This window comes from Rurimicrobium arvi (genome assembly GCF_039540495.1).
Lineage (GTDB): Bacteria > Bacteroidota > Bacteroidia > Chitinophagales > Chitinophagaceae > Rurimicrobium > Rurimicrobium arvi.
The window spans coordinates 346,030-403,700 of sequence record NZ_BAABEZ010000004.1 but is presented as its reverse complement, the minus strand read 5'-3'; the positions used below and the strand labels follow the sequence as shown (position 1 = coordinate 403,700).

Below are 57,671 nucleotides of genomic sequence, written 5' to 3'. Positions count from 1 at the left end.
CCTTATTGGTTGACTTAAATTTTTACTTCCTTAGAAGCGTGAACATGGATAAACCAGATTGCGGGCCGCATTGATCGGGTTTAAGCCAATAAAGCGCAGGCAGATTTCAAAGCCGCCTTTGCCGTTAGTTGCAGTGTTGTACTTGGAGGTGTTATAGTCGTAAGCAACCCCTACGCGTAAACCACGATGCTCGATACCGGCAGAAACCATTGCGGCATCATTGTTGCGGTACCAGCCACCGAGGAACAATCCGGTAGCCAATGCTTTGATTTCAGGATCACCGGCCACGATGTAATGGAATTCACTACCTGCGATAATTTCGGTAGTGCTTGACTGTGCCTGGTACAGTACTGCAGGACGAACGCTGAAACGCTCTCCGGTGTACCAGATTGCCCCGATTTGTCCGGACAGGCGGCGACCGAGACCCACATCACTGTTTTTCTCTTTCGAGAGCGACTCTTTAGGCTGGTTCAGGTTATTTCCCGCAACGCCCAGAGACAATCCGAAACGATCACTGAAACGGTGTGAGTAACCGATACCGGCATTCACGGTGAAATAGCGAACAGGAGATCCGTCGAATGAAGAACTTATAGGCCCGGTAAACGTTCCTGACTGGAACTGGCTACCAAAATATAATTTACTCAGATCGATCGTTTTAGAAGTATATCCGCCCTGCAAGCCGACAGAGAGATCTTTATTTCCGTCTAAACCGAGGAATTTATGGTATGCAACAGAAAGCAATCCGGAAAAGTTGCTCAGATTACCGTCTCCTGCCACATCGTTATACAATTGTACGCCTCCCGCCAGATAATCGTCACCGGTAAGGTCACGAACTATCGGAGCATCCACAGAAACAGCAAAGGTGCGGTAAGAGGCACTACCCAATGCAGAACGCCATTGATCACGATAGATGGCAGATGCGCGGATCGGCCCGTCGAAACCTCCGGTAAATGCAGGGTTAAGGATCAAAGGAGTTGCATTGAACTGCGTAAAGTGTATATCCTGCGCAAATGCACAGGAAGCACTGATAGCAATCGCTGCAGTAAGGCTTACCCTTTGAATGATGTTTTTCTTTGTCATGGTTTCTTCCTTAAAAATATTACTACAAAAGTGTTTTCGATTTAATTTCTGTTAACAGCAACTTTAAGCTGAATCACAATAGAATCAATACTTACAGCCCGGTTAATTTAACGTTTGATTGTACAAATCCCGTTAAATTTTCCACATAACTGCGGTTCAAAATACGGCTTTTTTTGAAAGTTGCAAATGAAATGCCGAATATTTTTTCTTTCAGGGTGAATTGGATGAAGACATACAAAATAATTTTAATGGCCCGACCGACCTTGTGAACAAAGCAAATTTTACAAATTCTGACTTCTTTTATCAAGACTGTTTCCGGTCAAAAAATGGTTGGGTTTATCGCTAAATTTTCCTGTTCCGGACGTTTCGCAGGTCAGCATCGGGAATCTGCGTTCTTATCTCGGAGCGCAAAGCATTATTTTTTACTTTTGCCGCATTCCATCGTACACTTATGGCTCCGCGTTCAAAAAAACAGAAAAAAAATCCCCCCATTGTCCCCAGTTCCGAAAAACCGGATAGCAAAAGGCAGGTCCGGCTGATTCTCGGAACGCTTTTGCTGCTGGTGGGCGCTTTCGTATCTTTTTCGATTATCAGCTACTTATTTACCTGGCAATCGGATCAGGATCAGCTCCTTAGCGCAAAAAGCAACTGGGATTTCCTCGGAGATAAAGAAAGCCTGATCACCAACTGGGGCGGAAGGCTCGGCGCGCTGACAGCGCATATACTCGTCTACCGTTATGTGGGAATTATGGCCCTTGCGATAAGTTTATGGGTGAGCATGTTAGGTATTTACCTGGTTTACGATAAGAAGGTCTTCCGTCTTGCGCGTTACCTGCGTTGGGTATGCCTTTTATTATTGATTGCCGCACCGCTGCTCACATTTCTGCTTCCCGGTTCAGCTTTCTCCTGGGGTGGAGCATGGGGAAATGAGTCTGTTAACTTCATGAACGGCCTGATCGGCAAAATGGGAACCGGCCTGATCCTGTTCTCCATTCTCGCGCTCACCGTATTTATCGTATTTTCCCTGGATATCAGACCTGCATTACGAAAAGCCCGCAGTAAGGCCGCTGAAATGCGCGGCAATCTTACCGAAGCACTTGTGAACAATGCAGCGGCAAAATCCGACACCTCCGGAGAAAGTCATCCTGTTATCGTACCCGAACCGGAACCGATGCCTGCAGCACCGGAGAACGCTGTGCATTTCAACGGTTCTGTAAACGACCGGTTTGCACATGCAGGAAAAGAACAGGCCTTTGCATTTTCACTGAGTGAAAAGGAGCCGGAAGCAACGATACCGCATGAAATGCAATCTCCGGAAAATGCTGCGCAGTACCTTACTGAAGAGCCGGAAGCAGACCCGTTCGAAAGTGAACCGGAAACAGAAGAGCCGGAAACAGCAGAGGAAGAGTTGCCAAGCGAAGAACCAGAATCAGCAGAGCTTCCCGAAATTATTTCGGAAGAGCCCGTTCAGGAATTTTCGTTTGAGGTAAAGCAGGCAGAACCGGAAAAAGTCAAAGAAGTACCCGCAAGCGGCCATATAAGCATTCAAAGCAACGAACCTTATGCGCCTGAACTGGACCTGCCCAATTACAAATTCCCAACACTGGACCTGCTTGAGGACCGGGCTCAGGAAGTGATCTCCCTCGATAAGGACGAACTCGAAAAAAATAAGACGCAGATCATCAGCACGCTGCGCAGTTTCGGGATAGAAATCCAGCGGATAAGTGCTACGGTAGGGCCGACAGTTACGCTATACGAAATTGTGCCGGCAGAGGGTGTCCGCATTTCCAAAATACGGAACCTGGAAGATGACATTGCATTGAACCTTGCAGCGCTCGGCATCCGGATCATAGCCCCTATCCCGGGACGCGGCACTATCGGTATTGAGGTACCTAATGCGAATAAGCAAATTGTATCAATGCGTGCTTTGTTAAGCAGCGATAAGTTTGTGAATAACAAAATGAGTCTGCCCATCGCGCTCGGTAAAAAGATCGATAATGAAAACTATATCGTAGACCTTGCAACAATGCCGCATCTGCTGATGGCTGGAGCAACAGGTCAGGGAAAGTCTGTTGGAATTAACGCTGTGCTGGTTTCCCTTCTGTATAAAAAACATCCGTCACAACTCAAGTTTGTAATGGTGGATCCCAAGAAAGTGGAACTGTCTATTTACAAAACAATTGAGAAGCACTTCCTCGCAAAACTACCGAATGAAGAAGATGCGATCATTACGGATACCAAGAAGGTGATTAATACCCTCAACGCGCTTTGTATTGAAATGGACAACCGCTACGAGTTGCTGAAAGAGGCGGGCACGAGGAATATAAAAGAGTACAACGAAAAATTTATCAGCAGAAGACTGAACCCGGAAAAAGGACATAAATATCTTCCGTTCATCGTGCTGGTGGTGGATGAGTTTGCCGACCTGATCATGACCGCGGGTAAAGAAGTGGAGATGCCTATAGCGCGTCTGGCACAACTGGCGCGGGCTGTGGGGATCCATCTTATTGTGGCTACCCAGCGTCCTTCCGTAAATGTTATTACCGGTACGATTAAAGCAAACTTCCCGGCACGTATTGCTTTTAAGGTGTCGGCAAAAGTAGACTCCCGAACCATCCTGGATGCGGGCGGAGCGGAACAGCTGGTAGGACGCGGAGATATGCTGATCAGTCACGGAAGCGAACTGCTGCGCCTGCAGTGTGCATTCGTGGATACTCCTGAGGTTGAAAAAATTGTATCCTTCATAGGCGATCAACGTGGCTATTCATCAGCGTTTGAACTCCCAGAATATATCGGAGACGAAACAGGTTCCTCAACAAAAACACTGGACATCACAAACCGTGACGAACTATTTGAAGAATGTGCTCGTATGATCGTACAGACCCAAAGCGGCTCCACGTCTGCATTACAGCGTAGACTGAATCTCGGGTACAACCGTGCAGGCAGGATCATGGATCAGATAGAAGCAGCAGGAATCGTTGGCCCTGCGGTAGGCAGCAAGCCCCGTGAAGTGTATGTTAAAACAGAAGCAGAGTTGGATGCTTATCTGTAATCTGACGCATCTTTGTAACTCAATACATTAATAACAAAACAGAAATGAAAAAATTACTCGGAATCTTTGCTCTAGGAATGCTTTCTTTAACCTACAATGCTTCTGCGCAAACGGATGCAAAAGCTAAAGCGGTCCTGGACAATGTGACTAAAAAAGTAAATAGTCTGAAAACAATCAAGGCTAACTTTTCACTGAACCTTGCAAGTGCGAACGGCAAAACCAAGCAAAGCAAATCGGGCACTTTTTATATGAAAGGAAGCAAATACCATATCAGTATTCAGGGCCAGGAAATTATCTGTGACAACAAAACTGTGTGGACTTACATCAAAGAATCCAACGAGGTTCAGATCAGCAATTACAATCCGAGTGAGCAGACTATTTCCCCGAATAAGCTCATCACAAATTTTTACGACAAAGAATATAAGTACAAGTACGCAGGTACACGTAAGTCGGGCAATCAGCAATGTGATGTGGTGGAACTGACTCCTGTTGCTGCAGGAAAACAATTCAGCAAAGTTGAAATACTGGTGGATAAAGCTTCCAGCACAATTGCAGGAGGCAGTATCACGGAGAAAAACGGCAATAAGTACAATTATACGATCAGCAATTTCACCGGTAATGCTCCGCTTGAAGACAAATTTTTCACTTTCGATCCTGCTGCCTACAAAGGTGTTGAGGTAGTAGATCTTCGTTGATCTTCCATTTTTAAAAAAATTGAAAAGGCTGCAATTGCAGCCTTTTTTTTATTGTGTTTCGTTTATGTACACCCGTTTGACACGCTGGGAAATTCCTGTCATTATTTCATAAGGAATTGTACCCGCCCAATCTGCCAGCTGCTGTATCGGAAGTGCATCCCCGAAGATGATGACCTCATCTCCCTCCTGCACCTGATCGATATCCGTGATATCCACCATACACATGTCCATTGCGATGATACCGATGAGCGGAGCCGGCTTATTGCTGATCATGACATAAGCATTACCACGACTTAAAGCTCTCGGATAGCCATCAGCATATCCGATACAGATAGTTGCAATCCGCTTATGCCGGTCAACCTTGCCTTTCCGGCTGTATCCGATCGTCTCTCCGGCATCCACTTCTTTGATCTGAGCAATAACAGTCTTCAATGCACTGATCTGCCGGAGCTGATTATTAAGAGAACCGCTGCTGTCAATACCATACAGACCAAGCCCGAGGCGTACCATATCAAAGTGATATTCCGGATACTGTACGATGCCAGCTGTATTGCATAAATGCATCAGCGGCCTATAGCCGAGAGCATCTGACAACTTTCCGCACATACGCTGAAACAACCCGGCCTGCTGTTGTGTAAACGCACGGTGCGCCTGATCATCGGCTGCTGCAAGGTGACTGAAAACACTTGCGATACGCAGACAACTGCACTTATCGAGATAGGCTGTCAGTTCGTCCAGATCAGATTCCATAAAGCCGAGACGATGCATTCCTGTATCAAGCTTGATATGAACAGGATAGTCTTTCACTCCGATATTTTCGGCTACTGCAACAAAGTGTGTAAGCGAACGCATATTAAACAGTTCCGGCTCCAGCCTCCAGAGTATCATACGGTCGAACGCGTCTATGGAAGGACTCATCACCATTATCGGCAATTCAATCCCCGCCTTGCGCAGCGCCACACCTTCATCTGCGTAGGCCACGGTAAGATAGTCAACACCCGACTGCTCCAATACTCTTGCAACCTCATGACCTCCACTGCCATAGGAAGATGCTTTCACCATCACCATTGTTCTGGTTCCGGGCTTTAAACGTCGGCGAAACACCTGCAGGTTCTGAACCATAGCCGAAAGATTTACGGTCATTACTGTCTGGTGGATCCGCTGTTCCAGCAGCAGGCTTATTTTTTCAAATGCAAAACTCCGGGAACCCTTCAGCAACACGGCTTCGTTTTCGAAAACAAAATCCTTGAAGTGCCGCAGGAAATCTGCTGTATCCCGGAAAAAATATTTCTGTAAGTCTTTGTTGGCATCAAATAGATGACTGTAGTGTGTGAGTGCGTTACCGATACCTATGAAGCGTCTGATACCACGCTTCTGAAGGATTTCGGACAATTCACTGTACAAGGCCACCTCTGCCCTGCCGGTCTGCAGCATATCGCTCAGAATGACTGTCTGGGCAGTCATATTCTGTTGTTGCAGCGTATCGAGCGCAATCTGCAGCGAGGTGAGATCCGAATTGTATGCGTCATTGATCACAATCGTATTATTATCTCCCTGGCGGATTTCCAGCCTCATTGCTATAGGCTTCAGAAGTGCCATTCCATCTGCGATCTCTTCGTCGGGAATTGCAGCGTAGAGCATATAACACCAGCAATTGATCGCATTTTCCACAGATGCGGCGTCTACAAAAGGGATTTGAACAGATACCTTTCTGTCCTGGAACAGACCTTCTATCTCCGTACGCCCCTGTTCCTTCCGAATGGAAAGGATCTGCAAAGCGGCTTCTGTCTTTTGTGACCAACTGATGAGCTGTAATGGCTTATCAGAGCTTTTGCGAACGGTCTGGGAAAACAACTGTATTGCTTCGTTGAGCTCGTAATAATCTTTGCAGTAGATCAATACCTCTGCATGCCTGAATAGCTGCAACTTTTCGTTGATCTTCTGCCGGCTGTTCAGAAATCCCTGATTATGGGCTTCGCCGATATTGGTAAATATTCCTACGGTAGGGCGGATAATCCGTTCCAGCGATTCCATCTCACCGGGCTCAGAAATACCTGCTTCAAATATACCCAGTGTATGCTGATCATTCATTTTCCATACGGAAAGCGGCACCCCGATCTGCGAGTTGTAGCTTCCCGGGCTGCGGACAATGCTGAAGCGGTCTTTCAGCAGCTGATACAGCCATTCTTTTACAATTGTCTTCCCGTTGCTGCCGGTGATACCGATAACGGGGATATCGAAACCGGAACGCACGCTGGCGGCAAGCTGCTGCAATGCGGTCACGGTAGCGGTTACCCGCAAAAAAGAAGCTTCCGGGAAACCTGAAATATCCGGATGCTCGGAAACAAGAAAGGCTCGGACTCCCTGCTGATATGCCGCAGCAATATAGTCGTGCCCATTGCTGCGGGCTGTTTTAACTGCAACGAACAAACAATTTTCCGGCTCCCGGACAGCCCTGCTGTCGGTAACAATAACCTGAACTGATATATCGTTTCTGGCGCCGGACCATTCGGCCCTGCAGGCTGAAGCAATCGAAGATAGTAGCATAGTATTTGATCTGCCGGATTCTTGGTTAGCAAATTTGCGGTTTGTTTTCGAGTTTGCATACAGGGAAATCAGGCCGTAGAAAGCATTAAAATCCTTTTAACAAAGATGTAGGATAAATTGGCATCAATCTTGATCGGGTAATGATACAAATACCAATAAGTAAATTATTTTTGTAGCTCAAAATTCTAGTCAATGAAAAAGTACTTCTTACTCTTTGCTGCAGGCAGCGTATTGATGCTTGCTTCTTGCGGTGGCGATTCTGCTCCTAAAGAAACCGTAAATGTAGATTCTATCGCTGCTGTAAAAGCCGATTCTATCGCAGCTGCTGCAAAAGCAGAAAGCGACTCAATTCTGGCCGCTCAGGCTCAGGCCTCTGCAGATTCAATGGCAGAAGTGATGAAAATGGATTCCGTTGCCAAAGCTACTGCTGCAAAAGCCAACGCGGGTAAAAAGTCCACTACCAAAACTACCACAAAAACAAAACCGGGTACAACGGTAGTTTCTCAGCCTGTTCCTGATAAATCCAATACCGGCGGATTAAGCGGTTCTTCAGACCAAAATAAGAAAAGCGGCGGACTGTCCGGCCATTCTGACCAGGCTAAACAAGAGCAACGCAGTGGCGGATTGCGCGGCCATTCTGATCAGGAGCGCAACAAATAGTTGTAAAACTTAAACATAATAATAAAAATAGCCGGCTTGTATTAAGCCGGCTATTTTTTTGTGATCTGTGCAAACAGGCGTAAAAAAAGAGGGAAGCCTGACGACTTCCCTCTTTTCAGTACAACTAGTGCAAATTATTGCTTCACCATATTGTTGAAGGTGATAACTGTAGTAATTGTAATACCGGTAACCACTTCTTTCTGAGTGATAGACAGTGTACAGGTAGATGCGCTGATCGAACCGGTACCACTGTAGGTATATCCGTCAGAAGTAGTTTTAGTATCGATAGTGAAAGCTGTATTGCTGGTCAGCGTTACAGTCAATGCAGCAACAGAAGACAGGTTATCGTCCAGCAGTTGCAGGTTCATTTTAGTAACATCTGTTCCCAGAGCAGAAAACTTAGCAGTCCAGTCTGTGTAAGTGTCTCCGTTGTTGTCTGTTCCGCTTCCTTTGTAAGAATTGTAGTAAGAAGTCCTTACTTCAGTTTTACAATCGCTTCCTGACAGACCGACAGAACAAGTTTTGTCTTCTTTGTTACAGGATGTCATTGTTACTGCGGATACGGTTGTAGCGGCCAACATCGCTCCTAAAGCGATTTTACGTAGTGTGTTAGTCATAGTTTTTGCTTTTAATTTAGTTAAGTGTAGTGACACAAATTATGTGCCAAAGATAGCAACATTTATATCCCGTGTTGTTAATACTAATTTAAACAGTTTTCTGCAATTCTGCCTGTTGTTTACTTTCCCTTTTGATCTCCTGTGCTTCTTTTGCAGCTTTTACGAATGCTACAAATAACGGATGAGGGTTTTCCACGGTGCTTTTATATTCGGGGTGGAATTGTGTTGCAATGTAGAAAGGATGGTCCTTCACTTCCATTATTTCCACCAGACCTGTTTCCGGGTTCTTGCCTACTGCACGCATACCGTTGCTTTCGAAATCGGCGAGGTAAGCATTATTGAATTCGTAGCGATGACGGTGGCGTTCGCTGATATGCGTCATGCCATACGCCGATGCCACGGCACTGTTTTCCGTGAGCGTACAATCGTAAGAGCCCAGGCGCATGGTACCGCCGAGGTTAACCACTTTTTTCTGATCTTCCATCATACAGATAACAGGATCCACTGTTTCCGGATTCATCTCCGTGGAATGCGCCTGCTTGTGTCCCAGCACATTGCGGGCAAATTCCACACAAGCCATCTGCATTCCGAGACAAATGCCGAAGAAAGGTATTTTATTCTCGCGCGCATAACGGATCGCATCAATCTTTCCGTCGATACCGCGGGCTCCGAATCCGGGCGCAACCAGCACCGCGTCAATATTCTGCAATTTTTCAGTTACATTCTCGGGTGTAAGGTATTCGGAATGAATATTACGCACTTCCACTTTGCATTCGTTTACCGCTCCTGCATGAATCAATCCTTCGAGGATAGACTTATAAGCATCCTGCAGCTCTACATACTTTCCGATCAGACCGACGGTAATTTTAGATTTGGGGTAACGCAGCTTATTTAAAAATTCTTTCCAGCGGATCAGTTGCGGTTCCTCGCCAAGCGGCATACCCAGTTTATTCAGGCAGGTAACATCCAGCTTTTCGCGCATCATCTCCAATGGCACGCTATAGATGGTATCCGCATCCATAGCCTCAATAACCGCATCTTCTGTTACGTTACAGAATTGCGCTATTTTTCTCTTCAGGTCTTTGTATAAAGGCTCTTCTGTACGGCAGACAAGTATATCCGGATTGATGCCGTTCTCGCTCATCAGCTTTACAGAGTGCTGCGTTGGCTTCGTTTTAAGCTCTTTGGCTGCTTTCAGGTAAGGGATCAGCGTCAGGTGCACGACAATTGCATTTTTCTCTCCCAGATCCCATTTGAGCTGGCGTACCGCCTCGATATAGGGAAGCGACTCGATATCGCCTACCGTACCGCCCAGTTCGGTAATAATGAAATCATATTTATTTTCTTTTCCCAGCAGCGTCATACGACGCTTGATCTCGTCGGTGATATGCGGTATCACCTGTACTGTCCTTCCGAGATAGGCTCCTTCACGTTCTTTATTGATCACATATTGATAAATACGACCGGTTGTTACGTTATTGGCCTGGGAAGTATGGGTATTCAGAAAGCGCTCGTAATGGCCCAGATCCAGATCTGTTTCCGCCCCGTCTTCCGTGACATAACATTCGCCATGCTCATACGGATTCAGTGTACCGGGATCGACGTTGATATACGGATCAAATTTCTGAATGGTGGTGGTGTAACCTCTGGCCTGCAACAATTTCGCGAGTGATGCAGCAATAATTCCTTTACCCAGCGAGGAAGTAACACCTCCTGTAACAAATATATATTTCGACATAAAACTGACTATTAAAAATTGGGGCGACCTGCGGTCGGATTGGCAGAAGGACTACCAAGCTAGGAAGGTCAGGCAAAGGTACTAAAAGCTTGGTTCGAAGCAAAAAAATGCTCCAAAAAGCAACAGGTGCTTTATAAAAAAGGCCGGAAAATCACTTCCGGCCCTGCTATTGTAAATAATACTGTTTTATCCCTCTATTCCCGGTCATATTCCAGTCGCATTCCATGACTTCCTTCCATCACCTTACCTTTCTCATAAACCACATTTCCGCTTACTATGGTATGGGTGATTTTTGCCGGGAATTCAAAGCCTTCCATCGGACTCCAGCCGCATTTATACAGGATATTTTCTTTCGTTACCGTTTGGGACTGGTTCATGTCTACCAGCACAAGGTCGGCAAAATACCCTTCCCTGATAAAACCGCGCTCACGGACCTGGAAGCAAATGGCTGGTGCATGCGCCATCTTTTCCACCACTTTCTCGATGCTGATCCTGCCTTTTTTCACATAATGCAGCATCATGAGCAATGAGTGTTGCACAAGCGGCAAACCTGCAGGTGCCTGTGCATAGGGTTGCTGCTTTTCCTCCCATGTATGAGGGGCATGATCCGTAGCGATGATATCCAGCCTGTCGTCCAGCAATGCTTCCCAGAGTGCAGCTTTGTTATCCGGTGCTTTGATGGCAGGGTTACATTTGATCAGATTACCGAGTCTCGCATAGTCATCGGCCGTAAAATGCAGATGATGCACGCAAACTTCGCTGGTAATACGCTTCTTGTCCAGCGGCAACATATTGCTGAACAATTGCAGTTCGCGTGCGGTGCTGATGTGCAGGATATGCAGGCGGGTGTCATTTTGCTTTGCAAGTTGTATGGCCGAAAAAGAGCTCTCGAAACAAGCTTCTGCGTCGCGGATCAGCGGATGGAAAGACGCATTGTCCGCATCGGGATATCTGGCCTTATTCGCAGCAATCACCCGCTCATCCTCGCAATGGGTGGCGATCAGCATTTCCGATTCTCCGAATATTTTGTTCAGCACAACATAATTATCCACCAGCATGCTGCCTGTGCTGGATCCCATAAATATTTTGATACCCGCCACCTTATCCTTTTTCTTATTCGTCTTCAGAACTTCTTCTACATTATCGTTGCTTACGCCCATGAAGAACGAATAGTTGGCAAGTGAGCTGCGCTGGCCGATCGCATATTTCTCTTCGAGCAGTTCCTGCGTAAGCGTGGGAGGATTGGTATTGGGCATTTCCATAAAGGAGGTCGTTCCGCCCGCAACCGCCGCACGGGATTCCGTTGCGATCGACGCTTTATGGGTGAGCCCGGGCTCCCGGAAATGCACCTGATCGTCTATGACGCCTGGCAGCAGGAACAAACCATCGGCATGAATTTCTCTTACGGAGAAGGGAGTATCTATGTGACTGGCTATCTTTTCAATACGATTGCCTTTCACGAGGACGTCGGCCTGTATCTGCTTCCCCTCGTTGACGAGAGTTGCATTTTTTATCAGAATTGGTATCATTTTTGCTAAGGAGTAATGGATAAATTAACTGTACTTTTGGCAAATTAGTGCAAGTAAGTAAAAGATAGTACCTATGATCAAAAAATTACTTTCTGGCCTCTGCGTCTTCGGCTCTTGCCTGGGAGCAGCCCGGGCGCAGAACACCTACCTGCAACTCGGAGAAGACGAATACCATTTACTGGACCGGCTGGAGACAAAATCCGGGAAACTATCCGGAAAATTGTTCCTCAGTACAAAACCTGTAACAAGGGCTGCCACTGTCTCGTTTCTTGAAGACCGCCTTGATGAAGCCAATAATGAACTTTCGGGCATTTCTTTAAACAAAGTGGACCGCTATAATATGTACCACGCCATCGCGATCAGCAGTGAATGGCGCAAGGTACAATCCGGGGAAAACGAAATCACTGTATTACGGGCCAAACCCTGGTTCGGCACTTTTTACAAGACCGGCGCAGACTTTGTATATGTCAATACAAAGGATTTTTTCCTTTCTGTGAATCCGGTTATCAGCGCCCAGTACATGAGCGAACAATCCAAATCCGGAGGGGTTAGCACTACTCAGGGGCTTTTCGCCAGCAGCCGCGGTGCCGAGATCCGCGCACGTATTGCCAACAAAATAGGCTTATACACTTATTTCGCCGATAACCAGGAGCAGCCCCCCACTTATGTTACGCAGTGGATCACACGCCATTCTGCCGTACCTGGTGCCGACTATTATCAGAACAGCCCCGGTTCCAAAACCTATGATTACATTCAGGCTCGCGGCTACATCGATTTTGCGGCCATTAAGAATTATGTAAACGTAACTTTCGGATATGATAAGCAATTCCTCGGAGACGGTATCAGGAGTCTGTTCCTGAGCGATTTTGCAGCCAGCAGTACTTTTCTGAAACTCAACACTAAAATCTGGAAGCTGAATTACCAGAATATTTATGCGGAGATCATTCCTCCTTATGTGCGCGGTGCCGACAGGAATCTTCCGTTGAAATACACCACTACGCATTACCTTACGGTAAATGCAACCAAATGGCTGAATGTAGGTTTGTTCGAGAGCATCGTATTCAGTAAAAACAGCTATTCGTTCGGCTACCTCAATCCTATTATCTTTTATCGTGCGATTGAGCGTTTCTACGGGAGCCCGGACAACGTGAACCTGGGATTCAGCCTGAAAGTCATTCCGCTGAAAGGTGTGCAGTTGTATAGCCAGCTGTTCCTGGATGAATTTAAATCCAAGGAGCTGTTTGGCAGCAATAAATGGTGGGGTAATAAATACGGTGTTCAATTGGGCGCGAAATATTTTGACGCATTTACCGTCCGCAACCTGGATCTGCAGGCGGAGTTCAACCTGGTGCGCCCTTATACTTACTCTCACTCAGACAGTGTTACCAATTACAGTCATTATAACCAACCCCTGGCCCATCCGCTTGGCTCAGGCTTCCGCGAGATTATTGTTGTTGCTAACTACCGGCCTGTCCAACGCCTGTTGCTTACAGGAAAGCTTATGTATTATAAACAGGGCGTAGACACCGGCGGACTCAACTATGGCAATGACATATTCCGCAGCTATAACAGTGTGGTAAACCAGTACGGGGTAACGGTGATCAACGGATTGGCGGCCACCTGTAAGCTTGCAAGTTTCAATGCGTCTTACAAAATTGCAGAACGTCTTTTCTTCGACCTCGGCTTTATCTATCGCAACTATCAGTATCAGAATAACTATTATCCCCAGCAGCAATCCTTAAGTATCTACGGTGGCATGCGTCTTAATATTGCGCGCCGTACCTATGACTTTATGTAATTTATTTGACTGTGCGTATCGGACTTTATTTCGGGAGTTTTAATCCCATTCACAACGGGCATCTGATTATTGCGAATCACGTGGCAGAGTATGGCAACGTCGATAAAATATGGTTTGTCGTTTCTCCGCAAAACCCGCTCAAGGAAACAAAATCGCTCCTGAACGAGTACGACCGTCTGCACCTGGTAAAACTGGCCATACAGGACAATGAGCGCTTCCATGCCAGTGACATTGAATTCAAATTGCCCCGTCCTTCATATACAATTGATACGCTTACCTACCTCAGCGAGCACTTTCCGCAGCATCAGTTCAAAGTGATCATGGGTTCGGATAGTTTTCAGAACATCGGGCGATGGAAAAATCATGACGTATTGCTGAGAGACTATGAACTGATCCTCTACAAACGCCCCGGATTTGAGGTTACCGGCACCAATTCAAATGTCACGATGCTTGCAGCACCACTGCTGGAAATCTCCTCAACTTATTTACGGACACAGATACGGGATAAAAAATCGATCCGGTACCTCACGCCGGATATTGTGGCTGATTATATTCACGAAAACAGATACTACCTCTAGTATCTGTTTTTTTTATTTCTTTTCCGGCCATATCTGCGAAGCAATCACAGAGATCAGCAGCACACCCGCCACCACGCCTAGAGAGAGCGGTGAAGATATGTGCAGTACCGGCGCAATCACCATTTTCATTCCTATAAAAAACAGGATAACCGCAAGCCCGTATTTCAGCCTGCTGAAGCGATGCATAAAGTTAGACAGCAGGAAATAAAGCGACCGCAAGCCAAGGATCGCGAAGATATTGGACGTGTACAGGATAAAAGGATCGTTCGGGGCAATTGCAAAAACGGCCGGAATGGAATCGACGGCAAATAAAAGGTCAGTGAATTCAATTACACCAAGCACTACGAATAAAGGTGTTACCATCCTTACGCCGTTCTTCACAGTAAAGAAATGGTCTTCCTCAAAATGATCGCTCACCTTAAAGAAGCGATGAATAAACCGTGCGCCGGGGCTTTGGGAAAAATCTTTAGACGCTTCTTCTTCCGATCCGCTATACCATGACTTTATACCCGCGTAAATCAGGAAAATTCCGAAAAGCAGCAGTACGATATTTACATGCCAATTACGGCCAAACATCCCGAATACCGGCAAATAGGCGTATTTGATCAGTTCCACACCGGAGAAGATGAATAAGGCTCTGAAAAGCAATGCTCCGATGACGCCCCAGAATAAAACTTTGTGGTGCAGTATTGACGGAACCTTAAAGAACTGGAAAACCAGTATAAATACAAACAGGTTGTCTACCGAAAGGGCTTTTTCAATCCAGTACGCCGACTGAAACTGAGCGAATTTATTAAGGCCCATGGAATGATATACCACACCGCTGAAAGCCATAGACAAACCTATCCACACCACCGACCAGGCAAGTGCTTCTTTATTGGAAACCTCATGCGCTTTCTTATGAAACACACCGAGATCAAGCAGCAGCATCACCAGGACCACTACACCAAATGAGAGTAGTATTGCCGGATGATTGGTAAGTTTATCCATTCTATCTTTTATAAAAACCAAAAATAGCTGAACTAAAGTTCATTTACTGATAAGCATACGCCAAAAAAAAGCAGGCATGTGCCTGCTTTAAAAATTATTAAGACAAATTGCTTACGCAAATGAAAAATTACGTGTCTTAAGGCCATTGGCAATAAAACTAACGGCCGTATCGAGCAGATCCCCTGCGCTGCCTTTGAAACTCCCGAAGGACAGCTCCATCTGGATACCGCGCAGCATGTTGGTACATACTTTCGTCATCAGGTCGATCTGGCTTTGATAGGCTGAATCGAAGCTCCCCTCACGGATACCGAAAAGGAGAATTCCTTTCACGATATCTTCTTCGTGTTCATTGTAACGCGCTTTGATCGCATTGAAGATGCAACCGGTAGCAGAGCCTTCTGAATTCAGGCCGATCGTCTTGAGCCTGTAAAGGAGCTGTCGTCTGCGAAGAGCCCTGTATTTTGTCTGTGCAAATGCTTTCAGCTTCTCCACCGCTGTATGCTCCCGGCCTACTGCGTCGATGATATCGCGCTCGATCTCTTCTTTCTCCTTATCCACCACCGACTGAAAAATCTCCTCTTTCGTGTCGTAGTAGTAGTATAAGCTGCTTTTCCCCTTACCTATGGCCTTGGCAATATCCTCCATGGTCGTCTTTGCCAGACCGTACTGTTGAAATAAGACTTTAGCTGCGTCAATAATTGCTATTTTAGTCATTTCATCCTTTGTCATACTCACCAGGTTTTAAAATATTTTCGTGTCAGCTCAGCTGATCACTGTTCTGTAATTATCCAGGATTTTAATTATGAACTTATTCTTGGTTGCCATTAAAAGAAACAGTCTTATGCCGGTAATTGCGCACAGGATACCGGCTATCACATCCAGCACGTAGTGATGGCTTGTATACACTGCCGAAAACCAGATACCCAGCATCAGGGTAGCGAATAGTATATTGATCGCCCCAAGCCTGTTGCGCAGACCGTAATAAAACACGATCAGCGGATACGACGAATGCAGTGACGGCATGGCAGCGAATACGTTCGAGCTCTTTTCATAAATAGATTTGAATATGCCCGTATTAAAAAACACATCGAAGCGCGACAGTCCGGCGGTGTTTCCCGGGGTGTCCCGGATAAACGTAAAGCCATGCTCTGCAACATACCAGGGTGGAGCCGCAGGATATACATAATAGATCACAAATCCGATCAGGTTCACGAGCAGGAATGTGAGGGAAAAATACAGGAACTCTTTCTTGTTTTTAAAAAACAGATATGCAGCAAACCCTAAAGGTACCGGCACCCAGGTCAGATAAAAGATGCCGGATGCGACGTCCAGGAAAGAACGGTGGAAATGCTGCCAGTATTCATTGGGCGTGAGCAAAACACCATCGACACGTATTCCGAAAAGATGCTTCTCCGCTTCATACAAAGATTGTATATGCACGTCGTTGACCCTGTAATTCGGTACCACTTTCATGTAATCGAAAATGATCCAGTACACGATGAAAATCGAAAAGCCGAGGATCAGCTTTCGCGTTATAGGAGTGAGGAAATAGCAAAGCGCAAATACAACGACCAGAAATACCTGGTCTGTTTTAAAGCCTACCAGCAGTGCTGAAAGCCCCAGGTAAGCGAATGCTGTTATCGCCACGGCCGAGAGCTGCCGTACTGAAAAAAATGAAGGTGCTATTTGCGTCTTGTTATTCACGATTAATTTCTCCGGTACCAGATTAGTCTTTCATATTGATGCGTTCCATATTCACCTTTCCGGTGTTCACATCCGTTCCTTTCAATTCGATATACAATACGTTCGGAGACCAGAATGTACCTCCGTCAATTTTGATGTACACGCGCTTTAAAACAGTATTAAGTCCGTTTGCATTGACAAACATGTAGTATTTGCCGTCGGCAGCTTTCTGCAGATGCAGGACTTTCTTTGAAGTACATACAAAACGTACTTCCCAGTGATTTTCGCTGATGCGTTTGTACTTTAATCCGTATGCATATTTACGCTGGATGAAATTGAGTTCTTTTTTCGGATTGCCCTCTTCGGTATAGCGTATCCAGTAAACATGCACGGGATTATCCTCGTCCAGCTTACCGGTCTCCTTATCGAAATTCAGTTCGTACATCACCGTGTTGGTGTTGGGTGTACGCTGAAGATAGAACAGCAGATTGTCGTATGTCTTTGGTACCGGAAATGTATCCACTTCGTTAAACGATCCGCCTGTTGCATATGCGTTACCCGGCATGACCTGTATACCGGCAAACAGCAATAACGCAACAGCAGCTACCTTAAGACCTGATTTAGCACGCGCATCCGAATCTTTCTTATCCAGGGCTCGCTTTGCATCCAGCAAACGACCCACTGCAGTGATATTGGTCATCACCGCCATGATCGCGATCGGGAGTGTAAAGACGGTCATTGTTTCAAAAATATGGAACGGTATACCCGGTACGAATAATTTATAGTCGCCGCCGATAAAAGAATAGGTTATACCGCAGGCGATTGCCGATACGCTTATCAGTACCACTCTCTCAGGACGCTGCATCAGTCCGCCCTTGCACTCCACACCAAGACCTTCTGCCCTGGCACGGGTATAACTAACCATCATAGAGCCGATAAGAGCAATGAATGCGAAAAGCGAGCTCAGGAAATAATGATGCGCAATCAGGTAATAGCAGATACCGAGAAACAGGATCATTTCACTGTAACGATCCAGAACAGAATCAAACAAGGCTCCGAATGTGGAACTCATTTTACCGATGCGTGCAACCTGTCCGTCAAGCATATCGAATAATCCGGCGAAAAGTGTCAATGCACCTGCCCATCCCACATAGGACAGATCTCCGCGATTCGTTCTTTCTGCACCGGATATAAATACGATGGCAACACAAACATTCAGTAACAAACCGATAATTGTAACAGCGTTGGGTGTAAGGCCGATTTTAATCAGACCTCTTACCAACGGATCGATCACCTTATAAATGCCGAGCTGAAGCCGCTCTCTTAAAGTCTTTTGCTGCATAGAAATCAATTAAAAGTCAAACTTGAATCGCACGCGTACGCCGGTAGCTGAAACGTTTGGATTGTTCAGGTAGGTGAAACGCCTTACCACATCCACACGAAAAAACTTCAGGATGTTTCCGAGGCCCACGCTTCCCTCCACATACGGCTGCTTTTGCAGGGAGTACGTAGATAAGTTACCGTTGGCATCAGTCGGCATATCATACAGCCGATCATCTTTTTTGTTCGGGGTGTTCTCGTCCCGGAGTCCGCCTGTAAGCACTTTAGCGCTGATATATTCGCGGAACTTCAGACGCTTGATCAGCGGCATCTTATTCAGGAAAAATCCGTTAAAACACTGATCTATCTGTATGCTTGCATAGTGGTCGCTCACAAACTCGAGGAAGTTCATCAGGTTGTAGGACTGCAACTGATAAGAATAGCTTTGGTTCGCCCGATGGATATCCAGCAGCGGGAAAGGTACCTTTCCGAATACGTATCCTCCTTCCAGAACGATATCTGAAAAGCCCAGCTGGGAGAGATAAACACGCTTGTAGATATTCGCGCTCAGGTTCTGATAATTATATTCACCGTTCAGGAAACCTTTAACGCCCACGATACCGCGCACGGTAAATACCGGGTAGCGATTCGGGAGCGGAATCCTGTACAACTTGCCCTGGTAGAACTCTTCATGAGGTGCCCAGCGCAGCTCCAGGGAGAATTCAGATGTCGTAAGACTTTCCACAGGCTTACCCGTGGCGTCATTGATATAATGCAGGCCGCCCGCAGACTGTTGCTTCCAGTTCTTGTAAGCGACTTTATACGAAAAGTGGTTATTGTATTCGTGCAGGTAATCGATGTTATAAATGTCGTTGTACAGCCACTTATCATTTACACCACGCTTGAACGAAAGGAAGATGTTATCTTCCTGGATGAACTGCAGCTCCTGTCCGGGAATTTTAGTATCGCGCTGGAAGTTTGCGCTGATCTTATTCGTAGGAAATTCATAAATGGAACGGTTGGTGAATGAATACACGCCACCTACATAATATTTCCACTTCTCGTCCTTAAAACCGTATGCGGCGTAAGTTTCGAAATAAATATTCTTACTCAGCGTAGGAGTGGTGCGGCCACCCAGACGGCCACGGAATCCTTCAACCGGGTTGAAGCTGTAAAATGTATTCACCGGACCCACTTCAAAATAAGGTCCGACTTTAGAATAACCCGCCAGCAGCAATGTGGTGATGTTCAGCACGCGGCGGAACGATCTGGTACTTTGCAGGCTATCGATATTCGAGTATACAAGCTTTTCGGAACTGCTCAATGTATCATGACGATTCTGTTCCCAGAACCGGTCGTCCTTGTTGTCTGCCGTGGTCCGGTGAACAAGCGCCTCGCCTTTAAAGAAGGAGTCATCCAGCTGTTCAGGGACCTCATAATTCCTGTAGGAGATTGTGCGCTCACCATACAAACCGCCGTCTCCGCTTTTAGTGATCCCGAAATCAGCAGACAATTTACTTTTCGACAGATGGTAACGCTTATCCGGATTCTGTTCAAACTCCTGTTGAATATGCAGCGTTTTTACCCAGTTCACGTTTACCTGCTTGTTGATTGTCATATCCACTTTCTGAACGGAATAGTGCCCGTCCAGCGTTACAAACAATGATCCCTGAAACAGGAAGTCGGCTTTGTTGCGCGGATGAAATGCCAGCTGTATCAGCGGAAAGCCGTTCAGCATGGTGGTATCAATGATATAAAATTTATAAAAAGTAGGAGACAGATCCGCTATCGGACTCAGGAACTGGTTGGTAACGATCGTGATGTTACCGTCATAGATATCAATGGTCTGGTACACGTGTTTCATGTACGTAGACAAGCCATTGTTATCGATGAACGTCGGATCGAACGAAACGCGCTTCTCAGCAATGATCTCCCGCTTTGTTTTTTCCGGTTTCCGGCGATAGTATACCTGCGACAGATTTTCCTGCATAAACAGCGGAAGAATGGCTTTGCCTTCAAGCGTAGTGGTATCAAGGCTTGTAGACATGAACTTGTACTTACGCAGCAGGATATTTTTACGCAGCTTTTCGGGGCTGTTGCTGAGCGAAAACTGCAGCTTCTCATATTCCTGGTATGCCAGGTAATCATATGCGGCCGCACGGTTATCGTCTTTGTGTGCGATCACCTCCCTGATAAGTTCAACCGCGGGATTGTTTTTATTCCGGTATTTCGGTTGTTTACCCGGCTTCACCACCACTTCTTTAAGTGTGCGGCTTTCCTCCGTCATCTGAACACTCACAGATTGTTCTCCGGGTTCGATCTTACGGGTGATTGTTTTATATCCGGTATAGGTAAAGCGGACCATTGACGGCGAACCGTCTATCTTAATGGTATAGCGGCCATTTACATCGGTGGTGGTACCGACGTTTGTCCCTGGGAAGAAAATGGCAACATCTTCAAGCGGAGCATTCGTCTTCGCATCCGTTACCACCCCGTTTACGAAAGTAGTTTGGGCAAGCAGGCGGAGGGAGGATAAAAGCAATAGGAATAAAATTCCTGTTTTGCGTGGCATAAATATCTTTATTTAAACACGAAGTGTTTCTGTAAAAAAAAGTTGTAGGTGAATGCGAGTATCAGTGAAACGATCATTTTAGCATGCAGGTAACCGAGATCGGAGGACTGGGTCAACAGCCACACGCCACCGGCATTCAACAGGAAGTTTCCGGACCATATCAGAAAATATCTTCCTGCCTGCACGTGAACCCCTCGCTTGGATTCATTGAACACCCAATCCTTATTGATCAGGAAATTGGTTACTCCGCCGCAGGTCACTCCGGTGATGTTAGCCAGCACATACCACAGTCCGAACAATTCCTTGAGCACGATAGTGGTGGTGAAGTCAACCAGCGTTGCAATTATGGAAGAAGCCTGAGCTCTGAAGAATGTTGTCATATTATCTCCGGAAAAAGATGCAGTTGTAAGAGCAACTGTAAAACGATATTGGCATACAAACCGGCCAGCAGATCGTCGGCCATTACCCCCCAGCCTCCTTTAAAAACCTCCATCCGGCGCACACCAAGCGGTTTTGCTATATCAAAAAAACGGAACAACACCAGGGCTGCCAGCACGGTAATCCAATGCACCGGTATCAGCAGCAGACTAAGAAACATTCCTGCCACTTCATCAATCACTACTTTACTGCTGTCTTTACCCCAATCTGCTTCCACTTTATTGCCCGCATACACGCCTGTAAGGGTAACGCCGGACAAAAGCAGCAGCTGTACACCAAATACGGGATGTATAAAATACCATAGCAATGCAGCAACAATCGCAGCAACCGTACCTCCGCCTTTGATATAACCGATACCGAAAATACTTGCAATAGGTTTCATCTGGAGTTATATGGAAAGCAACGGGCAGACCCAACGGAACCGCCCGTTGCTTTGAGGTATTAAAGAGCTTCTACCAGTTCCTGATAGTAATCAAGTCCGAGATGCGTGATCAGATCTTCACCCATGATATGACGCAGTGTATTCTGCAGTTTTATCAGCTGTTTGAAGATATCATGCTCAGGCTTCAGATCAGGTGCCGTTTGTGGCGCTTTAAAGTAGAAAGACAACCACTCCTGGATACCGTCCATACCTGCGCGGTGAGCGAGGTCCATAAACAAAGCCAGATCCAGTACGATCGGAGCTGCTAAGATGGAATCGCGGCAGAGGAAGTTGATCTTGATCTGCATCTGATAACCCAGCCATCCGAAGATGTCGATATTATCCCAGCTTTCTTTATTGTCGCCGTGAGGAGGATAGTAGTTGATACGAACTTTATGATACAATTCTCCGTACAATTCCGGATTCATGTCTGCGTTCAGGATTTCCTCCAGTACACTCAGCTTGGAAACTTCTTTTGTTTTGAAGTTTTCAGGATCGTCCAGTACCAGACCATCACGGTTACCGAGAATATTTGATGAGAACCAGCCACGCACGCCCAGTGCACGGGCAGCAAGTCCCGGAGCGACGATTGTCTTCATCAGGGTCTGACCTGTTTTGAAGTCTTTACCTGCGATAGGAACGTTCAGTTCTTTAGACAGCGCAACGATAGCAGGAATATCCACGGTAAGGTTAGGCGCACCGTTAGCAAAAGGAACATTTGATTTCAATGCTGCATAAGCATAGATCATGCTCGGAGCGATGTTCGGATCGTTATTTTTCAATCCTGCTTCAAACGCTTCGATTGTCTGGTGTACCGCTGTTTCTTCAGTATACTTCTCTGTGGAAGCACACCATACGATCACTACGCGTGTACAGTTGTTGTCTTTTTTAAACTGCTCGATATCCTGCATCAGCGCTTGTGCAAGATCCCATTTGGTTGCAGCCTCTTTAACGTTCGTTCCGTCCAGGTTCTTAACATAAGACTTATCGAAAACGGCTTTCATTGGCTTGATGGCCTCCAGTTCCGCTTTGATCGGCTCCAGCAGACCCGGCTCCAGAACTTTAGCGTTCATAGCAGACTGATACACGTTATCGGAGTACACATCCCATCCGCCGAACACGATCTCTTCCATTCCTGCCAGAGGAACGAAATCTTTAATAAGGGGATAACGGTTTTCAGTACGTTTTCCCAAACGGATGTTACCCATCTGGGTCAGTGACCCTACAGGTTGAGCCAATCCTTTTTTGATAGCTTCCACACCAGCTATTACGGTTGTTGCAACAGCTCCCAGGCCAGGAATCAAAATTCCCAGTTTGCCTTGAGCAGGCTTGATTTGATATTCCATGTTTGTTTATTTATTGAATTACACGTTTCTTTTTAAACTCGGCGATGTGTTTGTGTGTGATGTATGTGGTATGATGTGTGTGTGTGTCGTTTTTTATAGCCACCGGTTTTCTTTGTACCAGTTAAGCGTTTCCTGCAATCCGATATTCAGGTTGTATGCAGGGGTAAATCCCAGCTCCCGCTTAGCCCGCTCAATACTGCAATCCCAGCTCTCCGCGGTCAGCTCATTCAATTTCTCTTTATTCAGTGCCGGTGTGGAGCGACTGAACTTTTCGAGCGTTGCTGCAATTACTTTTACTAAAGGCAGCGGAACGTGAATGCGGAACGTTCTTTTGTTCATTGTCTTCTTAAAAATGTCTGCCAGCGCATAACGATCGTAAATCTGACCGTCTGAAATATTATAAACAGCCCTTCCCGTATCTACCGCCAGCGCTTTGATTGCAACATTCGCCAGATCTTTTACATAAATAAAACTCAGTTTCTGCTGTACTCTCCCTATATAAGGTTCAATGCCACCCGCAAGCGTTTTGAACATAATAAAAATGTCTTTCTCTCTCGGGCCGTACACTGCCGTCGGACGCAGGATCACCAGGGGCAGTTGCGGCAATTCATTCCAGAGATATTGTTCTGCCAGTAACTTACTGCGACCATAATCCGTAACAGGTGCCGGTGTATGCTTCTCATCAATTGCGCCGGCATGCTGATACCCGACGGGGCCCAGTGCTGCAAGGCTGCTCAGAAAAACAAACTTCTTTACACCATACTCCTGCGCAACGATCGCAAGATTCCGCGAATAAACTGCATTTACTTCATTATACTCTGCTGTGCTCCGCGCCCGCGTGAGTCCTGCGGCGTGAATCACATACTCAAACTGATGCTCTGCAAATTGCGCTCTGATGCTCTCGGTATCCGAAAAATCGATATAGACAAACTGAACCGGCATTCCTTTCAGCTGATCCACCACACTGGATCTGCGCACTGCTGCAAAAACCTCGAATCCGGCCTTCACTGCAGCTTCAGTAAGGTGGTAACCCACAAAACCGGAAGCTCCTGTTATCAATATTTTTCCGCTCATCCGCTATTCCTATAAAGCCTTTTCGTAAAGGCGATATTTTTTATAAACCTTACCGTTGATATGCTGTATACCACGGTTCATCATTTCATTGTCTTCCAGGATCCAGGATGCCTCAGCCTGCTGCATTCCTTTTTCCAACCCGCTTTTCATAACCATGCCGTAGAACACCGCTTCGATACCCATCTTACGATAGGGTTCGGTAATACCCAGCGCAATAATGCGGATCGCATTTATTTTCTTCCTGCCGAACAGGAGTTTGAAAATACCTGTTGGCAATAAACGGCCTCTTTTCACCTTGCGCTGCACCTGGTTGATATCAGGCATTGCGAGCACAAAACCGATCGCTTTCCCTTCATGCTCCGCCACAAGGCAAAAATCAGGATCGAGCACCAGCTTCATATCCTTTGCCATATAATCGAACTCTTCGTCCGTCATTGGCACAAAACCCAGATTTTTATCCCAGGCTTCATTGTATACTTTACGCAATCCGTCGACTTCCTGGCGGAAATTTTTCAGGTTGCCTTTGCGGATGGTAATTCCCTTCTGAGCGAGGCGCTGTTTCAGCGACTCCATCAGGCGCATCGACTTATCGTTCAGATCGTCGCGCTGCAACAGGTACGCAAGCAGATCGGTTTTTTTACCAAACCCAAGTTGCTGCATATACGTGTTGTAGTACGGCCTGTTATAGGTCATCATGATCATAGGGGCGCTGTCAAATCCTTCAACCAGCATGCCGCAGGTTTCATTTGTGGACGGATTAACGGGTCCTATCACCGAATGCACTCCTTTTTCCTTCAGCCAGGCAAGCGCCGCATCAGTAAGTGCTTTGAACACATCTATATTATCAACCGCATCGAGAAATCCGAAGAAACCTTCATTCGTGCCGTTGAAACGGTTGTGGTTATTGTTCAGAATGGCAGCAATTCGTCCTACCAACTTCTTACCGTCCATCGCCAGAAACAACTGCATTTCGGAGTGTTTCAGAAACGGGTGACGGGAAAGCAGATCCCGCTGTGCGATAAAAAGTTCCGGTACGTAGAACGGATCTCCTTTATACAGATCATGAGGAAAATCGATAAACGATTTCAACTGTGCTTTATCGTGAACGGGGAATATCTGAATCATGTTAGATTGCCTGAGTTTCGGCACTCATTGCCTTTACCTGTTTATAAACGGCGCTGATCTTGCCCACGGCTTCTTCTATCTGCTCGTACGTATGTGTGGCCATCAGCGAGAAACGCAGCAATGTATCCTGCGGCGCAACGGCCGGCGACACGACAGGGTTTACGAATATGCCCTGCTCCTGGAGGATGCGTGTCATCAGGAATGTTTGTTCGTTGTTGCGGATGTAAATAGGAATGATCGGTGTTTCACTGTGACCGGTATCAAAGCCTGCCTGTTTCAGCAGTTTCGATGCATGGGCCGTATTATCCCAAAGTTGCTTGATGCGTTCCGGTTCATTTTCCATTATATCCATGGCAGCGATAACGCTTGCCACAGACGCAGGCGTCATACTTGCACTGAAGATGAGGGCGCGCGCATGGTGTTTCAGGAACTCGATCGTAGCGCGGTCTGCGGCTACAAAGCCACCCAGCGAAGCAAGCGATTTTGAGAATGTACCGGAGATCATATCCACATGATCCGTAAGCCCGAAATGAGCAGCCGTTCCGGCACCTTTAGGCCCCAGTACGCCCAACCCATGTGCATCATCCACCATAATACTCGCACCGTGCTTTTCAGCAATCTGCACGATTTCGGGCAGTTTGGCGATATCACCTTCCATACTGAACACGCCATCCACAGCAATCAGCTTAATGCTTTCTTCCGGCATTTTAGACAGCTTCGCATCCAGATCGGCCATATCATTATGGCGGTATTTGATCACTTTCGAAAAAGAAAGGCGCGTTCCGTCGATGATGGAGGCATGGTCGGCCTCATCAAGAATAAGATAATCGTTGCGGCCCGTCAGCGTTGCGAGTACGCCAAGATTTACCTGAAACCCGGTACTGAATATCAGCGCTGCTTCTTTTCCCGTAAAACGTGCAAGCTTTTCTTCAAGCTCAATATGCAGATCCAGCGTACCATTCAGGAAACGTGAACCGGCACAACCTGTACCATACTTTGCAATAGCCGCCTGGGCAGCTTCTTTAATTTTGGGATGATTGGTGAGACCGAGGTAGGAATTGGATCCGAACATCAGCACTCTGTTATTATCAATAATTACCTCCGTGTCCTGCGCGGAAGAAATCGGGCGGAAATAAGGGTAAACACCCATGCGACGTGCCTCGTCAGCGGCTTTATATGCGTTTACTTTATCATGTAATTTTTTACGCATTCAGTATTTTGTTTTTAGTTTGGGAAAAGATACGGCGCGGTATCTGAAAAATTCATACGAATCGACCAAAATCGTATTTCGTTCAAATTTTTGCCAAAGGTATATGCAAAGTCATTAACGGTAATTTTAAAAACTGTTAATAATACCTTAACTATCGGCCAAACCGGGTTTCCGGTCGGTAAGCGGGAAAACAGGTAAAAAATAAGGCCGCTGGAAAGCGGCCTTTCGAATCAGATGAGCAGATCCACCAACCTGTCATCAAACATGAAAACACATTTATCGATCATCTTTATGATCACTCCTCTATTTTATGTGAGCGCGCAACACATGAATATTTTTATCTTGTAACATATCTTTACTGTCGGACACTTCGAACGAACGATTGAGCCTGTTTCCCGTATAATCGTAAATATCGGCACCCAATACCAGGGAAAGTTCCCCTTCAGGCCACCTATCAACAGGCAGAAGCCTTATTTCGCGGTCCGCAGGCTGTGTTATAACAACGGGAATGCTGGCATTCTGATCATTGGTTACCATTATATTGGTGACTGCCGCAGCATGATCGAGTCCCTGGCTGAATTGCAGTACCAGCGTATCGCGGGTTTCCCGCCTCAGTTGCTGCAGGTTTGCAGCATAAAGCAGTACCTGCCTTTGCTCCGCTCCGGCATAATATATTTTCCGGAACGAAGCAGAAAGATAATTTCCCGAAATATCGGTCAGGCTGCTGTCCACACAGATCTCGTAACGATGCCCTTCCGTAAATACAGGGCCTGTGTAATGGATACCGCTTTTCACACGACCGGGATGGATCATCAATACAAGCAGGCGGCCACTGTCCAGCCAGAAGCTGCGTTGCCTCCAGGTGCGTGGTATCAGGTTACCGTTTGCATCGCGCACCGCAACTTTCTTCCAAGCTTCACGATCTTCGGTCATACGCTGCGTAAACGCAACATGAAAAAACAATATATTTTCGGGTATTGTATCTGAAAGCGGGTAAACAGCACCGATGCTGCTTCTACCCGCTGAGGGCGTCCTGAGCTCCGGCATGGACAAAATTGTATCGGCGTAACCGCCCACATGAAGCAGGAAATGTGCCCCCTGTGCCAGCGGATAGACAGGTGTGAAACACAAACCCTGCCCACCCGTCTCAAAACGGCATTGAACGGGTAACGAGGCTGATTCTTTGCCAATCATCAGAAAAAGCCCTTCGCCGGGAAGCAGGGGACCGCCCCGGCTAATGCAGATTTCCGGTTGCTGAATGCTTCCCCCTAACCGGAAAGACTCCTGTGCCTGAGCGAACTGCTGCAGGCACAGGAATATCATTCCGAAACAAACTACAAAAAGCCTGTTCATAAAAACGCTATTGGATAACAAAGAATTGCTGTTCTGTACTACCTGATTCATATACGGCTTTAAGCAGGTACTGTCCCTGAGGCATGCCTTTCAGATCGATTGTTGTCGCAGCACCGGAAGCTATCTGATGCTGTACCCGGCGACCGTCCAATGCATAGATGTCAATACTTACCTGGCCGGAAGCAACGGGAAGTGTTACCGATATTTGTTCATGAGCCGGGTTAGGATACAGACGAAGCGCCGCTGTCTCACGCACCGACTGTGCTATTGATAACGGAGGAGCGGTTGTTGCCGTCTGCATGAGCTTCAGTGTGCCGCCCTTTTCGAGTACAAGCAATCGGTAATTGTCCCAGAAAGCGATTTCGGAATAAGTACCGGTAAACTGTTTGAACTGGTCGGCCGTAAGCGTGCTGACCGGCGCACCCGTATTGTCCCGCAGTAACACCGAATTCTTATTGTATTTGCCGGAAGTTTCCGGTGTACCATCCAGGAAAGACGCTCCTATCCGGTACAGATTGTCGTCGTGCAGATCGAACAACCAGTCTTTACTGTCGTGCCTCTGAAACACAACTTTTTCGGAAACGCCCATATTTACATTAAAGTCCTCCTTCACTTCCAGCGTTCCGCTGCCGCTCAAAGTACCTGCCTCCAGCGAATAACCCGGCGCGCAGGTGGTGACACCCATAAGTCTGGATTTTGTACCGACAACGCCAAAAGTCATTGTTTCCAAAGGAGCCGACGTGAAGTACGTGCCACCCCAGTTAGATTTAAACATAGATGTTTTGCGCTGCGTTACGGTAGCACCATTCGTAAACGGTGCTGCAACAGCAACCACCGAACCATTCAGTGAAAAGCTGCCGGAGGATACGAACAATTTATTATCTCCCCAGGTCATATCATTTACACTGAAAGAACCGCCCCAGCTAATGGTACTGTGACTTACATTAGAAAGATCGAGCAGTGTGATATCGGCACCATTCTTGCGGACCTTAAAAACATAACTGGTGGTACCGGATTCCGCAAGCACATACACCGCGCGCGACACAGGATTTACTTCCATATCTATTACGGTAAGTGTCGCACCTCCGGCCACAGGCTTAAGCTTTGTGTTCACAAAATCCGGGATAGAGGTAATGGCGTTGGGTACCAGTTCGGAAGGGTCGTTGTCTTTAATATCCAACGCATACAGCGATGTATTATCTGCCAGCAGCAGTACAACGTCTTTGCCGTCCGAGGCCATAGACAAGGCCGCGAGCCGGCCGCTGCCCAATGCCCCTGAAACCGGCGATTTGAGCAGCGCATTTGCATGGGCAGCAAATACCGATGCAAGCATTCCGGAAATAAGTAGGGTTCTTTTCATAAAAGGAGATTTAATTGTTTAAAAATCCGGCAGTCCCGGTAGTCATCCTTTCAAGACCCGACTTCAGAAGAAGTGGTTGGCAACATTTCCTTGAACAGCGATGATAAATGACGAACGACATTCATCACACAAAGCGACCCTTTCCCGGAATAAAATGTAACTTAGGTGAACCACATACTCCCACCACCATATGACGCGCTCCGAAAAAATCATTCGCAGGGTTGCCGACAGTTTTGTGCTGCGCAACCTGCTGCTGTTCCTAATCATGCTGAGTTTTAATACGGGCGTTCCCCTTGCACTCGGCGAACTGACATGGCAGATGCTCGGTATCGAAGCCATCCTGATGAGCAATAGCTTTGCCGCGTTCTTTATTCACAACCTGATATTATACCGGTACCTGCTGCAACGGCGCAGGTATTTGCTGTACATCTTATCCGTTATCACACTGCTGTTCCTGAGCAGCCAGTTGTACGCGCTGATGAAATTGTATTTTCTCAACGAACCTTCTCACTATCCTGTGCGCAAATGGATCGCATTGTTCTGGGCGGAATTCATCTATTATTGGGCTGCGCTATGCGTGTACCTTGCATATACTTATTACCGCGACCGCGAAAGGCTGTTCCATATAGAGCAGGAAAAAAAAGAGCTTGAACTGAAACAGCTGAACGAACAACTGAATCCGCACTTCCTGTTTAATGCGCTCAATAATATTTACAGCAACCTGCTGAGCCAGCCGGACGCAGGCAAAGAACTTATTCTGAAGCTGAGCGAATTGATGAGGTATGTGCTGGACAGCAGCAAAAAATCGGAAGTGACACTGGAAGAGGAGATCACTTTCATCGAGCATTATATATCTTTTGAGCAGGAACGGCTGGGCGGTCGCTGCCTTGTGAATTACACATGCGAAATGCAGTCGGGAGATGCTGCTATTATACCGTTGCTGTTATTTACGTTTATTGAAAATGCCTTCAAACATGGTACTACCGGAATCAGATCGACCGCCATTGACATCACCATAAAAGAAACAGCCGGCGAACTGTTTATGTCGGTATCCAATGAAATAGGACCTGCAGCGAAAACCTCCACCAAAACGGGTTTGCAAAATACGCGAAAACGACTCGAGCTGCTTTACCCCGGAAAACACAAACTGGATATTCAGGAAACACCGGAAAAATATATTGTTCATCTTAACCTTACCCTGTCATGAGCCAACCATTAAAATGTGTTATCGCCGACGATGAGCCGGGAGCCCACAATATCCTCAGGAGGTATATTGAGGAATTGCCGGAAACAGAACTGATCGGATCCTGTTTTAATGCCCTCGAAGTGCACCAACTGCTGAAAAGCCACCATGCGGACATTCTGTTGCTGGATATCAATATGCCGGAGATAGACGGCTTTGCTTTACTGGACATGCTGCCGGAACCGCCTGCGGTAATTATCACCACCGCCTATTCTGACTACGCGATGAAAAGCTATGAATACGATGCTGTGGACTATCTGCACAAACCCATCCGCTTCGAGCGGTTCATCAAGGCAATCGATAAAGCTTCAAGAAGACTGGACCGGGGCGGGGTACAGGAAAATATATCCGAATTAGACATCAAAGTAGATGGCAAAATGGTCCGTATCCCTACGAGTGAAATTATCTATCTGCAAAGTATGGGTAACTATGTGAAGCTGGTGGGGCATAAGAAAAATTACATCACAGCAGGCACCACCCGGGAAATAGAACAGAAACTTCCGATGCCGCAATTTATCCGGATACATAAATCGTATATCGTTAATACAAGCCAGATAAAAGAAGTGAAAAGCGACCAGGTGATTACACCGAAAGAAATATTACCGCTTGGTAAAACCTTTAAAAAATATCTGGAAACCTTCTACGGTAAAACGCAGGGATAAATAAAAAAAGCGACCTGAAATTCAAGTCGCTTTTACCAGTGGTGCGAGAGGGATTTGAACCCCCGACACAAGGATTTTCAGTCCTTTGCTCTACCAACTGAGCTATCGCACCGCTCGAATTGGGTTGCAAATATAGTGCCTTTATTCAGAAAACAAAAAAATGTTTCAAAAGATTGGAAAAATGGCGAACCGTTAAAAAAAAGTTGGATTTATCGGCTACTTGTCTATTTTTGTATACATCATTTTTGTAACTTAAAAAAAACACGAATAGTGGCGTACGACAACAAAAACTACGGCGACAGTGCCCGGAATTCTGAAAGTATTTTCAGCAAAAGAGTGAAAGCCGGCAAACGGAGAACTTATTTCTTCGATGTGAAAGCGACTCGCGGTAATGATTATTTTATCACCATTACTGAAAGCAAAAAACGCTTTGAAGACGATGGTTACGACCGCCACAAAATGTTTATTTACAAAGAGGATTTCAACAAATTCGCAGAAGCGCTTGTAGAAACTGTGAACTATGTGAAGACTGACCTGATGCCTGATTTCGATTTCGACTCTTTCAATCATGCTGACGATCAGGAAAACTATGAAGGAACGAAAGTTCAGGAAGAGCCTGCAGCGGTTTCCGTAGCAGAACCTGAAGCAGCTATACCGGTTGCAGCGGAAGCTGCGGGTGACAACTCAGAAATGGACGCCTGGAAAATTTAATTTTACATTTTACCTGTAATGAAGACCCGTTATTGCGGGTCTTTTTTTATGCCCGTGAAACGAAAAAATTGTCGTTACTTTTGTCGGCAACGCTTTGTTTCACACTACTAAAATTAAATCGCAGTGAAAGCCATTATCCCGGTAGCCGGAGCAGGAACCAAACTCAGACCACTCACTTATACACAACCGAAGGCGCTTATCCCGATTGCAGGGAAGACCATCCTGAGTGTCATTGTGGACCAGCTACTGGAGTCCGGCGTAAACGAGTTTGTCTTTGTAATAGGCTATCTCGGCGAAAAGATACAGGACTATGTGGCCAGCAACTATCCTAATCTGAAATGCAGTTTCGTAACGCAGAATGACCGCAAAGGTATAGGTCATGCAATAGGGCTTACACGCGCAAATATCGACATGGACGAACCTGTGATCATTGTGCTGGGCGACACCATATGCGATTACGATCTGAAGAAGGTGCTGACGAGCGATGTTTCCCTGATCGGCGTACAGAAAGTGGATGATCCGCGCAACTTCGGCGTGGCGGAACTGGGTCCGGAAGACCGCGTGACCAGAGTGGTGGAAAAACCACTGATCCCGAAATCCAACATGGCAATGGTGGGCATCTATTTCATCAGGGAAACCCGAATCATGTTCGAAGCACTGGAAACCGTCTTTTCCCGCCCTGTTGCGAAATCAGGCGAGTTTCCGCTAACAGATGCACTGGAAGAAATGATCGCTCATTATAAAGTGCGCTTCGATGCATTCCGCATCAATACCTGGTTTGACTGCGGTAAAAAAGAAACCTTGTTGTCCACTAATGCCACCCTGCTGAAGTATGCTGCGCAGCAACGCGCGGAAGAGCAGAGCGATGTAGTGATCATCCCACCCGTAAGTATTGCGAAAGGCTGCAAGATCCGGAATTCCATTATCGGCCCCAACGTGACAATCGGCGAAGCCACTAAGATCGAATTTTCCATTATCAAAAATTCCATCATCGGTTCTTACGCAGAACTGGAAGACGTGTTATTGCACGGTTCCATTATAGGGAATGATGCGTTTGTACGCGGCAGCAGTCAAAGCCTGAATATCGGGGATAACACGGAGATCGATCTGCGGTAAAAGACTGGCATGAAGCAAAAACTCTCCCGTGTAGCGGTGCAGATAACCGTTTTGCTTTTGGCGTTTGCCTTCAGCAGAATAATGCTCCTGATCCTGAATGCCGATCACTTCAACGGTGTCACGCCGTCCGTATTGTTACGCATTCTTTTTTACGGATTACGCTTCGATCTCTCTGCAATAGCCGCACTCAACAGCTTATACTGGCTATTGTTTTTGTTTCCCGCACCACGATGGCCATCCGCCAAAGCAGACAAAGTACTGCAATACTGGTTTATCATCATCAATGCTACTGCATTCCTCTTTGAGATTGCCGACTGGGCCTACTTTCCCTACAATCACAAAAGATCCACCGCAGAGCTGCTGCAGATGCTGAGCCGCAAAGGGGATTTCGTGAACCTGCTGCCTGCATTCCTGAAAGGATACTGGTACCTGTTCCTTGCCGGGATCCTGTTCATCGTCCTGCTCGCTTACCTGAACAACAGCATCTGTAAACGATTCCCGCTGAAGCAGGAAAAGCAAAGCCATATAAAATCCATCCTGACTTACTGCCTCTCGCTGACATTGGCTTTCATCGCCTTAAGAGGAGGCGTGCAACTTGTTCCGTTGGGAATAAAAAATGCTGCAGGAATCACACAACCCAATCATCTCCCGCTTGTACTGAATACTCCCTTCAGTATCATCAATACGCTTGGCGCGCGTGCGCTGGAACCGGTGCACTATATGAGCGACGCGGCGGCAGAAAAGCTTATCGGAACGAGAAAACAATTTACCGGTAAAGAATTCCGTCCGAAAAATGTTGTTGTGATCGTACTTGAAAGTTTCTCCAAAGAGTTTACTGCTATCGGGGGACTACAGAGTTACACTCCTTTTTTCGACAGCCTGATGCAACACAGTCTTGTGTGCACACAGTCTTTCGCTAACGGGTACCATTCGGCGGAAGGGATTCCGGCTATTTTTGCGGGAATACCGTCTTTACAGGAGGAACCTTTCACCACCTCCGTATATGGCACAAACAGGATTACATCGCTTCCCGGCACATTGAAAAGCATGGGCTACAGCAGTGCGTTTTATCACGGAGGTACCAACGGCACTATGAGCTTCGACGTATTCTGTCGGAATGCTCAATTCGACAGGTATGCAGGCAGGAATGAATACAATAATGAAGGTGACTTCGACGGAGACTGGGGCATATGGGACGAGCCTTTCCTTCAGTTTGCGGTAAAAGATATAAGCGGTCGGCTGCACGAACCTTTTTTTGCCGGCATATTTACACTTTCCTCCCACCACCCTTACCGTATTCCGCCGCAATACAAGGGGAAATTTCCGTCCGGCAAACTGGAGATTTATGAATCAATAGGCTATACCGACTTCAGCCTGCGCAGATTCTTTCAATCTGCGTCCAGGGAATCATGGTTTCAAAATACATTATTTGTGCTGGTTGCCGATCACTGCTCTGCGCTGTCTGCAAATGAATACTACAATATGCACCAGGGGCGGTTTGCTGTTCCGCTGGTATTCTTTGCGCCGGGAGATACTTCACTGAGGGGCAGCGTGGACAAGCTAACGCAACAGATCGACATACTCCCTTCCGTACTGGACTACCTCGGTTATCCCAGGCCTTTTTTCGCATTCGGCAACAGCATTTTCCGCAAAGATGTACCTGCCTTCACGGTACAGCATATAGACGGTCATCTGTGCTGGACCATGGATCGCTTTTTTATCAGGATTACCAACGGTAATATGAGTGCGGTATTTGATCGTTTTAAAGATCCGCTGGATAATGGGAACATGCTCCCGGAGATCAGTCCCGACACCTTTACCGCGTTGCGATACCAGCGCGCCTTCTGGCAGGTGTACACCGATAAAATGATCCATAACAACCTGTTCATCGAACAGTAAATTCGACTACATTTGCTCAACAATCAAAAAAATATTATGCTCCATCTACACAGCTTCCTCCGTTGGATCGTTATTATTCTCGCTGTAGCAGCCGTATTGAAAAGCCTGAGCGGCCTGCTGTCAAAAAGATCTTTCGCAGCAAGTGATCGTAAAATTTCCCTGTTCTTCATGATCTCAATGGACATTCAGCTGCTGGTAGGACTGGTATTGTATTTCACGGGAGCCTGGGGCATAAAAAATATACAGAACAATGGCATGGCATCCGTGATGAAAGATCCGGCGGGTCGGTTTTTTGCTGTAGAACATACAATCGGAATGGTGTTGGCGATCGCAGCCGCGCATATTGCTCATTCCGCTGCCAAGAAAGCATTGGGCGATCAGGCTAAATTCAGAAAAGTATTTTTGTTTTCGCTTATTTCCCTGATCATCATGCTTGCAATGATCCCATGGCCTTCGCGCGAACTGGTAGGCCGTGCACTTTTCCCGGGAATGTAGTCAATCCGGCGTATCCATGAGGAGAAGTCTGCAACCTTTTTACACCGCCTACGCAGTGATCTTATTTGTGGCAACACTTTTTTTAGTGTTGCCATTTTATTTGCTGTTTGCCTGTTTCCCGGCAGATAAATCAGAAACTGCTATGTGGCAGTTGTCGCGGTTATGGGCAAGGATCTGGCTGCTTGCGACGGGTATGCCTGTCACAACAAGCGGCTCCTGGCCGGGCGGCGACCAGCAGTATGTGGTAGTTGCCAATCATGTTTCCTACCTGGATCCGATAGTCCTGTTTGCCACAATCCCATTTTGTTTCCGGCCGCTTGCTAAATATGAAATATCCAAAGCACCTCTATTCGGCTTTATTTATGCGCGGGTTGCTATTCTGGTGGACAGAAGCAATGCAAAGAAAAAAGCAGAAAGTGTACACCAGTTGAGTCAGGCGATTCATCGCGGACATTCCATTTCCATCTACCCGGAAGGAACATTCAACGAAAGCAGCGAACCGACTAAAGCGTTTTATGATGGTGCTTTCCGGCTTGCCATTGAGCATCAGATACCGGTGTTACCTGTATTGTTCCCGGACACGAGCCGGCGCTGGCATTTCAGCCATTGGTGGAAGATATGGCCCGGAAAGAACAGGGCCTGCGTGCTGAAACCTATACCGACAAACGGGATGACGCTGGAAGATGTGAAGGAATTACGTGAGTATGTGCGCACGCAGATGGATGCGGCATTATTAGCGCTGACTAGTGAATAATTTCGGCCACCACAGGATCTCCCTCAAGATTGTTCATTTGCCTGAGTATTTGCGGATACCGCCATGCGACACGCTTGCTGATTGGTACCACAGTAAAGACCTTGGGGTTAGGCAAACAAGCGACGATTTTTGCGGATTCTGCAGGAGTAAGGGTAGCAGCCGGTTTATGAAAGTAAGTCTGCGCCGCAGCTTCGATGCCATAAATACCACGCCCCATTTCTATAGTATTGAGATACACCTCCATAATCCGTTGCTTACCCCATACCCATTCGATCATTTTGGTGTAGAACATTTCCGGCACTTTACGTACGTAGCGTGTCCAGCCCGAGCCCTGCCACAGAAATATGTTTTTAGCGGTCTGCTGCGATATTGTACTGGCAGCGGCCCCTAAAGCCCGCTTCTTTTTTCGCCTGCCCGATGCAGGATCCATACTCTTTTCGATAGCCTTCCAGTCGAAACCGCCATGTTCCGGAAACAGCTGATCTTCGCTTGCAATAGCTGCTAGCTTCACAGCGGAGGAGATCTGAGCGGAAGAAACATAGTCGCGCTTCAGTCCGTCTCCCGCCACGAGCGACTGAAGTTGAGTGATGGTAACAGGGGGCATTACCCATTTACACACAATAAGGTATACCATTGATGCTGCCCATAGCAGCAAAAACGACTTTATCAGAAAACGGAACGGTTTCCTTTTCGCGCGCTGTTTTTTGGATGTTGCCATAAGTAAGAATCGCCATAAAAGTAATAGGCTTCCGAAATCGGAAGCCTATTACAAAAATAGTAGTTATAATTTCTATAACCGAACTACAATTAGTGAGCAGCAGGAGCTGGAGTTGCAGCAGGAGCAACAGTGCTGTCAGTAGTAGCAGGAGCAACAGCAGTTGAATCAGTTGTAACAGCTGGAGCTGGAGTTTCTTCTACAGCAGGAGCAACAGTTGCAGCTGAATCAGTAGCTGGAGTTGCTTCTGAAGAGTTACCACCACAAGAAGCCAAGAACAGACCCATAGACAGGGCAACGATGCTGATTTTTACCAGTTTCATAAATGTTGTTTTAAAAAAGTTTAGTTTCCTATTAATCTCCACTTTTAAAAAAGGTAACCCGGCATTTTTATATTTTTATAAAAAAATTTATTTTGTGCTGGTCATCAAAATAAAAACCTAGAAAATAATTTGAAGCGGTTCGTTTCCTTTAAACCGGATTTTATAAAAACGGAAACTTTCCGGACGGAATAAAAAACAAAAGTACACTGTACCTTTGGTCCTTGTCAATTCATAAATTATTTAGCCTGCCAAGGGTTACTTTTTCTAAAAAAGTGTATTAATAAGTGCAACTTCCCCTGTTAAAAGAACATCAATTGCTCGAAGGTATTGCCCGGAACGACCGGAAGATCACAGAGCAGGTATACCGGGATAATTATCGCCAGGTATACGCATGGGTGACTGCTCATAGCGGAGATGCAGAAGATGCTGCAGATGTGTTTCAGGAGGCAATGACCATCCTGTTTCAGAAATCGCAGCAGGAGGCATTCAGGCTTACCTGTAAAATAGGAACTTACCTGGTGGCTGTTTCAAAATTTATCTGGTATAAAAAACTGGAGCAGCACAACCGGCGACCTGATTTTACGGTTGCCGAAGACGAGGAGAACCTGGACAAACTGCATGCATACGAAGATGATATCAGCATACAGGAAGAAAGGGAGATACATTTCGAACAGCTGGGGCTGGCCATGGAGGAGTTGGGGGAGCCCTGCCGCTCATTATTAAAGGCCTTTTACGAAGAAGGACGCAGTATGCAGGAAATTGCCGGGGCATTTGGTTACACCAATCCCGACAACGCAAAGACACAAAAATACAAATGCCTGAATCGCCTGAAGAAGATCTTCTACACGATGAAAGCAGATCAATAGAAAGAAAGACCCGTGAAAATGAATAACGACAACCAAATCTGGAACTTAGCCGAAGCATATCTGGCCAAAACACTTTCCCCTGCGGAACAGGTGTCGCTGGAACAACGGCTGGCAAGCGACACCCGCTTCCGGTCGGATTTTGAAGAAGCCATGAACCTTATCAGCTCCCTGAATCAGAAAGGAGCCCAACAACGTTTCAAAAATACCCTTTCGGATATTCATGCTGCAATGCATACACGTAAAGCGGCGCAGCATATCTCTCTGAAAAGCCATTACCTGCGTACGGGCGCCGTCGCGGCAGGAGTAGCCATCCTTACCAGCCTCGGAATAAGCTGGTACCACAATCATCACCAGGATACCACTCCCCGATACAGCGAACTGCGGAAAGTAAAATCCGAACTGGAGGGCATCAGACAATCACAGAACCGTATCATCCGCGATCTTGATAACAAAGCCAACAAGCCCCTGATGGATAATAAATACAGTGGTACTGGCTTTGCGCTGACGAATGATGGTTATGTGATCACCAACTATCACGTAACGGAAGGTGCAGATTCTGTTTACATCCAGACACGCAACGGCGAATACTTCAAAGCATCCACTATCAGCTTTGATGCAAAATCAGATATTGCGATCCTGAAAGTTGAATCGCGTAAATTCAGATTCAACAAACAGCAATCCGCATTACCCTACACCTTTGCCACCACGAAAAAATCATTGGGAGAACGCGTGTTCACACTGGGCTACCCACAGGATGAAATCGTGTATAGCGAAGGTTATGTAAGCAGCCGGAACGGATTCATGGGCGACTCCATGCAGTACCGCCTGGAATTACCGGCAGAGCCGGGCCAAAGCGGAGCTCCCGTAATGGACGCCTCCGGTAATATTGTCGCAATCGTAACCGGTAAAGAAAGCCAGAGTGTGAATATCACTTATGCTGTAAGCTCGAACACATTGTTGCGTATGCTGCGCAGCATTCCTCAGAACAATACGATCAGCCTGCCCAAGTCCGGGAAACTCGGCGGATTGGCCAGGGAAAAGCAAATAGAAAAGCTGCAGGATTATACCTGTGTGGTGAATGTTTATAAATAGATTACGACTACCTACTCATAAAAAGTCCGCCGATACTTCATTGGCGGACTTTTTTATTTTTGCTGCTTTTCAGATACTTCATTTATGGACTTTAGCTGGCTCTCAAGAACAGAATTACTCATTGGCCGCGAACGACTGGAACGCCTTGTCGGCAAACATGTATTGGTGCTGGGCATGGGGGGTGTAGGTTCTTTCGCTGCGGAATTCATTGCCCGTAGCGGCGTTGGACGTATGACTATCGTAGACGGGGATGTTGTAGACCCCTCCAACCGCAACCGCCAGCTGCCTGCTCTTGCTACCACACATGGCCAGAGTAAAGTGGAATGGATGGCAGAACGCATCCGCGCGATCAACCCGGAAATAACGCTGAATGCCGTAAAAGAATTTGTGCGTCCGGAAGCGATCGATGCATTGCTGGATACCGACGCAGATTATGTGATTGATGCGATAGACAGTGTTACACCGAAACTCACCTGTATAAAAAGCGCACTGGCAAAAGAAATGCGTATCGTAAGCTCTATGGGGGCCGGAGGCCGTGTGGATCCGTCGAAGATCGTGGTTACAGATATTTCCAAAACATACAATTGCCCTTTTGCACAGCACATCCGCAAGCACCTTAAAGTGGCGGGTATTCGCAGGGGTCTGACGGTTGTCTCCTCTACAGAGCTTCCGGACCGGGAGTCAATCATCCATACCGACGGAACGAATTTTAAAAAATCAGCTTACGGGACAATCTCCTACATGCCGGCGATGTTCGGTGCCACCGCGGCTTCTGTGGTGATCAGGAATCTGATGGAGCAATAAGCTTCACAAAAAAGTCCGGCTATGTATAGCCGGACTTTCTGTCTCTGTTCCGTGTCTTAACGGGATGGTGCAGGAGCAAATTTCATTTCGTTCAGCAGCCACCCTGCTCCGCCGAACTTGTCGATGATAAAGAGTGTGTACCTGATATCCAGCGTAATGTTTCGGCACCATCTCGGATCGAAGTAATAGTCGCTCATGGTACCTTCCCACACGCGGTCGAAATTGGTGCCGATCAGCTCTCCACGGGCATTCAGCACCGGGCTCCCGGAGTTACCTCCCGAAGTATGGTTATCGGCAATGAAGGCTAGCGGAACCGTTCCGTTTACCGCATATTTTCCATAATCTTTTTCCCGGTAAAGTTCGAGCAGCCGGGCCGGCATTTTAAATTCCGCAACTTCCGGATTGTTTTTGGCAACCGCTCCGTCCAGATCGGTCTGGAAGCTGTATCCGGCATCTCCGTCCGGATCAAGCCCTTTCACATGACCGAAAGCAAGGCGCAGGGTGAAGTTTGCATCAGGCATCAGGTTCAGTTCCGGATGCTGCATCATCTGAGCCTTCATATACAGGCGGTTGAACCTTACCATACTGTCGTTGTATGCATTCAGCTTAGCAGCAACTTTTTCGTTTTTCAAATGCATGATTGCTGCATACAGTTTCCATGCCGGATCTTCGGTAATAGCGCGGATATTTCCTGAAGCGAGCAGACCTTTCATTTTTACCGGATCTGAGGCGGCCGAGCTGCCGAATACATAGTCTGCCCACATTTCGTAGGAGCCTCCGAAACGGGCAAGCTCTGTACGGAAGTATTCGGGTACATACGCAGATGCTTTCTCCATGAACAAGGGCATCAGTGCCGCGAAAACTTCTTTGTCGGTGGCAGCATCATAATTTTTATAGAATCCTTCCGATGCGGCGGATATGAAAGCCAGTGTGTCATTCAGCCGGGCGGCGGATGTACCGGTCATCGACTGTATCAGCTTCAATACCCTGTCCAGTTCGGCACCCTGAGCGATCAACTCAATGCCCAGCACGTCTTCGCGCATATGTTCGCTTGCAGCAAGAGCTGCATCGGAAGAGGCGCTGATTACCTGCATACGGGCAAGGAGATCGCGCGCAAAAGCAGCTGAACTATCCGTATTCGCCCAGGATTGAAATATATTTTCCTCACGCTGTTTCAATGCCACTACATTGTTCAGCTTCAGTCCGCGCACTTCGCCCTGCCATTTCTTCCAACCATTGGCAACACCTGCTCTTTTGGAGGTATACTGAAGGAATACTTTACGGTCTGCGCTCATATGCTTTGTCCAGATATCCAGACGGCGGGTACGCGCCTCAATGCGGATCGGGTCAACAATATTCACTACCTGCGCCAGTTGCATAGAACTGACATATTCCTGCGTCTGCGCCGGGAAACCATACACCATGGTGAAGTCTCCTTCTTTATAGCCATTGGTATTGATCGTGAAGAAATCCGCAGTATGATAAGGTTTGTTTTCCGCACTGTAAGCGGCAGGTTTGTTGTCTGCACCTGCGTATATGCGGAACATACTGAAATCGCCCGTATGACGCGGCCAGCTCCAGTTGTCTGTGTCTCCCCCGAACTGACCGATACCGTTAGGCGGGAAGCCGACCAGGCGTATGTCTTTATACGTGTCGGTGATCATCACCCAGTATTGATTACCGTTAGCGAAAGAGCGGATCTGGGCATCTTTTTTTGAAGTATACCGGTATCCGTTTTCCAGCGCTTTTATCCGGATCTGAATCATACTGTCTCTCGCTTTCTCATTCATTTCCAGCGGTATATTTGCCAGCACACGCGAGGTAACGTCTTCCATGGAGCGGATAAACGTTACTGTAAGACCGGGACAGGGTATTTCCTCATTCCGGTTTTTGGCCCAAAAGCCATCGGCGAAATAGTCGGCCCCGACTGAAGCCAGCCCCTGAACGGTTCCGTAACCGCAATGGTGATTGGTGAGGAGTAAACCCTCTGAAGAAATAACTTCGCCTGTGCACCCCTTTCCGAATAAAACAACGGCATTGTTCAGACCTGTGCCACGGGTATTGTACAATTTTGAAACGGGGATATCCAATCCTTCAGCGATCATTTCCTTCTGAATTTTCGAAAGGGTTGCCGGAACGGGCATACCTTTCCGGGCAATGGCGGAAGAACTGATGGAAAATGCTGCAAAAGCAGTAATGGAAAAGCGCAGCAGTCTCGATTTACGGGCAAGAAACATAGAGAAAAGATTAATCATTATGGTATGAAAATAAAAATAGTCGAATGTTATGAAAATTTTGGCATAATTATTACATTAGCGAAATATTAGACGCCGAGTACAAAGATAAAAACCTATTTACAGAGTATGAGAAGATGCCTTATCCTCACAGTTATGCTTTTGTTTGCACAACTCAACGGACTATTCGCACAAACGACTTTTACCGCACCGGATACGGTTTGTATCCGTCAACCAATAACTCTGACACCAAAGGATACGACAGCTTCTTCCTATTACTGGAGCTTTTGTTCCGGCTGGCTGATGAATAGACCAACCGGTAATTTTCTGGGTTACACCTTCGGCATCAATAATTCATTTGATATCGAAACCGGTCTGAACAGTGACGGTAATTATTTTGGTTTCTACATCAACAGGACTGTTCCTGAGCTGATCCGCCTTGACTATGGGTCGTCTCTGACCAATATTCCTACGGTGACCAATCTCGGCAATCTTTCCGGTACCATTCCTGCGGATGCAAACAGCCTGTTCCTGATGCAAGACGGAGCCGGAAAATTTGTGATGTTCGCAACCGGTGGCTCTTCCGTGGCAAATTCCTCTTTGTTCCGTATGGACTTCGGCACTTCTCTGAGCAACAAACCGAACTGTGTAAATATGGGTAATCTCGGCGGCTTACTTAATGCACCTCGCGGATTTTTTGTTGCAAAAGAAGGTCCTTACTGGTTTGGCTTTGCAGCCAATGCTCAGGATAACAAGCTCATCCGTTTCGACTTCGGAACAAACATCTCAAACACGCCCAATCCTATCGACCTGGGCAATCCGGGCAGCGTGATCGATAACCCGAGCGATATGGCCGGCACACGCGATAAACTCGGAAACTGGCACTTGTTTATTACCAACTTTATCAGTTCAGGACTTGCTCATATCGGTTTCGGAAGCTCCCTCGCAGCAATACCTGCCGGTTCCGGACTTGCCGTGGACAGTCTGAGCGCTCCGAGCAGCATCATTCTTGCGAAAGATTGCGGAGAAGACTATCTGTTTATTTCCAATTTCTCACGCAACTATCTGACACGCGTGGTGTTCTCCGACCTGAGCTCGCTTACGTTTACCGATCAGACACTGATCAGCATCCCGGGCATTAAAAACACACTGGCACTGTCTCATTTCCTGCGTGAAAAAGACAATCTGTACACGTTCGTTATCAATTCCGACAACTCCCTTGGTGTCGTAAACTTTGCAAACTGTGTTTCCAGCAGCCTGCGTTCTTCCACTGAAAAATATCCTCCTTCTTACACCTATGCCACTCCGGGAACATACAACGTATTCCTGAGCATGAACGAAGGAACACCGCAGGCATCTATGGAGTGCTTTCTCGTAGAAGCATTACCGATCCCCGCTATTACAATCGTAGACGATACAACTATCTGTCAGGGCGATACGGCTTCCTTGTGGGGTATCGCGTTCGGAACAGATACATTACGCTGGACTCCGAGCTACAATATCACGCAGACCAAAACCGCAGTAGATGCCCTGTACACGAAAGTGTGGCCTGATTATACACGTCCTTACCACTTCATTGCAGAATATCCGAACGGATGTATCGTAGACTCTGCTATCAATGTAACGGTAAGTAAAGTACATGCCGATGCCGGTGTAGACCGTACAGTTGAAGACGGCGCATATACCGTTCTGGGCGGACCAATGACAAGCGAGGGTGTGAATTACATCTACTCATGGTCACCTACCAACTACCTGGATAACTACCGCTCAACGAACCCTACCTCTACCCCGTCTACAGACATTTCTTATGTGCTGACGGTACAGAGCGCATTGCTGGGTTGCGTGGCGCATGATACTGTTGTGGTGAAAATAGGCTGCGGAGACATCTACCTGCCTAATGCATTTACACCGGGCGACCATTCTGACAACAACGATTATTTCGGCCTGAAAAACCGCAACATTGTTCAGCTGAACTACTTCCGCGTATACGATCGCTGGGGTAAAGAAGTATTCTCAACTACCGATCTTTCCACACAATGGGACGGAAAAGTAGACGGTGTTGACTGTCCTTACGGCGTGTATGCATGGGTGGTTGACGGATTCTGTGCCTCCGGCAAACGAATATCGAAATCAGGGAACGTCACCTTACTAAGATAACAACCCCGGATATAATTTGTAAAGGCTGCCCAAAAGGCAGCCTTTTTATTTTAATGGAGTTCCCACAAGTAGTATCATTCTGAAACACCACGAGACAAAAAAAGGGCCATCCGTAAAAGATGGCCCTTCAGAGGTATCGTAAATTATTTTACTTCTTCGTAGTCGATGTATTCTCCTTCGACGGATTTGGGACGTTGCTGTTGTTGCTGCCGCCGTTGCTCTTCCTGATGCATTTCCTGCATGCGTTGCTGCATCTCATTCATTTTCTGGTTCATGGTATTCGTGATGCGAACCGCAGGAAAAAGGAAATTTCTGACGAACTTATAAATAACATACAGGAACAACCCGTAGATAATCCAGTGTGATAACATAGTAGATCAAAGATAAGAACTCATTCCGCAAGAGAAAGTTAACAAAGGCCGCTGTTAGCCTTTTTTACGTGCTATAGCTTTTTCCGCTGCAGCGACAATACTTTCTGTGCTCAGGCCATATTTTGCGAGCAATTCCACAGGTTTACCACTTTCGCCGAACGTATCCTGCACAGCTACATACTCATGAGGTACAGGACAATTACGTGCAGCCACGTTTGCCACACTGTCTCCGAGACCGCCTGCCGCCTGATGTTCTTCCGCAGTTACCACGCAACCTGTTTTAGACAGGGATTTGATGATCGCTGCCTCGTCAAGCGGCTTAATGGTATGCATATTGATCAGATCCACGCTGATGCCTTTTTCTGCGAGTTGTTTTGCCGCAAGCACAGCCAGCCATACGAGGTGACCGCAAGCGATAATGCTTACATCTGAACCTTCAGCGAGCACCTGGGCTTTGCCGATTTCAAACTGCTGATCTTCAGCGGTGAAGTTCGCCCATTTCGGACGACCGAAGCGCAGGTAAACAGGCCCGTTATAATCAGCAATAGCCATTGTTGCGGCTTTGGTCTGATTATAGTCGCAAGGTACGATCACCGTCATACCAGGCAGCATTTTCATCATACCTATGTCCTCGAGCACCTGGTGAGTAGCGCCATCTTCACCCAGCGTAAGTCCGGCGTGGGATGCACATATTTTCACATTTTTACCGCTGTAAGCTACCGACTGACGAATCTGGTCGTATACGCGGGAAGTAGCGAAATTGGCAAAAGTTGTTGCATAAGGGATTTTACCACCAATGGTAAGGCCTGCAGCAACGCCAATCATATTCGCTTCTGCAATACCGCATTGCACGAAACGATCCGGGTTTTCTTTAATGAATGTATTCAGTTTCAATGAACCCGCGAGATCTGCGGTCAATGCAACGATATCAGGATTTTTGCGTGCAGCTTCAGCAATACCATCGCCGAATCCGGCACGCGTTTCTTTTTCGTTCAGGAGTTGAATGTCTTGTAACATTTATATGCTTAATCGTTTAGCAGGAAAGTGCAAAAGTACGTTTATCATTTGGTATTCGTGTAGCCCCATTCCAGCAACCAGGCAATAATTTTTTGTTTGTAATCGCCCTGTATCATGATAAATCCGTCCTTTACACTGCCCCCGGTTCCGCACTTGGTTTTCAACTGCTTACCCAGCACTTCGAGGTCATCTGCCGTACCGGAAAAGCCGGATATGAGCGTAACCACTTTGCCTGCACGCTGTTTGGTATCCAGTGATACGCGCAGCTTTTGCTGTGGCTTAGGCAACGTTACGCCGGGTGTATCCTGCGACTCATAGTCGTTGAAAAAGTCTTTATTCGTTGAATAAGCGAGTCCGTCCGGACGACTTTGATGCTTTTTAGACATATATACCTTATTTTAAAAATATCAGAACTGCCACTGAATACCGTCGAACGTGCCGGAGCTCATCAGTAACAAACAGGTATCTTCACCGCTTTCCTGCAATAACGAGGCGACTCTCTGCTGTAACCGATCTTTATCATCGATCACTTCCAGGTCGTTCCGCTCAAAATAGCTGTGTACGAGATCCGTGTGCAGTGTCGGCAACCCTTTCAGCTGCAACGCATGATGACTGAAAAATACAATCGCTTTATCCGCGGCATCCATACTGTGTGCATACTCCCGTAGAAACGCTTCGTTCAGACTGCTGAATGTATGCAGCTCGAAGCAGGCGATCACACGCCGCAGGGGCATCGCTTCCTTCACCGCATCCAGTGTTGCTTTCAGTTTGGAAGGTGCATGTGCAAAATCCCGGAAAACTGTAAGCCCTTTATGCTCCGCGATTTTTTCGAGACGGCGCGCGGCTCCTTTAAAAGATCTGATTGCTTCGTAAAAACGTTCGTCCGATACGCCCAGAGACCGGCATACGGCCAAAGCCGCGCTCAGGTTAAGCAGGTTATGCCTTCCGAAAATACTTACAGGAACGGGCCCCTGCTCCGTTTGCAGAACAGCGGTCACATCTTCATAATGAAAAGGGTGTGTATGGTACGGAACTGCTTTTAAATGGACCGCGGCCTCATCTGTAATACGGCATACCTCTTTGTCTTCGGCATTGAAATACAATTCAGACCCATCCTGCATGCCATTCAGGTATTGAATAAACTGGCTGCAGTAATTGTCATAAGTCGGGAATACATTGATATGATCCCATGCGATACCGCTTAAAACGGAAATATGGGGATGATAAAAGAATATCTTAGGCTTTCTTTCTATGGCAGACGCAGGATACTCATCCCCTTCAAGGATGATCAGCGGCGCATCGCTGAGCCGGACCGAATCGGCAAAGCCATCAAGCCGGGCCCCCACCAGGTAATCGAAGTCTATATTTTCCTGCCGCAGCACGTGCATGATCATCGAGGTGATACTCGTCTTACCATGGCTGCCCGCGACTACGACACGCTTTTTCTCTTTGCTTACCTCATAAACATATTCCGGAAAAGAATAAATAGGTATTCCCTTTGCCTGTGCCGCAATCAATTCGGGATTATCAATACGTGCATGCATTCCCAATACCACGGCGTCAAGATCGTCGGTGATTTTTTCGGGGAACCAACCCTCTTTTTCAGGCAGTAAACCGGCAGCCGCGAGATTGGATTTTGCGGGGTCGTTAATCTCGTCGTCGCTGCCGCTTATCGTGTGTCCCTGACGACGCAAAGCGAGGGCCAGCTGATGCATGACAGCCCCGCCAATCGCGATGAAATGGGTTTTTTTCATTTTCTGGAATGAATTTTTATCTTCGTGCAAAAGTAATCGGGTTTCTAAATAAATTTTTATACATTTACCATTATGAAAAAATTCAACACCATGCGCAAGTTTATACCCATGGCTGTCCTCCTTTTTGCGTTGATGGCAACAGTTGCCTGTACATCCAACAAGAAGTATGGTTGCCCGAATCACATTTCTGCAGGCTTTTCACTGCGCTAATCATTTTTACCCGATCAGGTTTTAACTTTGCGCAGTATTTTTTATGCGCTTTTTGCGTTTAAAGACGAACCAAGATTATCCCTTTAAAATATAAATAAAAGAAGATTCACAATGCGCTTTATCGTAAGGTCCGGTTATCTGCTTAAAAATCTGCAACTTATCGGTGGTGTGGCAGGATCAAATGCAGTACTTGGAGTACTGGAAGATTTCCTGTTTGAGTTAAAAGGAAACACGCTCAGCCTTTCGGCTTCCGATCTGGAAACAATGATGCGTGTTGAGATTGAGGTGACCGGAGCCACCGACGACGGTCGTATCTGTATCCCTTCCAAAATCTTAACCGAATACCTGAAAAATCTGCCCGATCAGCCGATCACCATCACGGTGAATCAGTCTGACCGCAGTATTGACATAAAAAGTGACTTCGGGAAATATAAGATCAGCGGAGAAAATGCCGACGATTTCCCTAAAGAACCACAACCGGGAGATGCCACTTCTTTCAGCATTTCGGCGATAGCGCTGCTGGAAAGTATTGGCAAAACCTTATTTGCGGTAAGCAACGACAGCCTGCGCCCTGCAATGACCGGCGTATTCTTCCAATTGGAAGAAGGAGGCGATATCAACTTTGTTGCCACCGATGCGCACCGCCTTGTAAAACTGAGCCGCAGCGGTATCGAGCACAAAGGTGCGGACGGATTTATCGTCCCGAAAAAAGGATTGCAGCAAATGCGCAATGTGCTTCCTGCAGAAGATACCCAACTCGAAATTTCCTACAACAGCAGCCATATTTTTGTTACCAACGACAAAATGAGGATGAGCTGCCGCCTCGTGGATGCACGCTTTCCGGATTACAAAGCCGTGGTGCCCACAAACAACCCATACAACCTCGTCATTAACCGTGCAGACCTGATCAGCGCATTGCGCCGCCTGAGTGTGTTTGCCAGTAAAACAACGAGCCAGGTGGTTTTCGACATCGTCGGCAATTCCCTTACCATCAGCGCACAGGATATCGACTTCTCTTACGAAGGGAAAGAAACCATGACCTGCCAGTATACGGGAGAGGACATGAAAATCGCATTCAACGCGAAATCCATGATCGAATTACTATCCAATCTGGAAGGAGAGGAAGTGCAGCTGGAACTGAGTACTCCCACCCGTGCGGGAATTTTCCGCCCGATGGAGAAAAATGAAAATGAAGACGTGCTGATGCTGCTGATGCCGCTGATGGTTGGCGTATAGTTCGCTCTGTATACTTTTTTTGCAAAAAACCTTGCCCGTGAAATGGCAAGGTTTTTTTATTTCGGAACAGGCCCGAAATGCAGCATTGGAGGGCCTTTCAGAAAAACCGGGTTCGCTTCCCGAGTCTGGATTTCGATTTTCTTAAGATATTTTACTCCGATAATTCCGGAATAAGAATATCTTTGCGGCCGAAATTCTTTTCCACCCAAAGTGATGATACAACAAAATCTGTGCTGTAAACAGGTCAAGATGGCCAAGTAGGTAATACTTTTTTACCTGCTGCAAATTTTTGTTTGTATATTTCTATCTCGTCACTTTCAAATCAATTTTTATGTCTTTATTGAGCAACCTTGCTGAAACCTTGATCGGTTCAGAAATTGTACGTCTGGGAAATGCTATCAACGACCGTAAAGCCAAAGGCGAAAAAATCTACAACTACACGATAGGGGATTTCGATCCGTCTATTTTTCCGATACCGCAACTGTTCGAAGATGAGATCGTGAAAGCATATCGTGAGCACCGCACCAATTACCCACCGGCCGACGGAATTCTGCCATTACGCAACGCGGTAAGTGCTTTGGTTAAAAGAAGAGAAGGACTCGAATATAAAAGTGACGAGGTGCTTATTTCCAGCGGCGGGCGTCCGCTGATCTATGCATTGTTTAAAACAATCGTGGACAAAGGAGATAAAGTGATCTATACGGTACCATCCTGGAACAACAATCACTACGCGCATATGAACGATGGTGAGCATTGCGTGGTGGAAGTAACTCCTGAAAACAATTTCATGCCTACGGCGGCAGATCTCGCGCCACATATCAAGGATGCGACACTGATCTGCCTCTGTTCTCCGCAAAACCCTACCGGCACAACGCTCGATAAAGCAGAACTCGAGCAGATATGTGATATGATCCTCGTGGAAAATGCAGGTCGGGCAGCAGGTGCAAAAAAATTATACCTGATGTATGACCAGATGTACTGGACACTGACCTATGGCGATACGGTGCACTATAACCCGGTAAGCCTGCGTCCGGAAATGAAAGCCTACACCATCTTTGTAGATGGTATCTCCAAAGCACTTGCTGCCACGGGTGTTCGTGTAGGATGGGCAATGGGTCCAACTCAGGTAATTGCAAAAATGAAAGCATTGCTGAGTCACATCGGCGCCTGGGCTCCGATGGCAGAACAATATGCAACTGCCCAGTTCCTGAGCAATGAAGCGGCATTCGACGGCTTCCTGGAAGGATTTAAGCTGCAGCTGGAAGAACGTCTGAACTTCATCTACCGCGAATTCATCCGTCTGAAAGAAAAGGGCTATCCGGTAGATATCATCGCTCCCCAGGCTGCCATTTACCTTACATTGAAAATCGACCTGAAAGGCTGGCACTTCAATGGTCATCCGTTGCAAACCCAGTCCGAGGTAAGCGAGTTTCTGCTGAATGAAGCACACCTGGCCATCGTGCCGTTCTCCTGCTTTGGCGCCGATGCCAGTTCACCCTGGTATCGCGTGAGCGTAGGTACCTGTAAGTTTGAAGATCTTACTGAGATGTTCGGCGAACTGGAAGACGCATTATCCCGCTTACAGCAACCTCACCTTCAATCATAACACACTATAAAAAACAGTACTTTGCAAGTTTACAAATTTGGCGGGGCTTCAATAGAAAGCCCGGAACGTATGCAGGCGTTACTCCCGATCATCAGTGACGCAAAAGATCAGTTGGTAGTTGTTGTATCCGCAATGGGTAAGACTACCAATCATTTGGAACAGATTGTGCAGGAAGCATGCCACGGAGATAAGGGTATTGCACGCCAATTGGTAGAGAAGCTCGAAAAGGAGCATCTCGAATACGCAGCCAAGGTACTGGAAGGTAAACAGTTTGAAGCGCTGGCTTCCACACTTAACGAATATTTCAACGAATTGCAATGGGCGGTGGATGATGCAGATGCGCTCCGCTTCGACTATTCTTACGACCAGATCGTATGCATGGGGGAGATCCTGTCTACCCGGATCTGCAACGCTTACCTGCAAAGCCAGGGACTCAATTTCGAGTGGGTGGATGCCCGCGATGTGATCCGCACCGACGACACTTATCGTGATGCGAAAGTGGACTGGGCATATTCACAGCATCAGGCTAATGATGTGGTGGGAAGTTTGCTCCATGCGGGAAAGAACGTCATCATCCAGGGATTTATCGGCAGCACTCCGGATAACGCCTCCGTAACGCTTGGCCGTGAAGGGTCGGACTATACGGCGGCAATGATGGCTGCAATGCTGCATGGCGCCAGCGTTACCATCTGGAAAGATGTGGAAGGTCTGAAGAATGCCGATCCGAAGATATTTGCCGACACCGTAAAGATCGAAGCCATCACTTATCATGAGGTGATCGAAATGGCCTATTACGGAGCGCAGGTAATACACCCGAAGACAATCAAGCCATTGCAGAACAATGGCATCCCTCTATATGTAAAATGCTTCCTGAATAAAGAACTGAAAGGGACGGTCATTCAGAATGAAGTAAGCAGCATTTTTTATCCGCCACTGATTATCCTGAAGAAAAACCAGATCCTGCTTCAGGTGACCACACGCGATTTTTCTTTTATTACGGAAGACAACCTGAGTAACCTGTACAGTATTTTTCACGACCTGAAGATCAAGATCAACCTGATCCAGAATGCGGCCATCAGTTTCGTTGCCTGCATCGACAATAAAGAGGAAAAGGTGCACAAGCTGATCTCCCTGCTGGAAAAGGACTTCAAAGTGTTCAGCAACGAAGACGTGAGCCTGCTCACGATCCGTCACTACACTCCGGAAACCTTATTCGACCTTACCAAAGGGCGCTACACCCTGCTGGAGCAAAAGACGAGGGAAACCGTTCAGGTGGTTATCAAGTAAAGAACCATAACAGATGATACGGGGCTGACGGTAAAGTCAGCCCTTTTTATTGCATCAGGCACAAAAAAGCCGGCAGCTTAACACTGCCGGCTTTTCAAATTGTATTTACCAAAGCTATTAATAGCGGTACATATCTGTTTTAAACGGACCTTCCTTAGGAATGCCGAGGTATTCAGACTGCTGATCGGTAAGCGTATCCAGCTTCGCGCCGATTTTAGCCAGATGCAGGCGGGCCACTTTTTCATCCAGGAATTTAGGCAGTACATACACTTGGTTTTCGTATTTGTCTGCGTTGTTCCACAGCTCTATCTGAGCCAGTGTCTGGTTGGTAAAGCTTGCGCTCATTACAAAGCTTGGATGACCTGTAGCGCATCCGAGGTTTACCAGGCGTCCTTCAGCTAGGATGATGATATCGCGGCCATCCACATTGTACAGATCTACCTGCGGCTTGATCGTATCTTTTGTATGTCCGTAATTATCGTTCAGCCATGCGATATCAATTTCGATATCGAAGTGCCCGATATTACAAACGATTGCTTTGTCCTTCATCAGGCGGAAATGTTCACCTGTGATCAGGTCGCGGCAACCGGAAGCAGTAACGATGATATCTGCGATTTTAACCGCTTCGGTCATTGGCATTACCGGGAATCCGTCCATTGCGGCCTGCAAAGCACAGATAGGATCGATTTCCGTAACGATAACGCGTGCACCTGCTCCGCGCAGGCTGGCAGCAGAACCTTTACCTACATCTCCGTAACCGCCTACCACGGCAACTTTTCCGGCCATCATCACATCTGTAGCGCGACGGATCGCATCCACCAGACTTTCCTGACATCCGTACTTGTTATCAAATTTAGATTTGGTAACACTGTCATTTACGTTGATTGCAGGCATCGGGAGCGTACCTTTTGCCATGCGCTCATACAGACGGTGTACACCGGTTGTGGTTTCTTCACTGAGACCGCGGATACCTTTAACCAGCTCCGGATATTTATCCAGAACGATGTTTGTCAGGTCGCCACCATCATCCAGGATCATATTGAGCGGGCGGTCTTCGCTTCCGAAGAACAGCGTTTGCTCGATACACCAGTCAGCTTCTTCGATAGACTGACCTTTCCAGGCAAAAACACCGATTCCCGCTGCTGCGATTGCCGCTGCTGCGTGATCCTGTGTGGAGAAGATGTTACAGGAGCTCCATTTTACTTCAGCACCCAGGGAAACGAGCGTTTCAATAAGCACCGCTGTCTGGATTGTCATATGCAGGCAGCCTGCGATACGGGCGCCTTTCAAGGGTTGCTGACCTGCATATTCCTCACGGATAGCCATAAGACCAGGCATTTCAGCTTCAGCCAGTCTGATCTCTTTACGACCCCAGGCAGCAAGACTGATATCCGCTACTTTGTGTGCAAGCGAGAAATCTATATTCGGTTTTGTGAGCGTACTCATATCTGATTTGTGTTGTTTAATTTTATTAATGCAAAGGTACTGTTTTATGTGCAGGGACATTTAAAATTTTGCCAGCATTTCGAACTGTTGCAGGCGCTTTTCGATATCCGCCTGCGTGATTTCTTTCAGACGTTCCGGCCCGAATTTCTCGACGCAGAATGAAGCAAGGGCAGAACCCGTGATAACGGCTTTTTTCATCGTTTCGAACGAAATATCGTCCTGTTGCGCAATATATCCGATAAAGCCTCCGGCAAATGTGTCGCCGGCACCTGTGGGGTCGAATACCACTTCCAGCGGAAGAGCCGGAGCAGAGAAGATCTGATCATTATAGAACAGCAATGCACCATGTTCTCCTTTCTTGATGATCAGGTATTTCGGGCCCATATTGCAGATCACCTGCGCAGCTTTTACCAGCGAAAACTCTCCGCTCAGCTGGCGCGCCTCGCCATCGTTCACCACCAGCACATCTATTTCTCTGAGCACCAGTTTCAGGTCATCCAATGCCACATCCATCCAGAAGTTCATTGTATCGAGGACAATCAGTTTCGGGCGTTGCTTCAGTTGACGGATCACACTTAACTGCACCGCAGGCGCCAGGTTGCCCAGCATCAGGTATTGACAATCCTGATAAGATTCAGGTAAGCGGGGATTGAACTGTGCGAGTACGTTCAGGTCGGTGATCAGTGTATCACGGGTATTCATATCCGTGTGATAACGGCCGCTCCAGAAAAAGCTTTTGCCGTCTTTCACCATTTCAACTCCTTCAAAATCAACTCCTCTTGTCGAAAGCTCATCCATCTCCCGCTGATCGAAATCGCCACCCACTATGGATACCTGGCGGATAGGACTGTAGAAGTTGGATGCAGACCAGGCAACATAGGTGGCGGAACCGCCGACAATACGGTCGGTCTTGCCGAAGGGTGTTTCAATGGCGTCGTAGGCCATGGTACCGATAACGATCAGGGACATGCTTTTAAAAATTTCCGCGAAGATACGTGCTGTATTTACTACGGTTGAATAATATTTTATTTTATTTACCTTTGAGAAAATCAATTCTATCGCTTATGAAAAAGCTGTTGTTACCCGTGGCTGCCCTGCTGATATTTGCTGAAGCATGCAAAAAAGATAAGAAAACGACCACTCCGACCACTCCCGGGACAGTAGACACGCCCTACTCGAAATACACGGCACTTACCACGGATAAATGGCAGGTAACCGCAATTTATATGACGGCCACCACCGGAGATACCTCACTGGATTACTACTCCACCCTGGAGACCTGTGCGACGAACAACTATTACATATTCAATACCGACCAGTCTATCACCCTCGACGAAGGCGCAACGAAATGCGACGATACCGTTGCACAAAGAACAACAGACGGAAACTGGACACTGAGCAGTGATACCACTAAGTTTACGCTGAAAGACAGTAAGATTCTGCCTTTCTCCGGCGCGGTGACATTCAATGTCGGATCACTGACCAAAACCACACTCCAATTGACGAAAGACACCTCGCTGAACTATTCAGGCATTACCATTACCGGAACGGTACACACGCATTTCAAAAAAGTAAACTAAAAAGACAACAGACAATATGAAGAAAATTTTGTTCGCAGTAGCTGCGCTTGCTCTGATCGGTTCCTGTAAAAAGAAAGATCCGTCACCGACTGAATACCTGACCAATGGTAAATGGAAGCTCACATCGGCCACTTTTCTCGGCGTGGATATCAGCTCTGATCTTAAAGATTGTCAGAAAGACAACCTGTATACGTTCAACAGCAATAAATCAATCACCGCTTACGAAGGTGCAACCAAATGTTATGATACAGTTGCCGACTCTAAAACAGATGGTAACTGGGCATTGACAAGCGCTGACAAACAGCTGACGCTTTCCGGAAGCTCCATCGCCGAAAGTTTCGGCATTACGGGAAATCTCACTGTTGATGTTGTTACGCTCAACGAGACTACGCTCTCTGTAAAAAAAGATACTGCATTCTCCGGCTTCAGTGGTACCGTGAACATGACGTTCAGCGATACCCAATAAAAAACGGAATTCAACCGAATGATTGTTGCAGGCAGACCGACCGGTCTGCCTGTTTTTTTATTCTGTACCTTCGGCAGATGAGAAAACGGCTGACAGCTGCCTTGCTTGTATGCTCACTCTATTGCCGGGCGCAAACTGACTATCCTCAAAATTACTTTATCAATCCGCTGAAAATACCTATCAGTCTGGCAGGTAATTTCGGAGAATGCCGGCCCGGACACTTTCACAGTGGACTGGACATCAAGACCAATGGTGAAGAGAACTATCCGGTACATGCGGCCGCAGAAGGCTATATCTCCCGTGTAAAAATGGAGCCGGGTGGATTCGGGCATGCGATTTACATTACCCATCCAAATGGTTATACCAGTCTTTATGCACATCTGAATAATTTTTTCCCGGCGCTGCAGCAGGTGGTACATGAGCGACAGTATGCTGCCGAAAGCTGGGAGCAGGACCTGAATTTTCCTCCCGGGACCTTTCCTGTGAAACAGGGCCAGTTTATCGCATGGAGCGGTAATACAGGTGGCTCCACTGCACCTCATCTGCATTTTGAAATAAGAAAAACGGCAACCGAACATCCGTTGAATCCACAGTTATTCGGATTTCCCATAACCGACGACATTCCTCCTGTCCCTTCATCGATTGCGGTATACGATGCGGGCACCAGTATCTACCGGCAGCGGCCCTTGATGGCCTCGTTGCGTAAGCGTGGGAATAAATATACCAGTGACAGTTCGCTGTATGTACAGGCGGATCAGATCAGGGTGGGTATAGCCGTCAACGATTATATGAACGGATCACAGAATACGCTCTCGGTCTATACAGCAGAATGGTATTGGAATGATACGCTTGCCGGCTCTTTCACCGCAGACGACATCGGATATGATGAAACGCGCTACCTGAATGCCTGTGCGGATTATGCACTTCACTATGACAAGGGTATCTGGTACAACAGCCTTTTTGTGCTGAAAGGTAACCAACTGAAACGCCTGTATCAGATAGAGCAGGACAAACTTGCACTCAGGGATTCCAACATGCTGCGCATCGTATTCAGAGATGCTTCGGGCAATCAGTCGGAAACCGAAACGGTGATCAGAAAACAGTCTGTCTCTTCCGGAATACCCGGCACCTGTGCTGTGCTGTGGGAAGCAGGATTACCGCATATATACGAATCTCCCGGATGCAGGGCCTCTTTTGAGGCCAATGCGCTGTATGATGATATCTGTTTCACTTATACCTCTAAAAAGACGTTCGAGGCATTTTCTGCAGTACATCAGCTACATGAGGCCCGCGTTCCGCTGCACAGCGCTGCTGCCATCACATTACAACCGGATAGGGCGATACCGCTAAAACTGATCTCCAAAGTATGCATGCGGTATACCGATGGTAAGGACACGTCCGGCAAAGCGGTTGTCAATACGGATCAGCGCTACACTTCGCATTTTCGTAACCTGGGAATGTTCTGGCTGGACTGCGATACTACACAACCGGAAATAAAGGTGAGCGGTCGTTTCAAAAAAGAGATCCGCGTGCGGATCAGCGACGACAAAACAAGCATTCAGCGCATGCGCGGATACCTGAAAAGCTCCGGTCAATGGCTCTGCTTTGAGCAGCATGGTAAAGAATGGTTTTACCGTTTCGATGAGTATTTTCCTGCAAAAGGCGCGGCCACCGTGATACTTGAAGCAACAGATGAAAATGGCAATAAGGCGGTGCGGGAAATAACCGTTAAAAGATAGCCTGGCTATTCAGTCTGTTCTTTGCCGGCCAGTTGACCACAGGCGGCATCAATATCTTTCCCCCGGCTTCTGCGCAGGCAGGCATTTGCTCCGTTCAGCAAAAGGTATTGTGCGAATGCATCGGTACGGTCTTTTTCCGAAGGAAGGAATGCCACTTCATCGATGGGATTGTACTCGATGATATTGATGAGATGAACCGGAACGTTGCGATAAAACTCAAGCAGTTCCTGAGCGTCTTCGGGACTATCATTGAAATTGCGCAGCAGTATGTATTCAAGTGTGATATCGTTACCCGTGCGCGCACCAAAGTACTCCAAAGCATCTTTCAATTCACCCAGGCTGTTCGTTTCATTGATTGCCATGATCTCATTGCGCTTGCGGTCGTTAGCGGCGTGCAGTGACAATGCAAGATTCAGCTTCCGGCCATCATCGGCCAGAGCGCGTATCATTTTTGCAATACCAGCCGTAGAAACAGTGATTCTCTTAGGCGCAACGGACAATCCGCGCTGGTCCTGGATACGCTCGACAGCAGCAAGCACTTCGCGGAAATTAAGCAGGGGTTCACCCATACCCATAAACACAACATTAGACACCCGCGCTGCGTACTGTTCCTGCGCCAGCTCATTCAACAGGAAAACCTGGTCGTGTATCTCATGGGCAAGCAGGTTCCGCTGACGATCCATAAATCCGGTAGCACAAAAC

The 57,671-nt window shown here is 47.0% G+C and carries 51 protein-coding genes and 1 tRNA gene (1 of these 52 running past the window's edge); 24 read left to right on the top strand and 28 right to left on the bottom strand.

Features of this window, described 5'->3' with window-relative positions:
• Positions 1–30 precede the first annotated feature (30 nt).
• A complete protein-coding gene (locus ABD846_RS04585) occupies positions 31–1,080 on the bottom strand; it encodes a PorP/SprF family type IX secretion system membrane protein (RefSeq protein ID WP_344823130.1) in 1,050 nt (349 codons plus the stop codon).
• Positions 1,081–1,531: 451 nt separating this feature from the next.
• On the opposite strand from ABD846_RS04585, the gene ABD846_RS04580 reads away from it, so the two are divergent.
• Positions 1,532–4,132 carry an FtsK/SpoIIIE family DNA translocase gene (locus ABD846_RS04580; protein ID WP_344823128.1) on the top strand — a complete coding sequence of 867 codons (2,601 nt, stop codon included), beginning with the start codon at positions 1,532–1,534 and terminating at the stop codon, positions 4,130–4,132.
• A gap of 44 nt (positions 4,133–4,176) precedes the next feature.
• Positions 4,177–4,827: an outer membrane lipoprotein periplasmic chaperone LolA1 gene (gene lolA1, locus ABD846_RS04575; protein ID WP_344823126.1), complete on the top strand. Its 651-nt coding sequence runs from the start codon at positions 4,177–4,179 to the stop codon at positions 4,825–4,827.
• A 48-nt stretch (positions 4,828–4,875) separates the two neighbouring features.
• On the opposite strand, the gene ABD846_RS04570 is transcribed toward lolA1, so the two are convergent.
• Positions 4,876–7,374: a bifunctional UDP-N-acetylmuramoyl-tripeptide:D-alanyl-D-alanine ligase/alanine racemase gene (locus ABD846_RS04570; RefSeq protein WP_344823124.1), complete on the bottom strand. Its 2,499-nt coding sequence runs from the start codon at positions 7,372–7,374 to the stop codon at positions 4,876–4,878.
• 192 nt (positions 7,375–7,566) lie between these two features.
• Here ABD846_RS04570 and ABD846_RS04565 point away from each other — a divergent pair, with 192 nt between their 5' ends.
• Positions 7,567–8,034 carry a hypothetical protein gene (locus ABD846_RS04565; protein ID WP_344823122.1) on the top strand — a complete coding sequence of 156 codons (468 nt, stop codon included), beginning with the start codon at positions 7,567–7,569 and terminating at the stop codon, positions 8,032–8,034.
• A 134-nt stretch (positions 8,035–8,168) separates the two neighbouring features.
• Here the strand turns inward: ABD846_RS04565 and ABD846_RS04560 are convergent, their stop codons facing one another.
• From ABD846_RS04560 to ABD846_RS04550, 3 genes are all read right to left on the bottom strand, one after another.
• Positions 8,169–8,651, bottom strand: coding sequence for a hypothetical protein (locus tag ABD846_RS04560; protein WP_344823120.1), 483 nt, complete (start codon positions 8,649–8,651; stop codon positions 8,169–8,171).
• Positions 8,652–8,739: 88 nt separating this feature from the next.
• A complete protein-coding gene (pyrG, locus tag ABD846_RS04555) occupies positions 8,740–10,389 on the bottom strand; it encodes a CTP synthase (protein ID WP_344823118.1) in 1,650 nt (549 codons plus the stop codon).
• A 194-nt stretch (positions 10,390–10,583) separates the two neighbouring features.
• Positions 10,584–11,918 carry a dihydroorotase gene (locus tag ABD846_RS04550; RefSeq protein ID WP_344823116.1) on the bottom strand — a complete coding sequence of 445 codons (1,335 nt, stop codon included), beginning with the start codon at positions 11,916–11,918 and terminating at the stop codon, positions 10,584–10,586.
• A gap of 73 nt (positions 11,919–11,991) precedes the next feature.
• Between ABD846_RS04550 and ABD846_RS04545 the strand changes: the two genes are divergently transcribed.
• Both ABD846_RS04545 and nadD read left to right on the top strand, forming a co-directional pair.
• Positions 11,992–13,716, top strand: coding sequence for a hypothetical protein (locus ABD846_RS04545; protein ID WP_344823114.1), 1,725 nt, complete (start codon positions 11,992–11,994; stop codon positions 13,714–13,716).
• Positions 13,717–13,727: 11 nt separating this feature from the next.
• Positions 13,728–14,294, top strand: a complete 567-nt coding sequence (gene nadD, locus ABD846_RS04540; protein WP_344823112.1) for a nicotinate (nicotinamide) nucleotide adenylyltransferase — start codon at positions 13,728–13,730, stop codon at positions 14,292–14,294.
• Between the two features lie 12 nt (positions 14,295–14,306).
• Here the strand turns inward: nadD and ABD846_RS04535 are convergent, their stop codons facing one another.
• The 13 genes from ABD846_RS04535 to ABD846_RS04475 form a co-directional block, all read right to left on the bottom strand.
• Positions 14,307–15,284 (bottom strand): TerC/Alx family metal homeostasis membrane protein, encoded by a 978-nt coding sequence (locus ABD846_RS04535; protein WP_344823110.1) that lies wholly within the window; start codon positions 15,282–15,284, stop codon positions 14,307–14,309.
• A gap of 111 nt (positions 15,285–15,395) precedes the next feature.
• The gene (locus tag ABD846_RS04530) at positions 15,396–16,013 is read right to left on the bottom strand and encodes a TetR/AcrR family transcriptional regulator (RefSeq protein ID WP_344823108.1); all 618 of its coding nucleotides are present in this window, start codon (positions 16,011–16,013) and stop codon (positions 15,396–15,398) included.
• Positions 16,014–16,046: 33 nt separating this feature from the next.
• On the bottom strand, positions 16,047–16,931 hold the full coding sequence (locus tag ABD846_RS04525; RefSeq protein WP_344823106.1) for a phosphatase PAP2 family protein: 885 nt from the start codon (positions 16,929–16,931) through the stop codon (positions 16,047–16,049).
• A gap of 79 nt (positions 16,932–17,010) precedes the next feature.
• Positions 17,011–18,309 carry a DUF4833 domain-containing protein gene (locus ABD846_RS04520; protein WP_344823104.1) on the bottom strand — a complete coding sequence of 433 codons (1,299 nt, stop codon included), beginning with the start codon at positions 18,307–18,309 and terminating at the stop codon, positions 17,011–17,013.
• Between the two features lie 9 nt (positions 18,310–18,318).
• Complete coding sequence (locus ABD846_RS04515) at positions 18,319–20,859, bottom strand: DUF5686 and carboxypeptidase-like regulatory domain-containing protein (protein WP_344823102.1); 2,541 nt, start codon at positions 20,857–20,859, stop codon at positions 18,319–18,321.
• Positions 20,860–20,867: 8 nt separating this feature from the next.
• Entirely contained in the window at positions 20,868–21,239 is a 372-nt protein-coding gene (locus ABD846_RS04510; protein ID WP_344823100.1) for a GtrA family protein, read from the bottom strand.
• Positions 21,236–21,679, bottom strand: coding sequence for a phosphatidylglycerophosphatase A family protein (locus ABD846_RS04505; protein WP_344823098.1), 444 nt, complete (start codon positions 21,677–21,679; stop codon positions 21,236–21,238). The genes ABD846_RS04510 and ABD846_RS04505 overlap by 4 nt, the downstream gene beginning before the upstream one ends.
• A 59-nt stretch (positions 21,680–21,738) precedes the next feature.
• Positions 21,739–23,064 (bottom strand): inositol-3-phosphate synthase, encoded by a 1,326-nt coding sequence (locus ABD846_RS04500; protein ID WP_344823096.1) that lies wholly within the window; start codon positions 23,062–23,064, stop codon positions 21,739–21,741.
• A 93-nt stretch (positions 23,065–23,157) separates the two neighbouring features.
• Positions 23,158–24,138, bottom strand: coding sequence for an NAD-dependent epimerase/dehydratase family protein (locus ABD846_RS04495; protein WP_344823094.1), 981 nt, complete (start codon positions 24,136–24,138; stop codon positions 23,158–23,160).
• A 9-nt stretch (positions 24,139–24,147) separates the two neighbouring features.
• Positions 24,148–25,263, bottom strand: a complete 1,116-nt coding sequence (locus ABD846_RS04490) for a hypothetical protein (protein WP_344823092.1) — start codon at positions 25,261–25,263, stop codon at positions 24,148–24,150.
• A 1-nt stretch (position 25,264) separates the two neighbouring features.
• Positions 25,265–26,473 (bottom strand): serine palmitoyltransferase, encoded by a 1,209-nt coding sequence (spt, locus tag ABD846_RS04485; RefSeq protein ID WP_344823090.1) that lies wholly within the window; start codon positions 26,471–26,473, stop codon positions 25,265–25,267.
• A gap of 303 nt (positions 26,474–26,776) precedes the next feature.
• Positions 26,777–27,826, bottom strand: coding sequence for a hypothetical protein (locus ABD846_RS04480; protein WP_344823088.1), 1,050 nt, complete (start codon positions 27,824–27,826; stop codon positions 26,777–26,779).
• Positions 27,827–27,833: 7 nt separating this feature from the next.
• Positions 27,834–29,186 carry a T9SS type A sorting domain-containing protein gene (locus ABD846_RS04475; RefSeq protein WP_344823086.1) on the bottom strand — a complete coding sequence of 451 codons (1,353 nt, stop codon included), beginning with the start codon at positions 29,184–29,186 and terminating at the stop codon, positions 27,834–27,836.
• Positions 29,187–29,376: 190 nt separating this feature from the next.
• On the opposite strand from ABD846_RS04475, the gene ABD846_RS04470 reads away from it, so the two are divergent.
• A complete protein-coding gene (locus tag ABD846_RS04470) occupies positions 29,377–30,393 on the top strand; it encodes a sensor histidine kinase (RefSeq protein ID WP_344823083.1) in 1,017 nt (338 codons plus the stop codon).
• Positions 30,390–31,091 carry a LytR/AlgR family response regulator transcription factor gene (locus tag ABD846_RS04465; protein ID WP_344823081.1) on the top strand — a complete coding sequence of 234 codons (702 nt, stop codon included), beginning with the start codon at positions 30,390–30,392 and terminating at the stop codon, positions 31,089–31,091. Before ABD846_RS04470 ends, ABD846_RS04465 begins: the two co-directional genes overlap by 4 nt.
• A 39-nt stretch (positions 31,092–31,130) precedes the next feature.
• Here the strand turns inward: ABD846_RS04465 and ABD846_RS04460 are convergent.
• Positions 31,131–31,203, bottom strand: a tRNA-Phe gene (locus tag ABD846_RS04460).
• 158 nt (positions 31,204–31,361) lie between these two features.
• Between ABD846_RS04460 and ABD846_RS04455 the strand changes: the two genes are divergently transcribed.
• The 5 genes from ABD846_RS04455 (at position 31,362) to ABD846_RS04435 (ending at position 36,066) form a co-directional block, all read left to right on the top strand.
• Positions 31,362–31,802, top strand: a complete 441-nt coding sequence (locus tag ABD846_RS04455; RefSeq protein ID WP_344823079.1) for a DUF3276 family protein — start codon at positions 31,362–31,364, stop codon at positions 31,800–31,802.
• Positions 31,803–31,925: 123 nt separating this feature from the next.
• Positions 31,926–32,918, top strand: a complete 993-nt coding sequence (locus ABD846_RS04450) for a sugar phosphate nucleotidyltransferase (protein ID WP_344823077.1) — start codon at positions 31,926–31,928, stop codon at positions 32,916–32,918.
• Positions 32,919–32,927: 9 nt separating this feature from the next.
• The gene (locus ABD846_RS04445; protein ID WP_344823075.1) at positions 32,928–34,817 is read left to right on the top strand and encodes an LTA synthase family protein; all 1,890 of its coding nucleotides are present in this window, start codon (positions 32,928–32,930) and stop codon (positions 34,815–34,817) included.
• Positions 34,818–34,853: 36 nt separating this feature from the next.
• Complete coding sequence (locus tag ABD846_RS04440; RefSeq protein ID WP_344823073.1) at positions 34,854–35,312, top strand: hypothetical protein; 459 nt, start codon at positions 34,854–34,856, stop codon at positions 35,310–35,312.
• Positions 35,313–35,454: 142 nt separating this feature from the next.
• The gene (locus ABD846_RS04435) at positions 35,455–36,066 is read left to right on the top strand and encodes a lysophospholipid acyltransferase family protein (protein ID WP_344823071.1); all 612 of its coding nucleotides are present in this window, start codon (positions 35,455–35,457) and stop codon (positions 36,064–36,066) included.
• Here the strand turns inward: ABD846_RS04435 and mtgA are convergent.
• Positions 36,056–36,784, bottom strand: coding sequence for a monofunctional biosynthetic peptidoglycan transglycosylase (gene mtgA, locus ABD846_RS04430; RefSeq protein WP_344823069.1), 729 nt, complete (start codon positions 36,782–36,784; stop codon positions 36,056–36,058). The genes ABD846_RS04435 and mtgA overlap by 11 nt on opposite strands.
• A gap of 129 nt (positions 36,785–36,913) precedes the next feature.
• On the opposite strand from mtgA, the gene ABD846_RS04425 reads away from it, so the two are divergent.
• The 4 genes from ABD846_RS04425 (at position 36,914) to ABD846_RS04410 (ending at position 39,866) form a co-directional block, all read left to right on the top strand.
• Positions 36,914–37,225, top strand: a complete 312-nt coding sequence (locus tag ABD846_RS04425) for a hypothetical protein (RefSeq protein WP_344823067.1) — start codon at positions 36,914–36,916, stop codon at positions 37,223–37,225.
• Positions 37,226–37,388: 163 nt separating this feature from the next.
• Complete coding sequence (locus ABD846_RS04420; RefSeq protein ID WP_344823065.1) at positions 37,389–37,970, top strand: RNA polymerase sigma factor; 582 nt, start codon at positions 37,389–37,391, stop codon at positions 37,968–37,970.
• A gap of 18 nt (positions 37,971–37,988) precedes the next feature.
• Positions 37,989–39,062, top strand: coding sequence for a trypsin-like peptidase domain-containing protein (locus tag ABD846_RS04415; protein ID WP_344823063.1), 1,074 nt, complete (start codon positions 37,989–37,991; stop codon positions 39,060–39,062).
• Between the two features lie 84 nt (positions 39,063–39,146).
• Positions 39,147–39,866, top strand: coding sequence for a tRNA threonylcarbamoyladenosine dehydratase (locus ABD846_RS04410; RefSeq protein WP_344823061.1), 720 nt, complete (start codon positions 39,147–39,149; stop codon positions 39,864–39,866).
• A gap of 56 nt (positions 39,867–39,922) precedes the next feature.
• On the opposite strand, the gene ABD846_RS04405 is transcribed toward ABD846_RS04410, so the two are convergent.
• The gene (locus ABD846_RS04405) at positions 39,923–42,103 is read right to left on the bottom strand and encodes a S46 family peptidase (protein ID WP_344823059.1); all 2,181 of its coding nucleotides are present in this window, start codon (positions 42,101–42,103) and stop codon (positions 39,923–39,925) included.
• Between the two features lie 126 nt (positions 42,104–42,229).
• Between ABD846_RS04405 and ABD846_RS04400 the strand changes: the two genes are divergently transcribed.
• Positions 42,230–44,257: a T9SS type B sorting domain-containing protein gene (locus tag ABD846_RS04400; RefSeq protein WP_344823057.1), complete on the top strand. Its 2,028-nt coding sequence runs from the start codon at positions 42,230–42,232 to the stop codon at positions 44,255–44,257.
• A gap of 143 nt (positions 44,258–44,400) precedes the next feature.
• Here ABD846_RS04400 and ABD846_RS04395 read toward each other — a convergent pair whose 3' ends face one another.
• The 4 genes from ABD846_RS04395 to ABD846_RS04380 are packed head-to-tail and all read right to left on the bottom strand — an operon-like array spanning position 44,401 to position 47,399.
• A complete protein-coding gene (locus ABD846_RS04395; RefSeq protein WP_344823055.1) occupies positions 44,401–44,628 on the bottom strand; it encodes a hypothetical protein in 228 nt (75 codons plus the stop codon).
• Positions 44,629–44,682: 54 nt separating this feature from the next.
• Positions 44,683–45,645, bottom strand: a complete 963-nt coding sequence (locus tag ABD846_RS04390) for a transketolase family protein (RefSeq protein WP_344823053.1) — start codon at positions 45,643–45,645, stop codon at positions 44,683–44,685.
• Positions 45,646–45,689: 44 nt separating this feature from the next.
• Positions 45,690–46,031 (bottom strand): translation initiation factor, encoded by a 342-nt coding sequence (locus ABD846_RS04385; RefSeq protein ID WP_344823051.1) that lies wholly within the window; start codon positions 46,029–46,031, stop codon positions 45,690–45,692.
• Positions 46,032–46,052: 21 nt separating this feature from the next.
• Positions 46,053–47,399 carry a UDP-N-acetylmuramate--L-alanine ligase gene (locus tag ABD846_RS04380; protein ID WP_344823049.1) on the bottom strand — a complete coding sequence of 449 codons (1,347 nt, stop codon included), beginning with the start codon at positions 47,397–47,399 and terminating at the stop codon, positions 46,053–46,055.
• A gap of 72 nt (positions 47,400–47,471) precedes the next feature.
• Between ABD846_RS04380 and ABD846_RS04375 the strand changes: the two genes are divergently transcribed.
• The 4 genes from ABD846_RS04375 (at position 47,472) to ABD846_RS04360 (ending at position 51,738) form a co-directional block, all read left to right on the top strand.
• On the top strand, positions 47,472–47,609 hold the full coding sequence (locus ABD846_RS04375) for a hypothetical protein (RefSeq protein WP_344823047.1): 138 nt from the start codon (positions 47,472–47,474) through the stop codon (positions 47,607–47,609).
• Between the two features lie 111 nt (positions 47,610–47,720).
• The gene (dnaN, locus tag ABD846_RS04370) at positions 47,721–48,845 is read left to right on the top strand and encodes a DNA polymerase III subunit beta (protein ID WP_344823044.1); all 1,125 of its coding nucleotides are present in this window, start codon (positions 47,721–47,723) and stop codon (positions 48,843–48,845) included.
• A gap of 331 nt (positions 48,846–49,176) precedes the next feature.
• Entirely contained in the window at positions 49,177–50,451 is a 1,275-nt protein-coding gene (locus ABD846_RS04365) for a pyridoxal phosphate-dependent aminotransferase (protein WP_344823042.1), read from the top strand.
• Positions 50,452–50,472: 21 nt separating this feature from the next.
• On the top strand, positions 50,473–51,738 hold the full coding sequence (locus tag ABD846_RS04360) for an aspartate kinase (protein ID WP_344823040.1): 1,266 nt from the start codon (positions 50,473–50,475) through the stop codon (positions 51,736–51,738).
• A 117-nt stretch (positions 51,739–51,855) separates the two neighbouring features.
• Here the strand turns inward: ABD846_RS04360 and ahcY are convergent, their stop codons facing one another.
• Both ahcY and ABD846_RS04350 read right to left on the bottom strand, forming a co-directional pair.
• Positions 51,856–53,184 (bottom strand): adenosylhomocysteinase, encoded by a 1,329-nt coding sequence (gene ahcY, locus ABD846_RS04355; protein ID WP_344823038.1) that lies wholly within the window; start codon positions 53,182–53,184, stop codon positions 51,856–51,858.
• 60 nt (positions 53,185–53,244) lie between these two features.
• Complete coding sequence (locus tag ABD846_RS04350; RefSeq protein WP_344823036.1) at positions 53,245–54,153, bottom strand: PfkB family carbohydrate kinase; 909 nt, start codon at positions 54,151–54,153, stop codon at positions 53,245–53,247.
• Between the two features lie 95 nt (positions 54,154–54,248).
• On the opposite strand from ABD846_RS04350, the gene ABD846_RS04345 reads away from it, so the two are divergent.
• From ABD846_RS04345 to ABD846_RS04335, 3 genes are all read left to right on the top strand, one after another.
• Entirely contained in the window at positions 54,249–54,764 is a 516-nt protein-coding gene (locus ABD846_RS04345) for a hypothetical protein (protein ID WP_344823034.1), read from the top strand.
• Positions 54,765–54,780: 16 nt separating this feature from the next.
• The gene (locus tag ABD846_RS04340) at positions 54,781–55,230 is read left to right on the top strand and encodes a lipocalin family protein (RefSeq protein WP_344823032.1); all 450 of its coding nucleotides are present in this window, start codon (positions 54,781–54,783) and stop codon (positions 55,228–55,230) included.
• A 77-nt stretch (positions 55,231–55,307) separates the two neighbouring features.
• Entirely contained in the window at positions 55,308–56,969 is a 1,662-nt protein-coding gene (locus tag ABD846_RS04335; RefSeq protein WP_344823030.1) for a M23 family metallopeptidase, read from the top strand.
• A gap of 5 nt (positions 56,970–56,974) precedes the next feature.
• Here the strand turns inward: ABD846_RS04335 and rlmN are convergent, their stop codons facing one another.
• Positions 56,975–57,671, bottom strand: partial view of a dual-specificity RNA methyltransferase RlmN gene (gene rlmN, locus ABD846_RS04330; protein WP_344823028.1) — the 3' portion only. Its footprint extends 377 nt past the window's final position; the window shows 697 of its 1,074 coding nt (coding positions 378–1,074); its start codon lies off the right edge, out of view; the stop codon is at positions 56,975–56,977.

Bases quoted from the DNA above. Each gene is read 5' to 3' on its own strand.
- ABD846_RS04585 (WP_344823130.1), bottom strand. From the start codon at position 1,080: ATGACAAAGAAAAACATCATTCAAAGGGTAAGCCTTACTGCAGCGATT.
- ABD846_RS04580 (WP_344823128.1), top strand. From the start codon at position 1,532: ATGGCTCCGCGTTCAAAAAAACAGAAAAAAAATCCCCCCATTGTCCCC.
- lolA1 (WP_344823126.1), top strand. From the start codon at position 4,177: ATGAAAAAATTACTCGGAATCTTTGCTCTAGGAATGCTTTCTTTAACC.
- ABD846_RS04570 (WP_344823124.1), bottom strand. From the start codon at position 7,374: ATGCTACTATCTTCGATTGCTTCAGCCTGCAGGGCCGAATGGTCCGGC.
- ABD846_RS04565 (WP_344823122.1), top strand. From the start codon at position 7,567: ATGAAAAAGTACTTCTTACTCTTTGCTGCAGGCAGCGTATTGATGCTT.
- ABD846_RS04560 (WP_344823120.1), bottom strand. From the start codon at position 8,651: ATGACTAACACACTACGTAAAATCGCTTTAGGAGCGATGTTGGCCGCT.
- pyrG (WP_344823118.1), bottom strand. From the start codon at position 10,389: ATGTCGAAATATATATTTGTTACAGGAGGTGTTACTTCCTCGCTGGGT.
- ABD846_RS04550 (WP_344823116.1), bottom strand. From the start codon at position 11,918: ATGATACCAATTCTGATAAAAAATGCAACTCTCGTCAACGAGGGGAAG.
- ABD846_RS04545 (WP_344823114.1), top strand. From the start codon at position 11,992: ATGATCAAAAAATTACTTTCTGGCCTCTGCGTCTTCGGCTCTTGCCTG.
- ABD846_RS04535 (WP_344823110.1), bottom strand. From the start codon at position 15,284: ATGGATAAACTTACCAATCATCCGGCAATACTACTCTCATTTGGTGTA.
- ABD846_RS04530 (WP_344823108.1), bottom strand. From the start codon at position 16,013: ATGACAAAGGATGAAATGACTAAAATAGCAATTATTGACGCAGCTAAA.
- ABD846_RS04520 (WP_344823104.1), bottom strand. From the start codon at position 18,309: ATGCAGCAAAAGACTTTAAGAGAGCGGCTTCAGCTCGGCATTTATAAG.
- ABD846_RS04515 (WP_344823102.1), bottom strand. From the start codon at position 20,859: ATGCCACGCAAAACAGGAATTTTATTCCTATTGCTTTTATCCTCCCTC.
- ABD846_RS04510 (WP_344823100.1), bottom strand. From the start codon at position 21,239: ATGACAACATTCTTCAGAGCTCAGGCTTCTTCCATAATTGCAACGCTG.
- ABD846_RS04505 (WP_344823098.1), bottom strand. From the start codon at position 21,679: ATGAAACCTATTGCAAGTATTTTCGGTATCGGTTATATCAAAGGCGGA.
- ABD846_RS04500 (WP_344823096.1), bottom strand. From the start codon at position 23,064: ATGGAATATCAAATCAAGCCTGCTCAAGGCAAACTGGGAATTTTGATT.
- ABD846_RS04495 (WP_344823094.1), bottom strand. From the start codon at position 24,138: ATGAGCGGAAAAATATTGATAACAGGAGCTTCCGGTTTTGTGGGTTAC.
- ABD846_RS04490 (WP_344823092.1), bottom strand. From the start codon at position 25,263: ATGATTCAGATATTCCCCGTTCACGATAAAGCACAGTTGAAATCGTTT.
- spt (WP_344823090.1), bottom strand. From the start codon at position 26,473: ATGCGTAAAAAATTACATGATAAAGTAAACGCATATAAAGCCGCTGAC.
- ABD846_RS04480 (WP_344823088.1), bottom strand. From the start codon at position 27,826: ATGAACAGGCTTTTTGTAGTTTGTTTCGGAATGATATTCCTGTGCCTG.
- ABD846_RS04475 (WP_344823086.1), bottom strand. From the start codon at position 29,186: ATGAAAAGAACCCTACTTATTTCCGGAATGCTTGCATCGGTATTTGCT.
- ABD846_RS04470 (WP_344823083.1), top strand. From the start codon at position 29,377: ATGACGCGCTCCGAAAAAATCATTCGCAGGGTTGCCGACAGTTTTGTG.
- ABD846_RS04465 (WP_344823081.1), top strand. From the start codon at position 30,390: ATGAGCCAACCATTAAAATGTGTTATCGCCGACGATGAGCCGGGAGCC.
- ABD846_RS04445 (WP_344823075.1), top strand. From the start codon at position 32,928: ATGAAGCAAAAACTCTCCCGTGTAGCGGTGCAGATAACCGTTTTGCTT.
- ABD846_RS04440 (WP_344823073.1), top strand. From the start codon at position 34,854: ATGCTCCATCTACACAGCTTCCTCCGTTGGATCGTTATTATTCTCGCT.
- ABD846_RS04435 (WP_344823071.1), top strand. From the start codon at position 35,455: ATGTGGCAGTTGTCGCGGTTATGGGCAAGGATCTGGCTGCTTGCGACG.
- mtgA (WP_344823069.1), bottom strand. From the start codon at position 36,784: ATGGCAACATCCAAAAAACAGCGCGCGAAAAGGAAACCGTTCCGTTTT.
- ABD846_RS04415 (WP_344823063.1), top strand. From the start codon at position 37,989: ATGAATAACGACAACCAAATCTGGAACTTAGCCGAAGCATATCTGGCC.
- ABD846_RS04410 (WP_344823061.1), top strand. From the start codon at position 39,147: ATGGACTTTAGCTGGCTCTCAAGAACAGAATTACTCATTGGCCGCGAA.
- ABD846_RS04405 (WP_344823059.1), bottom strand. From the start codon at position 42,103: ATGTTTCTTGCCCGTAAATCGAGACTGCTGCGCTTTTCCATTACTGCT.
- ABD846_RS04400 (WP_344823057.1), top strand. From the start codon at position 42,230: ATGAGAAGATGCCTTATCCTCACAGTTATGCTTTTGTTTGCACAACTC.
- ABD846_RS04395 (WP_344823055.1), bottom strand. From the start codon at position 44,628: ATGTTATCACACTGGATTATCTACGGGTTGTTCCTGTATGTTATTTAT.
- ABD846_RS04390 (WP_344823053.1), bottom strand. From the start codon at position 45,645: ATGTTACAAGACATTCAACTCCTGAACGAAAAAGAAACGCGTGCCGGA.
- ABD846_RS04385 (WP_344823051.1), bottom strand. From the start codon at position 46,031: ATGTCTAAAAAGCATCAAAGTCGTCCGGACGGACTCGCTTATTCAACG.
- ABD846_RS04380 (WP_344823049.1), bottom strand. From the start codon at position 47,399: ATGAAAAAAACCCATTTCATCGCGATTGGCGGGGCTGTCATGCATCAG.
- ABD846_RS04375 (WP_344823047.1), top strand. From the start codon at position 47,472: ATGAAAAAATTCAACACCATGCGCAAGTTTATACCCATGGCTGTCCTC.
- dnaN (WP_344823044.1), top strand. From the start codon at position 47,721: ATGCGCTTTATCGTAAGGTCCGGTTATCTGCTTAAAAATCTGCAACTT.
- ABD846_RS04365 (WP_344823042.1), top strand. From the start codon at position 49,177: ATGTCTTTATTGAGCAACCTTGCTGAAACCTTGATCGGTTCAGAAATT.
- ahcY (WP_344823038.1), bottom strand. From the start codon at position 53,184: ATGAGTACGCTCACAAAACCGAATATAGATTTCTCGCTTGCACACAAA.
- ABD846_RS04350 (WP_344823036.1), bottom strand. From the start codon at position 54,153: ATGTCCCTGATCGTTATCGGTACCATGGCCTACGACGCCATTGAAACA.
- ABD846_RS04345 (WP_344823034.1), top strand. From the start codon at position 54,249: ATGAAAAAGCTGTTGTTACCCGTGGCTGCCCTGCTGATATTTGCTGAA.
- ABD846_RS04340 (WP_344823032.1), top strand. From the start codon at position 54,781: ATGAAGAAAATTTTGTTCGCAGTAGCTGCGCTTGCTCTGATCGGTTCC.
- ABD846_RS04335 (WP_344823030.1), top strand. From the start codon at position 55,308: ATGAGAAAACGGCTGACAGCTGCCTTGCTTGTATGCTCACTCTATTGC.